Below are 56,944 nucleotides of genomic sequence, written 5' to 3'. Positions count from 1 at the left end.
GCGCCATCGTCGGGCTCCACAGCCGGCGCCCGGTGAGGTGCGGAACCAGCCAGTAGGTAATCCCCATGAAACTGAGCGTCACAGCGGTGCCAACCGTCAAGTGGAAGTGTCCCGAAATCCACGAGGTGTTATGCACCACCAGGTTGATGTTGTACGACGCATTGATCAGCCCGCCTGCGCCGCCGAAGGCGAACAGGATCATCGCCAGCACCTGCGTCGTAAAACTCGGCTCGCGCCACGGCAGATTGAAGACCCACACCAGCCACCCCTTGCCGCCGCGCGCCCGCCCGCCGTTCTCAAGCGACGCCACAACGTTGAAGAAGGTCAACAGGCTGGGGAAAAAGACGCCAAAGGTAAAGATTGCGTGCACCAGTTTCCAGATCTCGCTGATGCCCGGATCGGTGTACTGGTGATGCATCCCGATCGGCGTCGAAAGGATCAGGAACAGAATGAACGACACCCGCGCCATCGGATCGCTGAACAACCTGCCGCCTGCCTGCTGCGGCACGAAGTTGTACCACGAAATGTACGCTGGCAGCAGCCAGAAGTACACGATCGGATGACCGGTGAACCAGAAGAGGGTGCGCGCCAGCACCGGGTCAGTTCCCGGCACCAGCCCCAGCGACCAGGGGATCAACAGGAAAAGCATCTCGGCAGCGACGCCGAAGGTGCAGATCACCCACATGGTCATCGTAACAATCGCCATGAACGCCGGCAGCGGAATGCGCGCCGCAGGATTGGCGGCACGCCACTGCCGGAGCATCATCACCTGGTTGATCAACAATAACCAGGTGCCGACAACCACCAGCGTCAGACCGATGTAGAACAGCGGATCCGCCTTGAGCGGCGGGTAGAACGTGAACAGAACCGTCGCATTGTTGAGCAACAACGGCAACGCCGCAATCAGCAAGCCAGCGGTCATCACGCCGAACGTCGTCCACCCCAGCGCACGACTCGCCAGCGGAATGCCGAGTGATCGCGATGTGACAAATGTCAGCCAGCCGATGATGAAAAAGGTGGTGAACACCAGCACATTGAGCACGCCGTGCAACGCCAGCCCCTGATAGTAACCGCCGCGCAGGAGTGGCGCAATCGGCTTGTACAGATCGATCCCGTTGTACTGCAACGCCTGCATCACGCCGAACAGACCGCCGATCGCCAGTGCGATGAATGCGATCAGCAGGTTCAGACCCGTCAACCGATACTCGGTGGCAAACACGCCGACCCCGGCGCGCTCAGCAGCAATGGAGACACCGGAAACACGCGCTGTAGCCATACTATCTCCCATTCCAGGCTGCCGCGCTGCACGTGCAGCGAACGGCAGACACACAACTAGCGATTCGTCGAAGCCGTCTTTGCCGGGGTCACAATAAGCTTGCCCACCATCAAATGGTGCCCGCCGCCGCAGTATTCGTGGCAGAAGATGTAATACTCTCCAGGCGTGTCGAAGGTGGTCGTCATCCGCGAAATCTGCCCCGGAATGACCATCATATTGATTGGCGTATTCTCAATCTTGTAGCCGTGAATGACATCACGGCTGGTGACGATGAACGTCACCTTCGAACCGGCGGGTATCTCCAGTTCTCCCGGCGTAAAGTTGAACAACTGCGCCGTGACGACGGCTTCGTAGCGTCCCGGCGCCAGTTCGCGCAGACCGGGCTTGTCGAACGGCGGGGTTGTGCTGAGCGCCTTCGGATCGACACGCCCCACATTACCGGGCACCGCAATGCCGACAACAAAGGCGGTGATCACAATCGCCACCAGGAATGCAATCGGCACTGCAACGCTCGGAAGGATCCACGCGACTTCAAACAGGTAGCCCAGATATTTGCGGTTCATGATCCCCTCACTCCGCCGTTTGCCAGCAACTGCAAATACACCTGGATCCACAGCCCCGCAAGGATCGCCAGGTACGTCAGCGTGATCAGCAACGCACCCCGCGGCAGTTCGTGGTTTTCGTGCTCTTCCGCTTCCTCGCGTTGCTCCGTTACCGGTTGTTCAGTCATACTGTGTTTCCCTTCTAGTGAATGGAGCGTCGCTTGATGCCTCTTTCACGTTCAACACGTCCCTACCTGGGATAACAGACGAACAGGTGCGCCATCTCGTAGATCGGCCGCGCCGCTTGGCTGCTGTTCGCCTCCTGCTCGACCAGCCCAATATCCCGCATCACAATCGCAGGATCGAGACGGGCGCCATTGTATTCGGCACGCAACAGACCGGTTCCATCAACCAGCACGGCGCGCTGATCGAGCTCAACATCACTGCCCTCGATCCGGTAATAGACGCCATACCCGCCACCGATCAGTTGCTTGAGTTCGCGGTCTGAGCCGGTCAGGAAGGTCCACTCTGGCGTTTCGACACCCAGACGCACGGCATAGGCGCGCAACACCGGCGGAGTATCGCTTTGTGCATCCACCGTGATCGTCACCAGACGCACCTGTGTTCCCAGGCGACCATCGGCACGCAGGGTATCGTAGATTGCGCGCATGCTGCGCTCCATTGCGGCACATCGTTCCCCGCAGCGCGTATGGGCGAAATTGATGATCAGCACACGACCGCGCAGATCAGTATCACTCACCCAGCGACCATCCTGATCGGTGAGCATAAAAGCGGGGGCGGGTTCGATGCGGGGCAACACCTGAACCGGACGGGCGATGACGAACCAGAGGACCAGGACGACCAGCGCCGCAAAGAACGCCGCCACACCATACAACACCCATTTGATCCACGCTGCGGATGTTCGGCGAGGAACAGCAACAGGGTGAACGCTCCCCTGCAGGGATGCGGCGCCGGTTCGTGGCGAAGGAGCATGCATGGTGCGCCTCGACAAACGTGAAGAGAGCGACCGACATTCTTCGTGCATCGTGGCACAAAGTTCGTGCAGAGTATAGTGCGGCAACACGTTCTGCGGAGTTATAAACCCGCAACATCTGGTTATGGGGCGTTTACTTCCGGGCGATGCCTCTCTGCAAGCATCTCCGCATGACCGGGCAAGACGCGGGACAGTGAGGCGCCAGGGGGAGAGAATGACCGCTCAGGGGTAGCGTTCCTGGAAGAGATAAGCGGTTTTGTGCGTTCCCGTGCGCCTGTGCCCCGCATCCCCTCAGAGTTTGGGCGTCAGGACCCCAAAACGAGCGAAGGAACGCAGGGGCTGCAGCCCATTGAGACGCGCTTACTCGTCGTTCCGGCGGCTTTCCTGAATGCTTTCGAGAAGCTCTTTTCGGGTCAATGGACGGCTTAACTGGACACCAGGAATATCAAGTGGTGATGTTTTTTGAGCCTCAGGCATCAACACAAAACTCTGTCCATCACGACGCTGAATGCGTACCGCTCCATCACGACGGGCCTGCTCAAGAAGAGCAGCGAAGTTTTGACGAGCTTCAGAAAAAGTATAGCTCTTCACGGTGTCACCTCCACAAGGTTGATCTGGGCGGCGCGGGCAGCAGTTTGCAATCCGCCATCAAGGCTAATGAGCGGGCAGGACTGCTGGCGAGCGCAGACAATGAAATACGCATCATATGCGTAAATCTGGAGTTGCTCAACGACACGAACCGTATCATCAAGCGGAATATCAAGAAAACGGATCGGTATCTTGTGATACTCCAGCAGCGCCTGGAGCGCTTCAGACAGGGTAATGCGCTTCCGCTTGAGCATAGCGGAGAGCGCATTGCCGATTTCCCAGTGGAGCGAAAGAGGCGCAACCAGCTCCGCGCCAGCTGTGAGACGGACAAGCTCAGTTTTGGTTGGCTCATTGAGCACAACCGCAAGGATGACTGAGGTATCAACGACCACGAGCATACCAGCCTCTATACTCGTACAATTGTACAAATAGTATAGCATAGGAAATGACAAGGGTCAAGGAGAAGCCTGACCGATGCTGATCGCAGCGCCGCTCCACAAAAACAACTGCGGCACAGGATGCCACCTGTGCCGCAATCCGGTAGAACCTCTCCGGTTCCGAACATAGAAGAGGAAGCGCTTGCTCGCTGAAAGCGCCGTTAGAAGAACCCTAACTCCTCACGCGCCTCTTCGCTCATCATCGAAGGATTCCAGAACGGCGTCCACACCAGGTTGATCTGCACATCTTCCAGATTGCTGTACACCTCGCGGAGAGTCTCGATCTCGCGTTTCGCCTGCGTCAGAATCTGCGGACCGGCAGGGCAGGCGGGTGTCGTCAGGGTCATATCAACCACCACCCGACGACCGTTCTCCTGAATATCAACGTTGTACACCAGACCGAGATTAACGATATCCATCCCGATTTCCGGGTCGTAGACATTTTTCAGCGCACTGCGCACCAGTTCTTCAGTCAGCATGGAATGGGTCTCCTTTTCATCCGACGCCAGATCCACCTCTGGCGCTATGCAGGCGGATGCCGCTTCGCCAGATCAACAATACCACCGTTGTCTGCAATCAACCGGCGGATGCCGCCGTCGGCTCAATCGTTTCCGGTGCGCCGAAGCGCACTTCGAGCACTCCCTCGCGGAATACGGCGCGCTTCGCCGGACGCTCCGCAAGGGTCAGCGGCAGGATCATATCGCGCTTGAAATTGCCGATCGTCACGAACAACTCATCGCCGCGTTTGGTGATCGACACCTTGCCGATCTCGACGTGCGGCAACGGCAACCGCATCACATACTCTTCGCCATCGCGAATGATCTCTTGCGTTGTGCCGCGAAAGAACACCTTCGTCGGGTCTTCGTCCTTGAACATGTCACGCCCAACCTGCGAGAGATCGCCGATTCCCCGGATATCGTGCGGGTAGTGCGGCGCTTCCCAGATCGGCAGCGGAGCGAACAGATCGTGCACCATCTTGCGGTACGACGATTGCATTTCGTACAGACGCTCCATGAACTCGCCTGCGACGGCGTTGCGCGGCAGCACCCGGTTCAGCACCACACCATCAACCGGATAGCCAAACAGCGCCAGATAGGTTGCTGCGCGCTGCGCCTCCTTAATGACCATACGTTCCGGATTGACAACCAGGCGGTACGAACTGACATCGGGGTCGGTCAGGGTCTGACGCAGGGCTTCAACGCCTTTGGTCAGGCGATCAAGCGTCTCAAACGCATTGGTTGCCGGGATCAGGGCGCGCACCAGCGGCTTGGCGACGCTCTTGGTGCCGGGATCCCAGTCCATCACCCGCGCTGCATACCATTGAAACGTCTCCGGCATCGTCAACAGACGAATGGTTTCGCCTGTTGGCGCGGCATCGACGATGACGACATCGAAGTTGCCCTCGCGCGCCTGACGACGGATGTGGAGCAGGCTGACGACTTCTTCCATGCCGGGAATGATCGCCAGTTCTTCCGACGCCACATCACTGACTCCGCGCCGTTTGAGCAACCCCGCCAGATAGTTGCGCAACTCGCCCCAGTGCTGACGCACCTCCTCCAGCACATTGATCTCCTGCCCCCAGAGTCGATCGGTCAGTTGGGTCGGTTGCGCTCCCAGTGGATGATCGAGCGCATCAGCCAGACTGTGCGCGACGTCGGTGCTGACAACCAGCGTCCGGTAGCCAAGTTCGGCGGATCGAACCGCAGTCGCCGCCGAGGTGGTCGTCTTGCCGACGCCACCTTTGCCAAGGTAAAGTATCAGGCGCATGGCACCTCGTGTGCGCGATGGAACTGGAGCGGCGGCGCGCGCCCGCGCGTCCAGGGTTTTGCGTCTGCCGCTCTGGAGATACCGACGACAGCCGCCTCTTCCTCTCCTAACTAGTACGCTGCATAAATTGTAAAGGTTGCGCGCCCTATCGTCAACTCTCGCCCCCCTGGGCAGCGCGCACGGCTCGATAGGCGTCAACGATCCCTGCGCCGTACCGACTCGCTAACGCTGCTGACATGTCAACGCCAGCACATTGCACCGTTGATGGGCTTTCGGACGGCGCAGGTTGCGCTGTGGCGCGCAGGATTGCTTCGGTGCGCTCCACGTCGCCGATCAATGCCGGGTTCGCCGACCACATCAGTGCAACAACGCCGGTCACATGCGGGGCGGCAATCGAGGTGCCGCTGCTGATCATATAGCCGTTCCCCGGCGCCGCAGCGAGCACCTCGTCCCCCGGCGCCGCGATATCCGGCTTGATGCGTCCGCTTCCGTCCACCGTCACCGGACCGATGCTGCTAAAGCGCGCAAGGAAGCCGTCGCTCGCCACGGCGCCAACGGTAAAGACGGCGTCGTAGAGAGCGAGGGGGGCGTTCAGGCTGCCGCATGCCGGTCCGTCGTTGCCAGCGGCGGCGATGGTCATCATCCCTGCGGCGCGTAATGCCTCCGCAGCCGGCAGCAGGGTGTTCGGGTCGCACCCTTCCAGGTCCTGCGGGCATCCCCATGAGTTGTTGGTCACATCGGCGCCGCGCGCCGGATCGCCGTCGCGCAGGGGATCGCCGCCCGGCGGGAAGGGCGCCAGCATGAATTGCATGCAGTCCAGGTAGCGCGCAGAATTCCCCACATTGCGCGCCAGGTTGACGCATGCGATCCAGCTGGCGTCGGGGGCGACTCCCACCCGGTTACCGACAGCTGCGCTAAGGGTGAAGGTGCCGTGCCCGCCGTAATCCACCGGTTCTGGCGATCCGCCCCACGGATCGTACCAGTTGTATTCGTGAACAACAGCGCCATCGGATTGCACGCCGCGGTAACTGTCGCGCAGTTCGGGATGATCCCACTGAACGCCACTGTCCATCAAGCCGATAACAACCCCGGCGCCGCGAACGTTCAACTCCTGCCAGACACGATCAGCGTTGATCATGGTCAGGTTCCACGGCGTCTCGTCGGGTGGGGGCATGGCGCCGCGTTGCGCCTCCAGCGGCTCAGGGAGCGGACGCAGCACCGGGTTGGGCACAACCCGATCCACCTCCGGTCGAGTCGCCAGCCAGAGACGAAGCAGCACGCCCCCCTCGACCTCCAGCGCATTCATCAGGTAGTAGGGTTGATGCCAGATTCCAAGACGGCTCAGATCGGCGCGCAACCCGGACTGGGTTGCATCGGCGTGACGCACCAGAGTCTCGTACACGGCGCGACGGCGCTGCTGGTAATCGGCGATGGACGCAACCGATGAAAGATCTGCCTGATCCTTCAGAATGACGAACAGTCGATCGCCATAGAAGCCGGGCTGCCCGATGCTGCCGTACACAATCGCGCCGGTCAGCCAGAGCATCAACGCCCCTGCGCCGACTACTCGTGGCGCGCGATCCGCAAATCGTCGCAGTACCGGCACGACGCCCGATACAACAAGCGCCAGCAGAACGCTCACGCCGACCGATCCCAATGCCCAGGCGATCCCTTCGCGTCCCTGCGCCAGCAACTCGATGTGCAGCGTATCGGGGTCGGCAAACAGGAGCGGCGGGGCGATAACGAGCGCAACGAACAGCGCACACGCCCGTGCATCAGGGGCGCGCCCGCTTCCAATCCCCGCGATTGCGCCTGCCAGCCATCCCAGAGCCGGCAACAACGGCAGCAGGATCAACGATTGCCCGGCAATACCAATATTCCATCCCAGGATGAGCAAAAGCACGCCGGTGACCGCACCGCCTGCCAGAAGCCCTGGACCGTCCGGATCATCGGGGAGTGGTCGCAGATAGACCCGCGTGATCAGAAGCGCTGCAGCACTGCCCCACAGGACAGCAGCAGCCAGACCAAGCACGATATCGAGCAGCGATCCAAGCGCTCCCCACGCCAGCCAGGGTAGCGCCAGCAACGCCGCAGCGCCAGCGGCAAGGGGTATGGCACGCCCGCCTGCCGGGACGCTTGCCGGAAAACGCCAGCGCACCATGATCCAGAGCGCACCCAGGTAGATGCTGAGCAGCGCCACACGCGCCACGGCTGCAATCTGTGCTTCCGCCGAGGGGAACGTGGCTGCCGGAACCATGATCCACGTCAGCGGGAGTGCGAGCAGCCAGGCGTGCAGTGCAGCGCGCATCCGCGGCGCACGGGCAATCGTCAGCCCTCCCCCAAAAAGCAGACCAAAGATCAGCGAGGAAATGAGAACGGCGATGAGACCGGCATGACGCGCACCTGCAACCGGCGCGACGATCTGAACCAGCGCCACCACGCCACATATCGACATGACCAGTCCAACCACCGCTGCCAGCAGACAACCGGCGCCACCCCGGTTTGCCGGGGTGTGCGAAGAGGGAAGCACGTTCGACATTATTCGTTTACCTGCTGTTCTTTGCTCAGTTTGCGTCGTTTTTCGTCCAGGCGACGTTCGGCATCGAGTCGTTCAAGAGCGTAATCGTTCATATCAACAAAGCGCATTCCCTCCGCCAGCAACGGATGCACGGCGGCAATCTGGCGATACATCTCCTGGGCAATGCGCCGGTAGCCGGGATGCCCCTGTGGTGCGCTCCGCAATTCGCACAGATGATACGCTTCGCGCAGATTGAGGGTCACACGCCAGCGCACCCGATATGCGAACGGGACCGCATACTGCGCCTCCTCCGGCAGGTCGGCGGCGATGGCGGAGACAACCTCGCCCGCCTGATCCAGGGCAGCGCGAAACGGCGCACCCAGTCCGTACTCGTCGATCTCCGGCGGAACCACATACCCATGCTGCACGCCGAACCGCTGCCGCTCCTGGGTAAGCATCCGGTGACGCTGAAGATCGCGGTACGCCCCGATGTCCGCCAGCAGGTCAAACGTGTAGCGCGCCTCCTCGAATGCCCGCCCCGGTCGGTGAAAGCGACTGGCGCGCCTGCCCGCATAAGCGCGGATCAGGCGCATCCGTTCATCGGCGGTCATTGCCTCTGCCAGCGCACGCGCGTCTGCCAGAGATGAGTCAAGGTGCGGGTAGAGAATTGCGGCAACAACCCGCACATCAGCGTCGAGATCGAATGCCACGAGCGTCACATCGGGTGAAGCCGAAGCAACCTCTGCCAGCCGATGCGCCACCGCTGCCGCAAGCGTTTGCACCTCCTGGCGCGTTTCGCGCAGATACGCCTGGTACGCTCTGCCGCGTTCGCTCTTTGCGCGCTTGACAAACGAAGGGATCTGGTCGTCCAGCGCGCGCTGCAACGCCGTCGCCAGCGCCTGCAATTCCGCCAGCGGCGAGGCATACAGTTTCGTCAGAAGGTACTCAAATGCGCGACCATTGCCAAACAACCCGACATTGGTCAATGTCGCCATTGGCAGCAACCCGCGCAGCAGGTCGAAGGTCCTGGCGCGCGTGGCACTCGCATAGGCGCGTTCAGAGACCCCTGGTTCGCGGGGTGTATGAGCGCGAACGGCGGCAAGCGTCGGCTCGATTAACGCCGAATAGGTATCGAACAGGAAGTCCATCGCTGTTTCGTAAGCACGGGCGTGACGTGACGCCATGATCGCCGCCTCACGCAGATAGCGGTAGCGTCCTTCGACCTTGCGGTTGAAGGCGACGTAACGGGTCGATTTTTCGAGCGGACTGATGCCGATGCGACTGTCTTCGAGCGCCTTGGCTGCGATATTGCTGACCCCTTCACAGGCGACGTGGGCGCCGCCCAACTCTGCCACCGAATCATCGCCATACCCGATCAGGACGCGCTCATAAAACGCCTCTGCCCGATGAACAGCAACGATTTGATGTGCTGCGGCATCGGCGCTGAGCGCCACAATCGCGTGAAAATCGGCTTCCGGCGCCTGAATGAACTCATCGAGCAGAATACGGCGCAGGCTCTTATCGGAACGGCTATAGCGCGAGAAAAGGGCGCCGCGCACGACATCGGGAAGGTTGCGCAAGCCAAACACCGGCGCATCGACGTCGGTCACGAACGGCGCCAGCAGGGCGCGTTCCGCCTCACTGAAGCGGTCGCCCCAGGGATCGCTGATAGTTGGTTCCACTGTTGCTCCTGACGATCTCATTAGTCATACTCAGGGGAGGTGCACCCAGGCGACAGATCCCCTGAGCATATTAACGCAAACGCTGCTGCACTCAGTGCATACTGCCCGGTGATTCCGGCGATTCCTGCCCACGCTCACGGACAGCACTCCTGCGAGAGTGCATGATGAACATATAAACCAGAGTTCGCCCTCTTGCCGTGGGGCTGATGGAGATTGAGCATTAAATCCGCTCTGCCGCACGAGCCGTGGGGCTAATGGAGATTGAGAAATAAATCCGGTATGCGCCTTGTGCCGTCGGGCTCATGAAGATTGAGAAATAAATCCGCTATCCCGCGCTAGCCGTCGGGCTGATGGAGATTGAGCATGTATAGCAGTTCTCACAAAGATTGGTCTTGTCGGGCAGGGTTGCACCCGCCATCGAAAGCGGACGCCGTGTGCGCCATCCCTCCGCGTGCTAGTATAATCTAACGGGACACGGTATACCGTTCTGCGCCAGGTTCACGAGATCGCCGCGGAGTGTTGGGTAGCCGTGTCCTTCAACGCGACCAAGCCGAACAGTTATCTGGGCCCTCAAACCCGCATATGCTAGCAAGGCTGGCGCCGTTTTCCTCAGGAGGTTCTGTGTATGGCTTCCCGTGAGTCGCTCTTTATCGGCATTGATGTCTCCAAACAGACGCTGGATGTGGCGTTTGGCGCCGACCCGCACGCGCCACTCGAGACGATACCGTATACCGACGAAGGTGTCCAGCTCCTGGTCACGCGACTCCAGCGCCTGCAGCCGACCCTGATTGTGCTGGAGGCGACCGGCGGGCTGGAGCGCATGGTGTTCGCCCAACTGCTCCAGGCTGGCTTGCCGACGGCGCGGGTGCAGCCACGCCGCGTGCGCGCCCTGGCGCACGCGGAAGGACGCCAGGCGAAGACCGACCGCCTGGATGCCCGGTTGCTCGCCCGCTTTGCCGAACGGGTGCGCCCGCCGCACCACCAAGCGACGGACGAGCAGCGCGCATCCTTGCGCGACCTGCTGGTCCGGCGGGAGCAGGTGATTCCGATGCGGACGGCTGAGATCAATCGGTTGACGGCTGCCGCGCCGAACCTCCGCCCGGGCATCCAGAAGCATATTGATTGGCTGGATCAGGAGATCCGTGCGCTTGAGCAGGAACGCGACAACGAGGCGGAGCGCACCGACGAGGTGCGCCGGAAACGGGAGCTGCGCGACAGCGTGCCCGGCATCGGCGCGATCACCGCACGGAACCTGCTGCTCCGCCTGCCCGAACTGGGGACCATCAATCGCACGGAAGCGGCGGCCTTTGTGGGCGTTGCGCCGTATGCCAATCAGAGCGGCGCACAGCACAAACCCCGGCATATCTCCGGCGGCAGGAGGGATGTGCGCAGCGTGTTGTACATGGCGACCCTGGCGGCCACGCGGCGCCGTCTGGTCAGGCGCGCCTTCGATCAGCGCCTGTGTCAAGCTGGCAAGCCGCGCAAGGTCGCCATCGTCGCTGCGATGCGCAAGCTGCTGACTATTCTCGGCGCAATATTGCGTCAGCAAAAGCCCTGGGATCCGGCTGTGCATACGAGCGCCCCTTGACAAGCAACACAGTTACTCCGCGTCTCTGTGTGCATCAGACCGGCTCACGCGGAGGCGCGGAGGCGCGGAGAGCGCGCGCAGGTCTTGCAAGGTCTGTCAGACGGGGCTGCACCCGTCGCTGGAAACGAGCGCTTCACGTGCCACCTCGAGGCGGCGCCGTAGGGGGCACGGCATGCCGTGCCCCCACACTCGAGGCGGCGCCGTAGGGGGCACGGCATGCCGTGCCCCCACACCCGTCGCTGGAAGTGGCGTCTCGCGCGACACGGCAGACCCAACCAGGGGTCAATGTATCTGAGAACTGCTATATTCCGCTCTACCGCGTGAGCCGTGGGGCTAATGGAGATTGAGAACTTAATCCGCTCTACCGCGCGAGCCGTGGGGCTGAAGCCCTCGGCTAGCCAGGGCGAAGCCCGCCTGCGCGGGCTATGACGGATTATGTATTCAAAGACCATACGCCCTCGGCTAGCCAGGGCGAAGCCCGCCTGCACGGGCTATGACGGATTATGTATTCAAAGACCATACGCCCTCGGCTAGCCAGGGCGAAGCCCGCCTGCGCGGGCTATGACGGATTATGTATTCAAAGACCATACGCCCTCGGCTAGCCAGGGCGAAGCCCGCCTGCGCGTCACGCGAACTCCAACAGTGACCCTATCGCCTATCGCCTATCGCCCATCGCCCATCGCCTATCCAAGCGTCCGAAACGCCGCTCCGATCCGTGCGATGCCATCCGCGATATGTGCAGGCGGCACGAAACTGAACGACAGGCGGAACGCATTGTCACCCCGACCATCGGCATAAAAATGCGTGCCCGGAACGAACGTCACCCCGTGCTTTTCCGCTTCGGCGAGCAACGCGGTTGCGCTTAGACCCTGCGGCAACCGCGCCCAAACGAAGAATCCTCCTTCAGGCTTCGCCACACGCACATCTGGGGGCCATTCACGCGCAATTGCCGCCAGCATCAGGTCGCGCCGCACACGGTAGGCAGCGCGCAGATCAGCAATATGCCGCTCCAGACGCCCATCGGCGCAGTACCGCTCGACCATACGGGTCAGGAACGGACCGCTCGATCCTTCGAGTTTGAAACTTGCCAGGCGCTGAATAATATCGCGGTTCCCACAAGCCCATCCCATGCGCAGTCCTGGCGCCAGGATTTTCGAGAAAGTGCCGACCTGCACCACCCACCCCTCGTGATCAAGCGCAGAGAGACGCGGCGGCGGCGGATTCTCGAAGTAGAGATCGCCGTAGGCGTCATCTTCGACGACCAGCACGCCATACTCCTTCGCCAGCGCCACCAGTCGGCGGCGACGCTCCAGCGGCATAAGCGTACCGCTCGGATTGTGGAACGTCGGGATCGTATAGATGAACTTCGGGCGCTGCCCTCGCTTCGCCAGATCGCGCAGCGTCGCTTCCAGGGCATCGATATCCAGACCCTCATCATCGACGTTCACTGTTATCAGGCGGGCGCCAGCCAGCGCAAAATGTCGCACTGCGCCCATGAACGTCGGACCTTCGACGATCACTACATCGCCGGGATCGATGAAAACCTGCGGCAGCAGCGCCAGCACCTGACTCGACCCATACGAAATCAGCACATTGTCGGCTTCGGCAGGGGTTCCCTGCGCACGCAGACGATTCACAACAAACTGCACCAGACCGGGATAGGTCGGACCATAATTCAACGCCTCGGCAGCATCCTCCGCCAGAACTTCGGCAGTGGCGGAGAGCAGGTCATCGGTGGGAAACAACTCTGGCGCCGCAAAACCATACGCCAGCGAGATCAGATCACCTTCGTGTTCGGGCCAGATCTGAGCGGGGGCGAGTGTTTTTGCCCGCGTGGCGTACAGGTTGCTCAGCGCGGAGATGGAAACAGCGGACATGGATGGCTCCCTGGTTGTCAGACATGATCCAGAATATGATACCAGAAGACCAATTCAATTGTTGCAACCGCCGTAACTGTTCACACCTGGGGTAACACACGTGCCTGGGAGCGAGGGCGTCCCGCCCTCGTCGCGTCTACGAGGGCAAGATGCCCTCGCGCCCAGGAGACATGTGAACACTTACTGACCGCCCGATACTGCGAAAATGTAACGACCTGTGGTATGATTGCACTGACACGATATCATGTGGTCATCTTAAGACGCGCCATGGAGGCGCACATCGCGTGAGCCTCCGCCGCGCATGATGACGCAAACGGTAGAGGCTTTCAATGGAACTCCTTCCAGCACCCCGCACATTCGCCTACCGTATCGACGACCATGATCGCATTACGTTCTTCAACGAAGATTGGCTCGAATTCGCCCGCGAAAACGATGGCGCGCACCTCACGCCGTCCAACGTCTGGAGTCGCCCGATCTGGAAATTCATCAGCGACCCGGAAACGCGCCACCTCTACCGCCTGATCCTGAGCCGGGTGCGGAGCGGGAAAACAATCACCGTGCATATGCGCTGCGACTCACCAACAGCGCGACGGGTTGTCGAGTTACAGATCGCGCCGCTTCCCGATGGCAGCATCGCCTTCGACAGCCGGATAACCCATGAAGAGGCGCGCGCGTATGTCGCGCTGCTGGATGCCCGGTGCGAGCGCTCACCCGATGTCGTGTCAGTTTGCAGCTGGTGCAAAAAGGTCTATGTGCCGGGTGAGGGGTGGTTCGAGGTCGAGGAAGCGATCGAGCGTCTTCATCTGCCCGATAATGCCCCGCCGCCGCAAGTGGCGAACATGGTGTGTTACGAGTGCTACCGGGGGGTTATTGATCGGTTGTCTGGCTGATGATCCGGCGATACGAATTGTCTGAAACCGCTCTGCGTTTTATAATACCGATGTCCTGGTTATCAGACAATCCGAGGTGTATGGCGTGGCTGATACCCGAAGCCTCATTACCGGCATCGCACTTGGCGTCGGCGCGACTCTTGCGGCACGCAACGCCCTGCCACTGCTGGCGCCGCTTGCCCGGCCCGCAGTCAAACAGAGCGTTAAGGCCGCGTTGATCGGGTACGAGCGCGGACGCGAAATGGCGGCGCTGCTTGTCGAGACCCTCAGCGACATCGTTGCGGAAGTTCAGGTCGAAATGCACGCGCAGAACGCAGCAGGCGCCGATGGGCGCGTCGAATCCTGAGTTGAAGGCATTGTATGCTTCCTGCTGGCTACATTGCGCATCGTATTGGCGACCGTGTGCGTGTGCGCATCCCGGAGCGCAAGGGTGATGCTGCCTACTTCATGCGTGTTGAACGTGATCTGTCAGCGTGTGAACGGGTGATGTATGTCGAAGCCAACCCGCTGACAGCAAGTATTTTGCTGCGTTACCACGGCACAAACGATGACCTGCGGCGCGATGCGATCAATCTAGGGCTGTTCGCCGTCGAGGAGCCGCCGCCGCCAGTCAATCCGGCGCTGACGGCGGCAACCGAGCGGATCGATCAACTGGATCGCTTCCTGCAACGATCATCGAATGGCTCGTTCGACCTGCTCGAAGTGGCGTTCGTCGGGTTGATCGGCGCCAGCATCGTCCAGGTGCTGCGTGGTCAGGCGCTGGGTCCGGCAAGCACGCTTCTGGCGCACGCGCTTGCTATTCTTGCCCTGTATCGCTCGCGCCGCGTCGGACGTTAACCCTTCCATGGATTGGGACGTGTGTGGAAGGGAAGTCATCGTATCCGCATGACGACAGACCTTTCGATAAAGTCATCCGCTCTGCCAGTCTGGGACGTCGCTGACCTCCAGCCTGTTCTTGAAACAGCGTTTGGGAAAGGCGGCACCTTCCGCGATCTGCTGGTTGCGTTGAGTAGCGAGGGTCCCTGTCTCATTTCTGGCGCCGCGTTGCGTGAGGCGCTCGATGCCTGCCAGATCCGTCAGGCGCTCGATGAGTTCCTGCCCTACCCGCAGGTGGTTGAGTCGCTCGATGAGGTGTATGTCACCCGTAGCGGCGACCGACCAGAAATTGCCCTGCACTTCGCTCAGCCACACGCGCTTCCCCAAAATACGCCCTTTGGCACGGTGACCATCCATATTGGGCGGACGCTGACATTGATCGTCGATGAGCGCGGCGACGCGACACTGAAACCCGGCGATATGCGGGTGCGCTGGCTGGGTGTGAGCGAAAATCTGCTGGTGCGCCTGCGTCGCATCGAAGGTCCTCAGGGCGCGCAGGATGTGGTGCAGGTCTCCGCAGGCAATATCCTGAGCCAGACGACACCGCTCTCCGTGCTGACTCTGCGTGCCGCACCGATCCGTGAGGTCGCTGCACCGGCGGCGCCTGCCCCTCCGCCGACAGCAGTGGTTATCACAGTGCTTCACCGCCTGCCAGGGCGTGTACGTTTGCGCGTCGCCGGACTGTATCGCAACCCGGCGCAGAAAGAGCGTATCGAGCGGCACATCGTGCGTCAACCCGGAATTCGCGCGGTCTCGGCGAATATTCTGACCGGAACCGTTCTCATCCAGTGCGACCCGGCGATCGGTGTCGAAGAGGTGCAGGCGCGGGTGGTTCGGATTCTCGCCGGTGTTGACGAACCGGGTCAGGCGCAGGTACAGCGTCCCTGGCATACCATGTCGATTGAAGACGTCGCACAGATCCTCGACACCTCACCGGGTCAGGGACTGGATCCGGCGGTTGCCCGACGACGCTTGAACGAAGCAGGGGCAAACGTACTTCCCGAGATTCGCCGTCGATCGACGTTCGGTATGCTGATCGCGCAGTTCAGCAGTCTACCGGTGGCGTTGCTCGGAGTTTCAGCCATTCTGTCGATTGCAACCGGCGGCGTTGCCGATGGCGTGGTTATTCTTAGCGTCGTGCTGATCAACGCTGGAATAGGTTTTTTTACCGAAAACCGGGCGGAGAAAACCATCGCCGGTCTCAGCCGTGGCGCAAAACCGGTTGCGCGCGTGGTTCGTGCGGGCGCTGAATATAACCTGCCAGGCGAAGAACTCGTCCCTGGCGATGTCATTGTTCTGCAACGCGGCATGCCGGCGCCTGCCGATGCGCGCCTGATTGAAACTGATGATCTAACTGTCGATGAGTCGGCGCTCACCGGCGAAAGCGTCCCGGTTGCCAAACGCGCCGATGTCATCCTTGCACCGGATACCCCACTCGGAAGTCGCATCAACATGGTCTACCGCGGCGCAATTGTCACCGGCGGCAGCGCGCGCGCGATCGTCGTCGCCACCGGTGCGGCAACCGAAGTGGGGCATATCCAGCGGATGCTCGCCGAGACGGAACAACCCGAAACGCCGCTCCAGCGACAACTCCGCGTGCTTGGCAGTCAGCTGGCGCTTCTGTCGCTCGCGATCTGTGGCGGTGTGTTTGTCATTGGACTGTTGCGCGGGTATGGCTTCCTGGTTATGCTCAAAACTGCGGTGTCCCTGGCGGTTGCCGCCATTCCTGAAGGGTTGCCCACCGTCGCCACAACAACGCTGGCACTCGGTCTGCGTCGCCTGGAGCGACAGAACATTCTGGTTCGTCGCCTGGTCGCGGTTGAGACGCTTGGCGCAGTGCAGGATGTGTGCCTGGACAAGACCGGGACGATCACCCTGAATCAGATGACGCTGGTCACGGTATTCGCCGGAATGACCCGCTTCCGTCACGAAGCGGCCACGTTCCAGCCCGAGGACGACGGAACAACCAATGTGAGCGCAGGTGAACTGATCGACCTGTTGCGACTCACTGCACTCTGCAGCGACGTGCGTATTGAGATGAACAATGGTGCGCCCCAGTTGCGGGGAACGCCAACCGAAATCGCTCTGGTACGCGCAGCGCTCGATGCCGGCATTGATGTCATTGCATTGCGGCAGCAATATCCGCTCCTGCGTGTGCAATTGCGGAGCACCCAGCGCAACTACATGGTCACCTGGCACGCCACCGGCGGTGATGAACTGATGGCGATCAAAGGAGCGCCGGATCAGGTGCTGGCAATGTGTAGCCATCACCTGTGCCAGGGAATTGTGCAGCCGCTCAGCGACCGTGATCGGACGCGCATTGTGACCGAAAATGAACGGATGGCCGGTCAGGCGCTGCGGGTGCTTGGCGTTGCGTACACGTATGGCAACGATCTGCCAGACGAACGGCGCGATCTGATCTGGGTCGGTCTGGCAGGCATCGCCGACCCGCCACGACCCGGGATGCGCGAGTTAATCGCACGTTTTCGCGCTGCCGGTCTGCACCCGATTATGGTCACCGGCGATCAGAGCGCCACTGCTCACGCAATTGCCCGCCAGATCGGGCTGCGCCGCGATGGGCATCTGGAAGGGATCGACGCCGCCCAGCTCGAACACGTGCCACCCGATGTGCTGCGGTCACTGGCACAACGCATTGACATCTTTTCGCGCGTCAGTCCGGCGCACAAACTGCGCATCGTGCAGGCGCTTCAGCGCGCCGGACGTGTCGTTGCCATGACCGGCGACGGCATTAATGACGGTCCTGCGCTGCGCGCCGCCGATATCGGCATCGCCATGGGGCGCGATGGCAGTCAACTGGCGCAGGAAGTCGCTGATATCGTCGTCCGTGACGACAACCTGCAAACGATTATCATCGCGGTCGAGCAGGGGCGCGCCATCTACGACGATATCAAGAAGGCGGTGCATTTCATCCTGGCGAGCAATACCAGCGAGATCGCCGTAACGCTGCTGGCGACTGCCATTGGCGCAGGCGAACCGCTGAACCCGATCCAGTTGCTCTGGATCAATCTGGTTACCGATATCTTCCCCGAACTGGCGCTGAGTGTCGAACTGCCGGAAGCGGACGTTATGTCACGTCCACCCCGCGACCCGCAGGCGCCGATGTTTTCGCGCACCGACCTGCAACGCATCGGGGTTGAAGGTGCACTTCTGACCGCTGCCACACTGACCGCTTATGGGATTGGGTTGACCCGTTATGGTGTCGGACCGCGCGCCAGCACACTGGCCTTCATGACGATCACGGTCGCGCAATTACTCCACGCACTCAGTTGCCGTTCGGAACGCCACAGTATTTTTGAGCCAGGTGCATGCCCACCCAATCGATATATGCCACTGGCTGTCGGCGGTGGTATTGGTCTGCAGGTGATGGCAACGATTCTTCCAGGATTGCGTGGCATCCTGGGTGTAACGCCGCTTGGATTGCTCGACTGGGCAATCGTTGCCGGCGTTTCTACAACGCCCTTGCTGATCAACGAGATCGTAAAAGAACTCATGTATACGCAAAACAGGAGGGAGATACAACAAGAGGAGAGGTGAGGAGATGGCGTCGCACTACATTTTCACATCCGAGTCGGTCAGTGCGGGGCATCCGGACAAACTATGCGACCAGATCAGTGACGCACTTGTCGGGCACTACCTGCGTCAGGACCCGTTCGCATCAGTTGTCGCCGAGTGCGCCGTTTCGACCGGCATCCTGTTCGTGTCGGTCAAGGTCGCCGCTGACGCAGTGGTTGATATTCCCAACACAGCACGCGAAATCATCCTCGATGTCGGCTACGACCAGGGCGCTTTCAACGGACGTACCTGCACAGTTATGACCAGTCTGAGTGAAATGAACGGTCTCCGTCCACGTTTCGACGAAACCACGCTTGATGAAGAGGGTCTTTCCCAACTGACGGCGCAGGAGAACGTCACCCTGTTCGGTTACGCCTGCATGCATACGCCGGACCTGGCGCCGCTGCCGCTCTGGTGCGCTCACCGTCTGATGCGTCAGTATGACGGTGTGCGTCGAAAAACACTTCGTTATCTGGCGCCCGACGCGAAGTGTCAGGTCGGCATTGCCTTCTCCGGTCGCATGCCGCGTCGCATCGATAGTATCACGCTGCTCGCCAGTCAGCAGGACTCACGGGTATCACTGGCAACCCTGCACACCGACCTGATCGAACAGGTCATCCGACCCGCGTTTGCGGATCAACCATTTGCGCCGGACGAGCGCACCAGAATTCAGATCAATCCTGAAGGTGCGGTATTCGAGGGGGGACCCGCACTGCACGCCGGGTTGACCGGACGCAAGAATGGCGTCGATACGTATGGCGGCTTTTCACGACAGAGTAGCGCAGCGCTGAGCGGAAAAGACCCGACTCGCATCGACCGGATTGGTGCATATGCGGCGCGTCATGCCGCAAAGAATATCGTTGCCGCCGGTCTCGCGGAGCAGTGCGAAGTACAACTGAGTTACTCAATTGGTATCGCCGAACCGGTCAGCGTGCGTGTTGAAACATATGGCACCGGTCGCCTTGATGACGATACGCTGACCGATAGGGTTGCCAGGCATTTCGACTTTCGCCCTGGAGGGATTATCCGTCGTTTACGCCTGCGACAACTGGCAACGATGTGTCACGGCGATCTCTACCGCCGACTGGCAGTGTATGGTCATGTCGGTCGCTCAGACCTCGATCTGCCGTGGGAAGCGACTGACGAAGCAGAGGCGTTGCAGTCGTGGATATCGTGAGTCGATGGGTGTTCTGCTTTTGGGGATGAGGGTTGCTATTTCTGAGAACAGGTGAGACTACGCGCTGATATGGGGATTGAGCATTTATAGCAGTTCTCAAAGAGGTTGAACCTCCTCGGACGACCGCGGCACGTGCGGGCTAAAGCCCTCCCTGAGCACATGGAAGCCCCTGCGGGGCTGGCGTTTCGGTTACCCTTGCCATATTTCGGGGAGACTGGGGTTGATCCAGCCCGCAGGGCTTGCCCGACCTCAGCCAGGGCTTCAGCCCGCCAGAGACGAAGATGGAACGCTCTAGAAATCCAGTCAAGGGTTCAACGTATCTGAGAACAACTATAATCCGGTATGCGCCTCGTGCCGTCGGGCTGAAGCCCTCGGCTATGCAAGGCGAAGCCCGCCTGCGCGGGCTAGAGCGGAATAATTACTCAAAGACCATATTTCCCTGGCGATGAGATCCAGGCTATAGGTTCTGCTGCGTCCGCCGGAGCGCTTCCTCAAGTTCCCGCACCCGCGCTTCGGCAGCCGCGCGCGCACGTTGTTCAGCGGTTGCGCGTGTTTCCGCTTCCATTGCGCGGGCTTCCGCCTCGCGCCGCGCCTGCTCCTCCTCCTGCAACGCACGCGCCAGCGCCAGGTGATCCCCTAACGGACGACCAGACTCGTCATAGCAGATGATTTCTCCGTCGCGCACCCCCAACCAGACTCGCACCGGCGCCAGCCACAATCGCCCCTGATCGTCCGGCGCCAGCACCCGATACCCTTCCGGCGTCAGCGTATACCCGATCAACCGCACCCCAGGCTGTCCACGCCGCTCGACCGCATCAACAATAACATAGAGCGGAACTCCTGCCAGTTCGTAGTGATCGACCTTCGTCATCACGTCATGCCCACGCGTCTCTGGGGACGTAATTTCGACAATCAGCGCCGGACGCACCCCCTCTTCAGCAACGCGAAAGGTGCTCCAGTTCTTGCGCTCGCGCACCCCAAAAATAACCATCAGATCGGGACCGTGCGGCCTGAGATCGGGCACATCCCATTCGATCCGCACATCGTCCAGCACGACCGCCGACGGGTCATCGGCGACCTGGCGCTCGAACACCTCACGCAGGTAATGCCAGCGTCGCTGATGGATACTGCTGTGGGTCACCTGATCCCCCTCTTCCGGGTGCAGCACATCTTCATACGTTAACGGAACCTGATCCCACTCAATGGTTCCATCCGGCAGTTCCCGACGGATGAACCGCCAGCCGTAGAAGGGTTCAGTATCCGTCGGCCTGACGGCATTCGCCTGATCGGTCAACGTCGCGCTCATAGGTTCCACCTCTGCCTGCGTGTCCGGATCGACACCGACATTGTAGCACAGGCGTCTCACTCAGGCTATGCTCGCCACGCACCTTCCAGGCGACGAACAGACAAACAGGCGGGCGAAACATAATCTTCGCCCGCCTGATCACATCGGCGCATAGCAGCATATTCCGAACGCGCCTGCCTGACGCCTTCCCCTTTCACGTCATCCCTGACGGAACAGACGCATCACGCAGTTTCTTCCCTGTCCCGGCTTTCCAGCACATGCACCAGCGCCTCGAACAGGTCACTTTCGGTAATGATGCCGACCACCATACGATTCTCGTCCACCACCGGCAACCCGCCGATCTTGTTCTCAATCATCAGCATCGCCGCCTCGCGCAGGCTGGTTTCCGGCGTCACCGTAATCGGATCCTCCGACATCACCTCATACACCTTGATCCGTCGCAGTGCATCGGCAATATCGAACGGATCCATCCCCGCGACCCGCAGCAGATCCGCCCCGCGAATATCGCCCTGCGTAATGATGCCCCGCAGTTCACCAGTATCAATAACCACCGGCAATCGGCGAATGTTATGCTCGCGCATCAGCGCCAGCGCCTCGCTCACCGGCGCCGCCAGGTTGACTGTGACTGCCGGAGCGCGCATCCAGAAGCGGATCTCCTCCTCGGCAGGCACTGAAGCGCGTCGCCCGGAAGATGAAGATGTCTTCGCCATTGAAGTTCTCCTTTCTGGATCATTGCCATGCGCGATGACCGTCAGAACGCACGGTCCAGGCAGCACAGCAACCGATGCATGATTCGAACGCTTAACAAAATTGTAGCCCGCCATACATCGTGTGTGGCGTAACAGGTTATCACCTGCGGTAACAGATTCGCCACCCAACACCCCACCTGGATGCGTCGAATACCAGCACGCATGTAAACGCATACTCTCCATACGTAATGGTTTCTTTTCTTTTTGCTGCAATGCAGCATGGTACAGTACATCCAGACATCGTAGACCTGCCGCGCGTTGGAGGAATCACATGAAAGATCAACGAGTGGCTGACTGGATGAGCACCCCCGCAATTGTCATCGCCCCAACCGCCACGCTCGCCGAAGCGCAACGCCTGATGGAGCAGCGGCGCATCCGACGGTTGCCGATCGTCGAAAACGGCAAACTGGCGGGTATTATCACGCGCGGCGACCTGCGCAGCGCCCAACCTGTCGATACGACGCTCAGTTATTATGAATGGCGCGCCCTGCTGGATCGGGTGACTGTCGCCGAGTGTATGACCCGTCATGTTATTACCATCACACCAGACGCATCGACCCTTGATGCTGCCAGGTTGATGTTGAAGCACAAAATCGGCGGATTACCCGTTGTCGATGACGAGGGGCGGGTGGTTGGCATCATCACCGAGAGCGATCTGTTCCGCTTGCAGATCGCGCTGGCAACCGGCAGTGAGTTACACGACGCCGCTCGACCAACGCTGGTATGCCATCATTGCGGCGCCGTCCTGCGCGGGCGCTCGCTCGAAACCATCGGTCGTGACGATCAGTGCTGGCGTTGTCACTACCACCTGCACCGCTGCGACAACTGCCGCTACTTCAACGGAATCGGCTGCATGCTGGATCGACCGGAGCGCCACACGCCGATCCCCGGACGTGATTGCAAGCAGTTCGTCTATCTGGTCGCACAGGATCAGAGTGTCGGACGATAATGGAAACGCGGTAGCCGGTTATGAAACCTCCCGTGATCGAGCCAGTCTACGGAGCGCCGCTGATAGGATGCGATGATCGCTACGAAGATCGCGCAATGGCAGGTCGAAGACTCGCATCGACGCTGAAGCGGTTCCGTGGCGCGCATGCAATCGTGCTGGCCATTCCGCCGGGAGGAGTGGCGGTTGGGGGGGAACTGGCGCGATCGCTCCGTCTTGGGGTGGATGTCATTGTCACCCGCGAGTTTCGGGTGCGCGCCCATCCTGCGATTGCCGCCGGTGCGATCAGCGAGTCGGGCGGGTTGTGTCTGAACGGCGCCATCCTGCGTCTACCCGGCGTAACGCCGACCATCGTCTGGGATGTTATCAGAGCCGAGCAGTCGAACCTCCCTGACCTGATCCAGCTCTATCGCCAGGGACGTCCCCTGCCGCTCGACATCCGGCGACCAATTATCCTGGTTGATGATGGTTTGAACAGCGGGCTGGCGCAATTAGCCGCGCTTCAGGCATTGCGACGCTACCATCCGGTTGCGTGCATTCTCGCAACACCACGCGCCGATCCATCCATTCTCAGCATTGTCAGGCCCTGGGTCGATGATGCCGTCACGCTCGATCTGCATCCCTCCGGCGCGGCGCAAGCCGTCGATGGCTGGCAAACGCCGCTGAGCGACGATGATGCCGCTGTGCTCCTGCAACGGTACCAGATCCACACATCCCTTCAAGGGATCAATGCCTGAACTTCGCCCCCGGGCTGTACAGCAACATCGGCAACGACGATCCCCGCAGCACTTTATCTGCAATGCTGCCGAGCAGCACCAGTGAAACCCCGCCGCGTCCGTGGGTGGCCATCGCAATCATGTCACTCCCATGCGCCCGCGCATAGGCAAGAATGCTCGAAGCCGGTTCTCCAACCGTCACCACGGCTTCAGCCCGCAACCCCTGCGCACGAAATTCCTCCACCTGTCGATCTAGATACATTTGCGCTCGATCTCTGAGTGGTTGAAGCATTGCTGCGTCGGCGCTTTCCTCATCGCGCGGCGAAAGCCCCAGCGCCGCAGGATCGACGACACGCAGCAGCGTGTACTCGAAATCCATAATGCGCCCAATATGGACGACATGCTCAATAATCGCTTCGGCCAGCGGCGAACCGTCGAGAGGAACCAGCACCCGCCGCAGGGGACGCTCGACCTTCGCGTTGGATGTCGGTTGATGGGGGCGCACAAGCATCACCGGCGCCGGTGAACGTCGCACAATGACATCGGCAACGCTCCCAAGCCAGAGACGCGACAGCGCCCCCCGACCATGGGTTGTCAGAACGATCAGGTCGCACCGGATTGAGCGGGCGTAATCCAGCAGCGTATCGGCGACGGGTCCAGTAAGGATCGACGTAATCGGCGCGCGTACCGATTGATTCTCGATCTGCTGCGCCAGACGTTCGAGATACACCGTTCGACTTGCTGCTGTGGCGCGATCCGTCCCATTGCTCAGACCGCCACGCCCGGATAGTACGTGGGCAAGATAGAGTTGCGCGCCCGATCGCCGCGCGACGGAGAGCGCAAGTGGCAGCGCATGCTCACTGAACGCCGAACCGTCGAGCGGCACAAGGATCGATCGGCACATGCGCGCCTCCTCACTCAATGATACCGCATGTGCTGTAATGGTATCAACATCTAGTGAACAATCAAGACCGGACAGCGCGCCCGCTGCGCGACGGTGCTGCTCACGCTGCCCAGGAGCAGACCAACGAGCGGACTGTGCCCGCGTGATCCCATCACGATAAGATCGAAGTTCTCCTCCTCCGCGACGCGCAGGATCGCCTGTGCGGGCGGTCCTTCCAGCAACTGCACATCAACCTCCACCTGATCGCCCACCTGGGTGCGCGCAGCCTCGATCAGCGACTGACCGATCAGCATGCGCGTTTCGAGCAGGCGTTCGTATTCGGGTGTCCCAAGAAGATCGGAAACGTGCGGGAATGCATGGAGCAGACACAGTTTTGCGTTGTAATGCCTTGCAATATCGACTGCTACGTCGATTGCCCGCGACGACAAGGGTGAGCCGTCAACAGCGACAAGAATGTTGCGGAACATTGCGATCACCTCTCCATTGAGTGCGATCAGGGCTGATACGTACATCTTCACTATACGCGATCTTAACGGATAGGTGCAGGAAAGATGCCAGTACAATGCGTAAAGGTATCACAACATCGTATCACCGCGTTGTAAGGACGCCACGTGGGGTAAATATTCCATTCCGATGAGCGGTATGTGATATGCTATGCTGCATACAGGTGCGCCTCAAGGAGGAGGAAGACAATGCATACCATAGTTGTACCACTCGATGGTTCCGAACTGGCTGCTCAGGTGATGCCATATGTACGCACGCTGGCGCCGCTTCTGGACGCGCACGTTCATCTGTTGCGCATCGTTCCGGAGACTCCCGCTGGCGGCAGCGAGTCGTGGGCGCAGGTGTTGATCGCGGTGTATGGCGTTCCGGAGAGCGAAGCGGTGCGTCGTGCTGATCACGACGCAGTGATGGAGGAACTGCACCAGCAGGCGCAGGCATATCTCGATGCTCAGGCGCAGACGCTGCGCAGCGCTGGGATTGAGGTCACCAGCGAAGTACGTACCGGTTCACCGGCGGAAACGATCGTCGAAGTTGCAGCCGCGCACATGCCCGGCGCACTGATTGCGATGGCAACCCACGGGTACAGCGGTTTGCGCCGCTGGGCGCTCGGCAGTGTCGCCGATAAAGTTATTCACGCCACCGATGCGCCGGTGCTCCTGGTGCGCGGTCAGGCGCAGCCAGTTGTGCAACCGCCGCGCCGCATTCTCACACCGCTCGACGGCTCCGGGCTGTCGCGGCAGGCGCTGCCGCTCGCAAGCAAAATTGCACGTGCCGCGCACGCCGAACTTATCCTGCTTCGCGCCGTTGTGCCCATGATCGAGGCGTATATCGGCGCGCCGGTGCTGGGGCGTCCACTTGTCGAGAACAGTGAAACCCTGAACGCCCTCCACGAGTACGCTCTGGATGAGTTGAAAGCCGAAGCGGCATCCCTGCGCGCCGAGGCGCCGCGCGTTCTCACCCGCGCCATTATCGGCTATCCTGCTGAAGTTATTATTGATGAAGCGCGTGAGATGGACGTTGACCTGATTGTGATGGCAACGCACGGGTACAGCGGGCTGCGCCGCTGGGCGCTCGGCAGCGTGGCGGATAAAGTGCTGCACGCGACGACCACGCCGCTCATTCTGGTGCGTGCAAGCGAGTAGACGTCAGATATAGTGCAGTTTCTTCGCTGCTTCGGTCAATTGATCACGAAATGCAGGATGGGCAACATTGATCAGCGCGCGTGCGCGTTGCGCCAGGGTGCGCCCGTACAGGTCCGCCACACCATACTCGGTCACCACAAAGTGCACATCATAGCGCGTGGTGACCACGCCAGCGCCAGGATCGAGCGTCGGCACAATGCGCGAAATCGTGCCATCACGCGCCGTTGATGAAATGGCAATGATCGGGATGCCACCTTCCGAGCGTGACGCGCCGCGAATAAAGTCGAGTTGCCCGCCAACCCCGCTGTACAGGCGCGTCCCGATGCTGTCAGCGCAGACCTGACCGGTCAGATCGACCTGCAACGCCGAATTCACGGCAACCATGTTCTTGTGCTGCGCAATGACGAATGGATCGTTCACATAGTCCGTCGGGTGCATTTCCACCATTGCGTTGTTGTGCGCCCAGTCGAAACAGCGTTGACTGCCGAGGATGAAGCCAGCGACCACCTTTCCCTGGTGAATGGTTTTCAGTTCACCATCGATGACTCCAGATTCGACCAGGTCGATCACTCCGTCAGAGAACAGTTCGGTGTGAATGCCCAGGTGCCGTTTGCCGCGCAGGTTCGAAAGCACGGCGTCTGGAATGGCGCCGATGCCAAGTTGCAGCGTTGCGCCATCCGGGATCAGTTCCGCAATATGGCGACCAATCGCCTGCGCAACGCCGTTCGTCTCACCCTGCGGCAGTTCCAGCAGCGGGCGATCGCTCTCGACCATCGCCGTCAGACGCGAGACGTGAATGAAACTATCGCCAAGGGTGCGCGGCATACGGGCATTGACTTCTGCAATCACGATCCGTGCCGTTCGCGCCGCCGGCAGGGTGCATCCCACCTCCACTCCCAGCGAGCAAAAACCGTGGCGATCAGGCGGCGATACCTGGATCATGGCGACATCGAGCGGCAGAATGCCTTTCCGAAACAACTTCGGGATCTCGCTCAGGAATATCGGCGTAAAATCGGCGCGCCCTTCGTTCACAGCGCGCCGGGTGTTGTGCCCGATGAAGAGCGCATTATGGCGAAATGACGCCGCCAGATCCGGCGCCGTCGTCGGGTCCTCCCCCGCTGTCAGCATGTGAATGATCTCGACATTGCGCAACTCGGAAGCGCGCGCAACGAGCGCCTGGAGCAGCGGCAGAGGGACGCCGCATCCCCCGCCAATGTAGACGCGATGGTTCGATTCTATCAACTCCACTGCCTCTTCGGCGGTCATTTCACGTGTTCCTGTCGTCAGCGTGCGTGGCATAACACAATCTCCGCATTCTGGTTGCATACCCGGCAAAGAACAACCCTCCCGCTCATGATAGATGGGAGAGTTACGCCTCGTGGCGTTGACAATATCTCATAGAACGTCGCAATTGCCAGAACGCCAGGAATGCCTGCGCACGTCACGCACTGATCGCCGTCTGCTGGCGCCCCCTCGAAATTGTACCCGGTCAATAAACACAACAAACCTTTCAGCGCTGGCAACGCTCGACAAACTACGGATTTTTACGAATGCTCAAGCGCCTGCTCGATGCGCGTGGTATACGGCTGCCCGTGGTAAAGACCGATACCGCGCGCGATTGAACGCTCCTGCTCTGCCGCCTGTTCCAGCCCCTGCGCTGCAATGCGCAGCACGAAGGGCAGCAACGCATTATTCAGAGCGTGTGATGCGGTGCGCGCCACGGCGCTCGGAATGTTCGGCACGGCATAGTGCAAAACTCCCGACGCCAGATAGGTGGGGTTGCTATGCGTGGTTGGGCGGCTGGTCTCGATACATCCACCTTCATCAATCGCCACGTCGATAATGACGCTGCGTGGCTTCATCGTCGCCACCATCGCGGCGCTCACCAGTTTTGGCGCACGACCATACGGCGTCTTCACGGCTCCAACAACCACATCGGCAAAAGGCAACACATGCGCCAGCGCGCTCTCGGTCGCCAGCCGCGTCGTGACGTGCCCGCGACAGATCTGCTCGACCGCGCGCAGCCGTTCCATATCCTGGTCGAGCACTGTCGTCTGCACACCCCACGAACTGAAACCGTATGCGGCATTACCGCCAACCCGACCGGCGCCCAGAATGACCACCTCCGCTGACGGCACGCCGGGGACCGGCGCCAGCAGCGTGCCGCGCCCGCCGCTCGGCGTTTCCAGCAGATGCGCCGCCAGTTGCGGCATCAGGCGCCCGCATATCTCGCTCATCGGCAGGAGTACCGGTGCAATGCCATCGTCGCGCCGGATCGCCTCGTAACTCAGCGTTGAAGCGCCAGCCGCCGCCAGACTGTCGATAATCCGGCGCGGCATGACCGATAGATGCAGGAAACCGCACACGATCTGCCCGGAACGCACCATCGGCAGGGCATGATCAGGCACGCCATCAACGGTCAACAACAGATCGCCGCGCGCATAGATCTCTTCGGGACCGTAGGCGATATGCGCTCCAACTGCACTGTACGATGCGTCGGTGAATCCTGCGCTATCGCCAGCGCCGCTTTCGACAAACACAGTGTGCCCGGCGACGATCAGCGAGTGAACGCCAGCCGGCGTCAGCGCGACCCGGTGTTCGTCGGGTGCGTGGGACCGTGGAATAGCAATATCCATGATGTTCTCTCCAACCGCTCCTTCACCCGGATTTCACCACCGTGTGGGTGAGCATACCATGTGGTAGTATACTACCGCAGAGAAAGGTGAATTACGCGTCGTAACGATTTGCCAACTGGAGACAATCATGAGCGCACCACGAATGGTCAAATGCGTCAAACTCGGGCGTGAACTGCCAGGTTTGCCCCGCCCTCCCTATCCCGGTGAGCTGGGAAAGCGCATTTACGAAAATGTGTCGCAACAGGCATGGAATATGTGGATGGATCAGGCATTGTTGATTATCAACCACTATGGGTTGAGCATGGTCGATCCCCGTGCAACTGAGTTGATGATGCAGCAGGCGGAAATCTTCTTCTTTGGCGAAGGCGAAGCGAAACCCGAAGGCTGGACGCCTGAACCGACGAATGAGGAATAAGGGCGCGATATGCGCCGGACGATCACGCTCCTGGTGAGCGGGACGCTGGGCGATGTCCGACCGCTGGTTGCGCTCGGCGTCGGGTTGCGTAACGCCGGTTATGTCGTTCGAGTGGCGACTCACGCGCACTATGCGCCACTCGCTCAGGCGCACGGTCTGCTGTGGAGGTGCGTCGAAGGCAATCCCAGCGATCTGCTCCGCTCCGACGATGCGGCGCTGACTCTCGATCGGGGGGCGCTGCGCGGCGCTGCTGCGACGCTGCGGTACATTTGCCGGGCACAGGCAGTGTATGCGCGCATGATCGATTCGGCAACCGAAGCGTGCCGCGAAAGTGATGCGTTGATCGTGTCGCTGGCAAGTTGCTGGGGGCAACTGATCGCCACCGCACTCGAACTGCCGTGCATCTGGGCGCCGCTGCAACCGATCACGTCCACTGCACGCTTTTCGTCGCCACTGTTGCCCATACACCATCGTCTGGCGCGCCTGAGTTATTCCATCGTCGAACTGACCACGTGGCTCCCGTGGCGCACTGTGCTGCGCCGATGGCAATTGCGCGCGCCCGGTCCGCGCCACGCGCCGCTCGACCCCTTCGCGCAGGCGCGGCAGTCGCGCGCACCGTTCATCTACGGCTTCAGTCCCAACGTTGTGCCGACGCCCGATGACTGGTCACCGCACCATACCGTTGCCGGCTACTGGTTTCTCGACGATCCCAACGAACGCCTGTCGTCTGAAATTGCCGACTTCCTGACGAATGGCGATCCGCCAGTTGCTATCGGTTTTGGCAGCATGAGCGGGCGGCGACCGCATGACGACGCTGTTCTGGCGATAACGGCGCTGACCCTGGCACAACGGCGTGGCATTCTGATTGGCGCACCAGAAGCAGTGCGCCTGGTAACCGGTCGCCGCGACATCCTGGTTGTGCCGTATGTGCCGCACCATCTGCTCTTCCCGCACGTCGCCGTCGCCGTCCACCACGGCGGCGCTGGCGCGACCGCCGCCAGTTTGCGCGCCGGTGTCCCAACCGTAACGATACCGGTCGGCATCGACCAGTTTTTCTGGGGGAGGCGTGTCGCCGCACTGGGAGCAGGACCGCCACCGCTGCCACGTCGCCGCGCAACGCCAGACCGCCTGGCATCAGCGCTTGTCGCCGCAACAGACGACGCGATCCGGGTGCGCGCCGCCGCGCTTGGGCGCCTGATCCGCGCCGAACAGGGCGTGACGCGCGCCGTTGAAACGATCAGCGCCTGTCTGGGGTGGTAGGTCTTGTAGCGCTGGCTGCGATAGCCGTCAGAACATCTCGCAGCCACTCTTTTGGGTCTCTCATAGTTGCAGGAGCCGTACCCGCATCGCCGATCTTCTGCTATCATGCACCCTGCTTCGAGACGTGTCTCTCTGTAGCGATGTTTCTGGCGCCGCCGCTCTGGCAGCGCGATGTCTTCACTGCGGCGCCTTCACAGGCGGGCAGTACCTGTGTCAGCATTTCTGAAGTGAACCATGAACGTTGTCTTTCTCTCGCCGCACTTTCCGCCAAACTGGCGTCTGTTCTGCGTCCGCCTGCGCAACCTGGGAGCGAATGTACTCGGCATTGCCGACGAGCCATACGAACTGTTGCACCCCGATCTGCGCGCAGCCCTGACCGAGTATTACCGCGTATCGGATCTGCACAACTACGATGAAGTGCTGCGCGCCCTCGGCTATTTTACCCACCGCTACGGCAAAATCCAGCGCATCGACTCGCTCAACGAATACTGGCTGGAAACCGAGGCGCACCTGCGCACCGATTTCAATATCGAAGGACCGAAGATCGCCGATCTACCGCGTATGAAGCGTAAATCGGAGATGAAACGCCTCTTTACCCGCGCCCAGGTGGATGTCGCGCGCGGGATTCTGGTCGACTCGCCAGCCCGTGCGCGCGCCTTCGTCGCCTCGGTGGGGTATCCGGTCGTTGCCAAACCGGACATCGGCGTTGGGGCGAACCATACCTTCAAAATCGTCAACGACGCCGAACTCGAGGCGTTTCTGATGAGCAAGCCGGAGGGGTATCTGCTCGAAGAGTATGTCCACGGCGTCATTCAGACATTCGACGGACTGACGGATCGGTATGGCGAACCGGTCTTCTTCACGTCGATGCAGTATAGCGACGGTGTGATGGAGATCGTCATCAACGATGATGACATTTTCTACCTCACCGAACGGCACATCCCTCCCGATCTCGAGCAGGCTGGTCGGCGCATCCTGGCGCTCTTCGACGTGCGCGAACGTTTCTTTCACTTTGAGTTCTTCCGCACTCCCGAAGGGCGACTGGTGGCGCTCGAGGTCAACCTGCGACCGCCGGGTGGTCTGAGCATCGATATGTTCAACTATGCCAGCAACATTGACCTCTACGACGCCTGGGCGCACGTGGCGCTCCATCAACCCTGGCAGGCGCCGCCGGAGCGCCCATACCACGTGTGCTACGCCGGACGCAAACCCCTGCGACCGTATGCGCTCACGCACGCCGAGATCATGGCGCGGTTCGGTGATCGCATCGTCCATCATCAACCGATGCCCGACCTCTTTCATCGAGCAATGGGCGCGTATGCATACCTCATCCGATCACCCGACCGTCAGGAAGTGCTTGCCATTGCCCGGCAGATTCAGCGACTGAACGTCTGATCGCGATGCACTCTTGCATCAACCGCCGACCTCGGCTACACTGGTACGCGCATCTGTTCGACAACAGGGTGAAACGGCTATGATCCCGCGCAAACTGGCACTGCAAAACTTTATGTGTTACCGCGAAGGACTGCCGCCGCTCGAGTTCGATGGCATGTCGATTGCGTGCCTGGCAGGCGAAAATGGCGCCGGCAAATCGGCGCTGCTCGACGCCATCACATGGGCGCTGTGGGGCGAGGCGCGCCTGAAGAGCGATGATGACCTGGTGGCGCTTGGCGCTACTGAGATGATGGTGGAACTGGAGTTCACCCTCGATGGGCAGGATTACCGGGTCATCCGGCGTCGCATTCGCGGGAAGCGCGGCGGTCAGAGCCAGCTCGATTTCCAGGTGCGCGATGGGAACGAATGGCGCTCGCTCACTCCCGGCGGCATTCGTGAAACGCAGCAGTTGATCATCCGCACGTTGCGGATGGATTACGAGATGTTCGCCAACTCCGCCTACCTCCGTCAGGGGCGCGCCGATGAGTTTACCCGCAAAGAGCCGGCAAAGCGCAAGCAGGTGCTGGCGGACATTCTCGGTTTGAGCATCTACGAGGAACTGGAAGGTCGGGCGAAAGAGCGTGCGCGCAGCACTGAAGGACAGATTCGCGGTCTCGAAGGACAGATCGGTGAACTGCGCCGGCAGGCGGAACGCTATGACCTGCTGGTGGAAGAGGTGCACACTGCTGAAGAGCGTGTCGCCGATGCGATGAAGCGTGTCGAAGCGGCGCGACTGGCGCTCGAAGAGGCGACTGCCAGCGTGCAGAAACTCGAACAGGTCCGTACCATCCGTGACAATCTCCACACCCAGACTCAGCGACGCCGCAGGGAACGCGAGGATCAGGCGCAATGGCTGGATCGGCAGATGGAAACCCAAAAGCGCGCCGAGTCCTGGATTGCGCGTCGCGCCGAGATCGAGGAGGGCATTCGCCTGCTACGCGCCGCCAAAGCGGAGTGTGATCGCCTCGCCGCCCTGCGCGACGAGTATGACCATCTGCAGAGCCGTCGCGCGGCGCTTGCGCAGGCGCTCGCCAATGCAGAACACGCCATCCGCTCCGATCTGCGCGTTGCCGAAACGCAGGTTCAGACCCTCCGCGAACGCGCCGCCCGTCGCCCGAAACTGGCAGCGGAACTTCAGCGCCTCGCTGCCCAACTTGCAGAACATCCCCCGATTGCAGAAGCGCTCTCCGCTGCCCGCACCCGTCGCGCCACGCTGACCGAACGTCTGCGGCGCGTCAACGAACTGTTGCGGCGCCGCACCGAACTGGAGAGCGACATCAAACTGAAACACGACTCGCTGGTCGCCACGCGCGAAGAGCAGAAGCGCACACTCCGCACGCTGGCGGAGCAACTGAAGCACGAAGCGCGCTGGCGCACCGAACTCGCCGAAGCGACTGCGGAACGGGCACGCCTCGAACAGGAAGCCGCCCACCTCGATACTCTGCGCGACGACGAGCGCGCCCTTGCCGAAAAGATCGGCGCCATCCGCGCCGAATGCGAAACGGTCAAAAAGCAGGGCGATCAGATCAACGAGAAACTGCGCCTGCTCGGTCCCGATCTCAAAGTTTGCCCGCTCTGCAAGAGCGAACTGGGACACGATGGCATTGCGCACATCCAGGCGGAGTACGAACGCGAACGTCAGGCGCTGCGCCAGCAGTATGCGGCTGCAAAACGCGAAGCCGATCACCTGGAAGCGCACCTCAAACGTCTGCGCAACGACATTCGCACCATCGAGGCGCGTGTCAACACCCTCCCCGACGTGCAGGGACGCATTGCGCGCCTTGAAAGCGAACTGGCAAAATGTGACGTCTGCCGCCAGCAGCAGATCGAGGCGCAACGCCTGCACGACGATGTGGCGCTGCGCCTGTTGAAGAACGATTACGAACCGGCGGCGCGCGAGGAACTGAAGCGCATCGACGCCGAGATCAACGCACTGGGATCGGTCGATGCGCTCGAACGCGAGATTGCCGCAGTCGAACGCCAGGTTGCCGCGCTCGAAGACCGCAGTCGAGAACAGGCAAGCGTGCAGGCGAAGATTGACGGGTTGCAGCGCGAGATTCAGCAGATCGACAGCGAAGACCCTGCGCTGCACGAACAGGAGCAGATCGTCGCGGCGTTGAGCGCCCAACTCGCACAGGGCGATTTCGCGCACACCGAGCGCGCCGCGCTTGCGGACATCGACCGGCAGATTGCAGCGCTGGGATACAGCCGCGAGCGGTATGACCAGGCGCAGGCTGATGTCCAGGCTCTGGTTCACTGGGAAGAAGACCTCATACGCCTGCAACGCGCCGAAGAGTGGCTTGCCGAAAACCGCGACGAACTCGCGCGCGCGGCTGAGCGCCTCCGGCAACTCGACGCCCAGATCGCCGCCGACGAGGAAGAGGTGCGTTCCCTCGACGAACGCCTGTGCGACCTGGCGCCAGCCGCGCGCGCACGCGCCGAGGCTGCCGCCCGGCTCGACGAACTCAACCATGAGGTGATGGCGCGCCAGAAAGACCTGGGCGAACGCCAGGCGGATCTGCGCCGCGCACAGGAAGCGACCAGCGCACTCGCCGAAGCCGAAGCGCACCGCCAGGCGCTGCTCGAACGCAAGGGGTTGTTCGATGAACTGACGCAGGCGTTCGGCAAGAAAGGCATCCAGGCGATGCTGATCGAAACCGCGCTTCCTGAACTGGAACGCGAAGCCAACCGCCTGCTCAGCCGTATGACCGACAATCAACTCCACCTGACCTTTGAAACACAACGCGACACGAAGAAAGGGGAGGTCGCCGAGACGCTCGACATCAAAATCGCGGATGCGCTCGGCACCCGCGTGTACGACGCCTACAGCGGCGGCGAGGCGTTTCGCCTCGACTTCGCCATCCGGATCGCGCTCTCGAAGTTGCTGGCACGGCGCGCTGGCGCGCGCCTGGAAACCCTGATCATCGACGAGGGGTTCGGATCGCAGGACGCTCGCGGGCGTGAGCGCCTGGTCGAGGCGATCATCTCGGTGCAGCACGATTTCCGCCGCGTTCTGGTGATCACCCACATCCAGGAATTGAAGGATATGTTTCCGGTGCAGATCGAAATCGTCAAAACACCAAACGGCAGCGTCTGGAACATCGTGTGATCGATCTGCCGTTGCGCCCTGTGCACTATGGCATCCCAGGCGCTCACCATCGCCGCCTATGAAACTCTCCGATCTCTTGCCCGATTTTGTCTTCCCGCCATCGCAGCCATTCCTGATGGGAACGCCGGAGCGCGAACTCGGCGCACTGGCGAAAACCTATGGCGGAACTCGCGAGTCGTACCGCGAAGAGTCGCCGCAGCATCGCCTCCGCCTCCCGCCGTTCGCCATTGCGGGTACGCCGGTCACCAACGCACTCTACGCCATCTACGTCGCCGACGCAGGCGCCTGTCCGCCACTCATCTGGCGCGGCGCAACACCCCCCGACCACCTGCGCGACTGCCCGGTGACCGATGTGAGTTGGGAAGACGCGCAACATTTCTGCCGCTGGCTCAGCAACCTGATGGCAACACCCTACCGCCTGCCAACCGAAGCCGAGTGGGAGTATGCCGCACGCGGCAGCGATGGGCGGCGCTTTCCGTGGGGCGATGAATGGGATCCAACCCGCGCCAACACCCGCGACGGTGGTCCGGGCGTCGTCACGCCGGTTGGCGCCTATCCGTCTGGCATAAGCCCCTGGGGATGCCTGGACATGGCAGGGAACGTCTGGGAATGGACGGCATCGCTCGACGCACCCTACCCGTATCGCTTCGACGATGGGCGCGAAGATCCGAACGCCCCCGGACGACGCATCCTGCGCGGCGGATCGTTCGCCAACCCACGCGGCTTCGCGCGCTGCGCCTGCCGTTTCCGCCTCGCGCCAACCGTGCGCAACGAATTCCTCGGATTTCGCCTGGCGTTCAGTACGACGTCGTGATCCAGATCAGGCTGTTGGAGAAACCGCCTGTGCGGAATCGCTCCAGGATCCTGGTGACGTTTCTGGCGCCAGAGCCTGCTGCGCCTGAGGACCGCGCCCTCACGTTGAAGGATTTGAAAGGCATGTGGGGCGATCTCGACATCAGCCTTGAGGAGATCCAGGCAGGCAGGTACCGGATTTCTGAGGACGTGCCGTGAAAACGTATGTTCTCGACACGCATGCACTGGTCTGGCGCCTGACGAATGATCGCCGGCTCGGTGCACAGGACGCAACACGTGAGCGTGTTCTCACCGTGATCGAGGCTGATGGACGATGTGTAATCCGGACCATTGACCTGGAAATCATCAGGGCTATGCCGATGGAACTCGATATTCACGATGCCCTGATTGTCGGTGCAGCGCTGACCCACGTCACCCCGGTGGACAGTGTGCTCACCTGTGATCAGGACATCATACGCGCTGGCCTGGTACCGGTAATCTGGTGAGAGCTGCCGCTTCGACTTGCTCCAATTCCTCCTGCGCCTGCTGGGGATGTCTCGATATGGCGGGGAACGTCCGGGGATGGACGGCATCGCTCGACGCACCCTGCCCGTATCGCTTCGACTCTGGTCTCTTCGCCATCTTGCTGCTCGCTGCGATGCGCCCCTCCGAACCCCCTCTCAAGCGTAGATTTCTTGAGAGAGATTAGCGACTTTCTGCATTCGGCGCGCTGTCGCCCCTCATCACCCGTACCCCTTTCTCCCACACGGACAAAAGGGGGACGCCAGCCCGCCTTCCTGGTACGGCTTGTTGTGATACCCAAATCGTACCTGTTCCGGGCGGAGCGCTCACGTCTCTGTCAACTCATGCCTGCACCCTGATTGTGCCTCATTTGACAGGGGGTTCATTGTATAATAGCGTCGAACGGGGTGAGTCTACGGTCAACGGTGGCTGCAGCATGGCATAAGATAGAGAGTCTTGCAAGATAAAACAGAGAGTCGAGATAAGCACAAGTTGGGCGGCACGGTCGCAGTAGGCTTGCCAGAGGCAACTTAACGATCTTTCACAGGAAGGAGAAGATCGATTTTGGAAAACATGATGGCATATATAAACATTGGAACTTCTGTTATGCTTTCCGTAATACTCTTCATGGCTGGCGTGGCTAAGATATCTGACCTTGTTTATACTGAACAGATTATCAGGAAGTTCGCTTTTCTGCCAAAAGAGATTGCGCCTCTCATCAAGGTTTCATTGCCAGTGGTGGAGATAACCATTGCGATAGCATTGCTTTTCCCTTTCAGCGCGGCTTATGCCACCCTCGCGTCGGCTACACTTTTTGCGATGTTCGTAATTGTGCTAACTATTGCTTTTCTCCAAGACAAAGATACTCCATGTGGTTGCTTTGGAGCATCTAGCCAAGAAAGGATCACTGGGCTAACTATTGGTCGCGCAGGATTGCTTTTTTCGGCATCGATACTTTTGCATCTAAGTTACCTTGATCCTTTATCGTGGGTAACCATTGGCAGCTTCTTGTTTGCTCTTTTGGGTTGCTGCCTCACATTATGGACGTTACTCATCTCCTCCAAAACAAATGCTATCAACACTGATGAGGTCGCCAATTTCTGAGCAGGCGTGATGCCATCAAGATAATCGTAGCCATCATTGCAGGGGTTCTATTGCAATCTACCAAAAGCGCCAGCGCTCTTGCCTGTTGCCGATGCGAATATCAACGACATTATGATCCACCTACCAACTGCTGCACATCGAACCCGCCAAACTACACTCATAAGCATCATTACTGGCGGCGATGCTACAACATTTGTACGGGTCAAAGGGGAGGTTGGCACAAGATCCAACCCGACTCTTGCCAATGCGAGTGCGGGACTTGCTCAGATAGCACATGGGTTCAGAACGAGTGTTGTTTTTGCATCTGAGTGTTGCTGCAATATGGGCATCTGTGAGTGTGGATGTCCGTGCTGAAATAGGAGGTTCTGACAAATGCGATGGAATCTTTACACAGCCCTCTATGTCCTTCTACTAGTTGGGTGCACCATAACCCCGCCAGCAACGATTTTATCTCCTAATGCCACCAGCTCTCCGCCATTGATACAGAGAGCAAGCGGCATTGCTGAATTGACGCCGACTGTTAGCGACTCATCATCACAAATTACTTCAGATGAAGGAGGCAAAATGGCAGGGCAGTTTCTTTATTATGAATATGAATACTTTCAACTTGAGGGCATTCCGCCATATCCAAGTCCGTACCTGACGATCGACAGCATTGACAGGTACTGGGTTGATGTGAATGACCCCAATCGGTTCAGATACGAGCGTTACTACCGCACACGCGAAACCGAACCTAAAGAGGGCGTCGAAGTGAGCCGAGTTGGAACAGGTTCTGGTGGGGTAGTGGAAGAGTGTCAACGCTATGAGGAGAAAGTGGAATGTACTCAGCAAGCCCTCACCACCACGTTAACTTACGACGAGTGGCTCAATAATACCACTCACTTAAGTCACAAATTTCTCAACAATATCAATTCCCCGGCTACAATTGGGGGTTATGAATATAGGGGTATCGAGAGCGACGAGCTGTGGGGTGACGTTCATGTATTCGAAAGGCGCGGGACGTTATCTGCTAGCGACATCTACCCCAACTTCCCGATAGTCGAAACGCTGAAATTCGATGTAGCTCTCGGTAGGACTGTTGAATGGCGACGCATCGTGATCGATGGAGACAAATCCGTTATCCACGCTATCTCTCGTCTTGTGAAATGGGAACTGCTTGATGCTTCTGCGGTATCCGCAGACTTATTCTTAACAAGAGAAGCAGCAGAAAAGTGATAGGAAAACAAAGGCCAGACCCGCACCGTTCCGCTTTCACTGAACGCGCCGCCCAACATGCGCTTCCAGCCGACCGCTTCGCGGCGGCTGAAGCGCAGGCCGTTGGGCGCACTTTCAGGTATACTATGTGTACGGGAGCGAGAGATGGAGGAAAGCTTTATGAAAATCCTTCAAGAGATCGAACAACTTCTTGCCAAAACTACACGCGCAGAAAAAGCGCAAGTGTTGCAATGGATCGTGCGTGATCTGGGTGATGCTTTTCCTGGAGTCGAGAGCATACCGAATGAATGAGCATTTTCCTCTTCCGGCTGTTGAGGAATTGCGACGGTCGGGACATGACGTGCTAACCAGCTATGAAAGCGGTCGGGCGGGGCAGGCAGTCCCCGATGAAGATGTGCTGGCGTTTGCTGGAGCAGAAGCGCGCATCCTGATAACGCTCAATCGTAAGCATTTCGTTCGTTTGCATCAAACGTATGCGGATCATGCAGGTATCATTGTCTGTACCTTATGATCCAGATTTTACGGCTTTGGCACAACGTGTTCACGCCGCGCTGATGGCTCAACTCAAATAGCTGGACGACTGGTGCGCATTAATCGTCCTGGGTAACCAGCAAGATGTGCGCTCAACCAGCGCATGCACCCGACAGGCTTCGCCTCGCTGCGCTCGCTTGCGGCGGCTGAAGCGCATACCGTTAGGCGGATAGCGGTAGCGAGTACTAATTCCGTAGTGCCTGGCTTCGAGAAAGGCATCTGTAATGGGTGTACAGACGAAAGAGCAAATCCTATCCCTTATCCAGGAACATCAGAGCCAAATCAGGAACTTAGGCGTCAGAAGGCTGGGCCTGTTTGGTTCTTTTGTCCGTCGGCAACAGGATAGCAATAGCGACATAGATGTCCTGGTGGAATTCGAATCGGGTCGCAAGACGTTCGACAACTTTATACAACTTGCCGTGTTTCTGGAGGAGTTGTTTGCCCGGCGAGTCGAACTTGTTACACCTGAGGCTCTGAGTCCTTACATTGGTCCGCATATCCTGCGGGAGGTTGAATATGTCCCGCTCGACAGTTGAATACGTGCGTCATATCTTGGACGAGACCGGATATTTGATGGATCGAGCGCAAGGGCTAAGCTGGGATCAATTTATGTGCGATGAAACGTTGAAGCGTGCGTTCGTGCGTAGTCTCGAGATCATTGGTGAAGCGTCAAAGAAGATACCGGATGACTTCAAGCAAAAGTACGGTCACCTGGAATGGCGAGCGATGGCTGGTATGCGTGACCGATTGATCCATGGCTACTTTGGGGTTGATTACGGTATCGTCTGGGATGTTGTGACAAACAAGATACCTATACTCCATCAGGCAATCAAAGAGATCATTGAAGCAGAGATCTCTCCCCGGTAAAGACCCGCCCAACCGCGCTTGCACCTGACGCCGCTCCGCTCCACTGCGCTTCGCGGCGCAGGTGAAGCACAGGCCGTTGGGCGGCATTTATGGAAACGCGTTGGTCCAGCAGAGAGTAGTTATGCTAAAAATTGAGGTGGAGCAGAAATATGGAAACAAAGATACGACAGACCCAGGCCTATTTGATAAAGGCCATTGCGGACATCGCTGCTACCATGCCGCTGGCGCGCACGGTGCAACTTTATCAGTTCGCGCTCTTTCTCAAGACACATCCGTTGCCTACCGAAGAAACCTTTGAGGAAATTGTGACGGATGAAGCGATATGGGAGACGCAATTTGCAGCAACCGACGATGATAAGTTGGCGGCACTGGTGGCGGCGGTCGAAGCCGAGATCGGTGAAGGTAAAGTATTGCCGATGTTCGATGAACACGGTGCATTCATCGAACATCCATGAAATCACAAACTACCCGATCATTCTGGCAACATTACTGGGCTTTACCACCAGAAATTCGCCAGCGGGCGCGGCAAGCCTACAAGTTGTGGCGAGAGGATTCAGCCCATCCAAGCCTTTTCTTCAAACGCGTGAAAGAGAGCCAGCCTGTTTACTCAGTGCGCATTGGTTTGGGATACAGAGCGCTTGGATTTACTGAAAGGTGATACGGTAACATGGTTTTGGATTGGCACGCATGACGAGTATGAACGGCTCCTCACGTAAGCATCAGCAAATCTTTGCCATGCCGCCCAACACGCGCTTCCAGCCGACCCGCTCCGCTCGCTGCGCCTGCTCCACTTGCAACTCAACTGCGGGCCGTCAGGCAGGCACATTGATAGCGCAGGATTTCGTAGTATGGTACAAGCAGGAGGTGGAAGAATGACGGAACAACAACTTCTTGAGCGTATTACCCTCAATCCCAAAGTTATGGTTGGCAAGCCAGTCATCAAGGGAACACGCTTGACCGTAGAATATGTGCTTAATCTGCTGGCTCATGGGGCGACAGCCGCAGAGATTCTTGAAGAATATCAAGGGCTAGCCCCCGAAGATATTCAAGCGTGTTTATTGTTTGCCACAAAGTCTCTTGCAAACACCACATTTGTACCGTTGTTGGAACCAACATAAATGCGTTTCCTGGTAGATGAATGCACGGGTCCAGCGGTAGCACAGTGGTCGCGCGCGCAGAAGCATGAAGTTTTCTCCGTGTACGAGGAAGCACGCGGCATGGAAATTAACAGACCAATTTGTGGTTGTAACAGAAAGGCAGGTTCGTTTTGCTCGCATGTGGTAATGGGCGCCTGCCCCATTCGTATCAACCCAGAATTGCCGTTTGCGCCCGTTGACCTTTTTTTCCCCCATCGTCGCCGCGTTCTCCTCCTGCTTCGGTCGTTGTGGTTGATTGGGAGTCCAGGACGCTGATAGACGGTGCCAGGTTGCAATCCAGCGCGTGTCGCGCCGGTTGACGCAGCGTATCATTGATGTTGACGAAGGTTCCATCACGACTCCATGTGTCGAAAGAGGAGCGAACCGAACTCATTGGCGGAACATCCGCCGGAAGCAGGCGCCATTGGCAGCCGGTGCGATGTTTGGAGCGCAGCGCGTTGACGATCTCGTGCACATCGATCCAGGCAAGGCGCAACGACGAGACGCCGCACGCGCCGTTATTGCCCGTCGGGGTGCGGCGATGCCGCGCCCCGACCCCGCTCCGCTTCGGCGCAGGAGCGATAGCGGCATTGCATTGTGTTTCATCCGTCGTCTAAACGACGATACTTCAGACGTCTGGGTTACTCCCATTCCGGGATAAAAACCATGGGCACGACCGGCGTATCAAGGTGCCAGACAGGACCATACACGCCGATGGTCAGCGCGATGAGACGACGATCGTCACCCCAGAAATTTGACCGCATCCTATTCCTTATTCCCCCAATCGGGTCATGGGGATGAATACCCCACATCGACGGTGCAAGAGAATTCCCCATACTGGCATATGTCGCGCCTATGCGCTCCATGCTCTTCCTGGCATTGCCCCCGTTGAAGAATGCGTCACTCCATTCTGCGGCAACCTGATCAGCCGCCGCCTGCAATTCCGGGCGTGATTTCAGCGGACGCTGGAGCGCCTGACCCGATGCCAGCAGCATGCGTTGCCTGGCGGCGCTGGCAATGCTGAGCGCCTCCGTCGGCAGGAACGGTTCTTCCCCGCTCCGTTCTTCTGCCAGTTCCCTGCCCAGAAGCCCCAGCTGAACCACATACGGCGTTCCGGCAAATTCCGGGAAATACTCGAACCGCGCCCGCTCGAACCACTGGGTGAGACGACCATGCTCGACCTGCGCTTCAGAGATTGGATACCCGAACAGCGCCAGGCTCTCAGCGCGGGAAAATCCGGGTCTGCCATCCATCTCCAGTCCGTGGCTCGACCAGTATCCCCAGAACTCCGGCGCAATTGCATGCCCCGTTTCCTGGAAGAAGTGCGGCGCAGTAGGATCGCCTTTGGGAAATGTCCGCCAGTCGCGCCCCTGACGGCTCAGCGCCTCGACTCCCAGCCGACCGAGACGGACACTCTGCGCCAGCGGCAACCAGTATTCCTTCGAAGGATAATCGTCACGATAATGATCGGGGGTAGGTGCCCGCAAAACCGTGACAGGGGCTGAAAGTTGAACAAAACTGGCGGGGTCCATAGCATATCCTTATCTATTGACAACCGAGGAGGAATGCGATGGACCCCACCCAGGTATGTTGCCCCAATGAGGCCTGCCCGGCAAGAGGACAGGGAGGGAAAGGGAACATCACGGTGCACCGCCGGAAGGAAGCCCGCTATCGATGCACGGTTTGTGAGAAGACCTTCAGCGCCCGTCGGGGGACGATGTGTTCCTGGAAGAAGACACCGGTGGACATGATCGTGCTGGTCGTCACCCTGCTGGCCCACGGCTGTCCGGTGCGTGCGATGGTGGCTGCCTTTGGCGTGAAAGCGGAGACGGTGCGCACGTGGGCGGCGGAGGCTGGTGTGCATTGTGAGCAGGTGCATCGTCATCTGGTCCTGGGGGCTTGCTTGTCCTTGCTGCACGTGCAAGCGGACGAGATGCGCGTCCGCATGCAGAAGGGGATGGTGTGGATGGCGATGGCGCTGATGGTGAGCACCCGGCTGTGGTTGGGTGGTGTGGTCAGCGCCCATCGGGACAAGGGCCTCATGCGCCAGCTTGCCGACAGGGTGCGGGCCTGCGCCCGGCCGGGGGCGCTGCTGGTGGCCGTGGACGGACTGGCAGCCTCTGTCAATGCCTTCCGCTGCGCCGTGCGTAGCAAGGCGCCCAGGAAGGGCCCCGGACGCCCGCACCTGGCGCCCTGGGAACAGGTCGTCATCGGCCAGGTGGTCACGCAGGACGAGCGCGGTCGCATGGTGGGCGGTGTGCGCCGCCTGGTGCCGGGCGCCGCAGCGGCCCTGGATGCGCTGTTGGCCTCGTCGGGCGGGGGTCAGACCGTGCACACCGCCTCCATCGAGCGCCTGCATGCCACCTTCCGCTCCCGCCTGGCCAGCCTGGTGCGGCGTACCCGCTCTGGCGCCCGGCGCCAACGCATGGTGACCCTGGGCATGGACCTGGTCGGCACGGTGGACAACGTCTGTACGCCCCACGCCACCCTGACCAACGCCCAGGGCCATCGCTGCACACCGGCCATGGCCGCCGGCCTCACCCACCACGTCTGGACGGTTGCGGAATTGCTTCACTTTCATGTGCCGCCTCCACGCTGGCAGCCTCCCAAAAAACGAGGACGGCGCTCCAACGAGCTGCAAACGTTGATTGAACAATGGGCCTCATGATCACGGTTTCGCAGGCTCTTACCGGTAGGTGTAATACTCCTCTTACTTCACCACTCACTTCTCCGCTGTAATGGAGCGCAAAAGTATCCGGCGGAATAGAACAGATGACTTCACTGCAAAAAGGTGATCTTCTCACCACAGAGACCACGGAGATCACAGAGACTAAAGATAATTTGATCTTTCATTGAACATAGGGTTGTGAAATTTTTTCTTACATGCACCCAATAGACAAAAATGATCATTATTATTCATAAATCTTAGACGCTTTGTGTGCTCTGTGTGCTCCGTGGTGAGTTTTTGCAGTGGACTCACAGATAGTTTCAGATATGCACCCAGATTCTGATAAGCAACCTGGGGTTTTACTCAGATTCTCAAAGCCTGTCCGAAACAGCGTACCGAGATGCTCTGAAGGAGAGGTTCAGGCATTTCTGTCCTCTATCCTTTAGAGCAATTCGTGAACCGTCTCTCGATGTGGTGAATTTGCTGCTCGATATAGGTGAAACGCGGCAGTACCGTGTTGTGACGGTAACCACATGGCTGCTGTAGCTTAGCGCTCGACTGTGATTGCGAACGGAGGGTAGCCACGATTGTAGATACCCTTTGTACGTACGTACAACGGTATCAACGCGGTCAAATGCTTACGGCACAGTGGTGCGTCTGAATGAACCTTCTCAGTGCACTTCCATTGTTATCGCTACAACCATCTCATGGTACGCCCCACAGCCGGATGGTGCCATCATCCGACCCGGAGGCAAGCAGCCGCCCGTCGGGGGAGAAGACGACGCTGCTCACCAAATTCGTATGCCCCTCCAGCGTGCGCACGAGCTGCCCGGTCTGGACGTCCCATAACCGCACAGTCCAATCACGCCCTCCCGACGCGAGCAACCGCCCGTCGGGGGAGAAGGCGACGCTGAGCACCCTACCAGTATGCCCTTCCAGCGTGCGCACGAGCTGCCCGCTCGCCGCGTCCCACAGGCGGACGGTCTTATCCGGTGACCCGGAGGCGAGCAGCCGTCCGTCGGGGGAGAAGGCGACGCTGTTCACCCAGTCAGTATGCCCCTCCAGCGTGCGCAGGAGCTGCCCGCTCGCCACGTCCCACAGCCGGACGGTGCTGTCGCGAGCGCCGGAGGCGAGTAGCCGCCCGTCGGGGGAAAAGGCGACGCTGTTCACATCACTGGTATGCCCTTCCAGCGTGCGCACGAGCTGACCGCTCGCCGCGTCCCACAGCCGGATGGTGTTGTCCAGCGACCCGGAGGCGAGTAGCCGCCCGTCGGGAGAAAACGCGACGCTCCACACCGAGCTGCCATGCGAGCTGCCATGCCCCTTTAGCGTGCGCAGGAGCTGCCCGCTCGCCGCATCCCACAGCCGGACGGTGCTGTCGCGAGCGCCGGAGGCAAGCAGCCGCCCGTCGGGAGCAAACGCGACGCTGAATACCGCGTCGGTATGCCCTTCCAGCGCGCGCACGCGCCGGCCGGTTGCCGCCTCCTGCAAAGAGATGACGCTATCCCACGCAGCGGAAGCAAGCAGCCGTCCATCAGGTGATATGGAGAGGCCGGCCACAATGTCGGTATGCCCTTCGAGCGCGCTGACACGCTGCCCGCTCGCCGCGTCCCGCAGCCGGATCGTGCCGTCGGCAGACGCGGAGGCGAGCAGCCGCCCGTCGGGGGAGAAGGCGACGCTGTTCACATCACTGGTATGCCCTTCCAGCGTGCGCACGAGCTGCCCGCTCGCCGCGTCCCACAGCCGGACGGTCTTATCCGATGACCCGGAGGCGAGCAGCCGCCCGTCGGGGGCGAAGGCGACGCTGCGCACCCAGTTGGTATGTCCTTCCAGCGTGCGCACGAGCTGCCCGCTCGCCGCGTCCCACAGGCGGACGGTCTTATCCGGTGACCCGGAGGCGAGCAGCCGTCCGTCGGGGGCGAAGGCGACGCTCAACACCGAGTCGGTATGCCCCTCCAGCGCACGCACGAGCTGCCCGCTCGCCGCGTCCCACAGCCGGACGGTCTTATCCAGTGACCCGGAGGCGAGCAGCCGTCCGTCGGGGGCGAAGGCGACGCTGAACACCCAGTCAGTATGCCCCTCCAGCGTGCGCACGAGCTGCCCGCTCGCCACGTCCCACAGCCGGACGGTCTTATCCGGTGACCCGGAGGCGAGCAGCCGTCCGTCGGGGGCGAAGGCGACGCTGAACACCGAGTCGCCATGCCCCTTTAGCGTGCGCACGAGCCGCCCGCTCGCCGCGTCCCACAGGCGGACGGTCTTATCCGGTGACCCGGAGGCGAGCAGCCGTCCGTCGGGGGAGAAGGCAATGTCGAAGACCGCCGCATCGGTGGCAATGAAGCGCACCTCGCTCAGCGCCGGAATGTCGTAGAGGTAGAGACCGATGCCGGTAGCAACCGCCAGCAGCCGCCCGTCAGGCGAGAAGGCAAGATTTTCCACTCTCCCCCTCCCCCAGCGTGCCAGTTGTGCGACGCGCGCAGCGTTCTCCACGCTGATGGATTGCACCGGTTGCGGGTAGGGCGGGCTGGTCGACATCGGGGCAGGGCTAGAGACGATCATAGTGCGTGGCAGAGGAGTAGCATTCGGTTCATCAAGATTTTTACCATTTCCTCCTACGAAAAATTGTGCAATAAATACCCCAATCAAAATAACAATACTCGTAGAAATAAAAACTTTAGCTCTTTCGGGATGAATTTGTGCTAATATCAGCAATATTGATATTATAACTCCAACTCCTTGCCAGATTGGGTCACGCAATGCTCTCAGCACTGTTTCCAGTACTATTTCCAATATTTCCATTGAACTACTCCCTTTTTTAGAACGAAACTACTGATAGTCAATAATAGCTTCCTATGCAGAAGCTGAGAGCGTGAAAAAACTAACATCTTGGATAAAGCCGATTCAGGAGCATTGCCATCAAACCAAGATAAAGAAAGGCTTACACGATTCTGGATTGCGATTGGATGCTTTCTTCGCCAACCGATTGCGTCCCGCCTACGCAATCGAGCGTTCCGCCAGCCATCGCTTCGGAATGACGGCACTTCCTGTTTATCCGGGCGGTTTTTCAATGACATTCAGGCGTATCGCCGTGTTCTGTCGCAGCCATGCATCTCATCCTTTTTACCCCTCATCAACGCGAATCTCGTGCATTAGAGGAAATGATTGATGATGCGCGGCGAAAAGCCATTCGGCGCCTTCGTCATCTGAAATGTCCATCGGATGGACGAGCACACGCCCCAGGAACCCATTCGTATCAACTCAACGTTGCTGTTTGCGTCCATTGACCTTTTTCCCCATCATAGCCACGTTCGCCGCCTGCTTCGGTCGTTGTGACGGATTGAGCATCCAGGATGCTGATAGACGGCTCCGAGTCGCAACTCAGCGCGTGTCGCGCCGGTTTCCGCAGCGTATCATTGATTTTGATAAAGGTTCCATCACGACTCCATGTGTCGAAATAGGAGCGAACGGAACTCATCGGCGGAACATCGTTCGGACGCATGCGCCATTGACGGCCCGTGCGATTTTTGGAAAGCAGCGCGTTGACGATCGCGCGGCGATCAATGTCGGTCGGGCGGCCGCCGTTGGGCGACGGGGTGGCGACCAGCGGCACGAGAGCAGCCCATGGTTCATCGGTCAGATCGGTCGCATACTTTGTTGGAGAGGATCGCAATGCACGGTATGGCATTACCAATTGCCCCTCATCAGAACGGCATGGCTGCCATCATAGTACCACAAATTCGGTTTTCTGATCGCCCTCTTATTTCTCCCGTCGAAGCTGCACTCTCCGTCTGCTTCGGTCGTCTTGACTGATTGGGTGTCCAGGACGCTGATGGACGGCGCCGGGTCGCGATTCAGCGCGTGTCGCGCCAGTTTTCGCAGCGTATCATTGTTTGGAGAGCAGCGCGTTGACGATCGCGTGCACATCGATACAGGCAAGGCGCAACGACGAGACGCCGCACGCGCCGTCATTGCCCGTCAGGGCGCGGCATGCCGCGCCCCGACCCCGCTCCGCCTCAGCGTGGCATCGCCGCAATCCTGCATGACAGCGATCATCAGTGCTGGCGCGTCGGCATAACGAGCAGGAGCGATGGCGGTATTGCATCGTGTTTCATGCGTCGTCTAAACGACGATACTTCAGATGTCTGAGTTACTCCCATTCCGGGATAAAAACCATGGGCACGACCGGCGTATCAAGGTACCAGACAGGACCATACACGCCGATGGTCAGCGCGATGAGATGACGACCGTCATCGGAGAAATTTGACCGCATCCTATTCATTATTCCCCCAATCGGGTCATGGGGGTGAATGCCCCACATCGACGGTGCAAGAGAATTCCCCATACTGGCATATGTCGCGCCTATGCGCTCCATGCTCTTCCTGACATCGCTCCCGTTGAAGAATGCGTCACTCCATTCTGCGGCAACCTGATCAGCCGCCGCCTGCAACTCCGGGCGCGATTTTAGCGGACGCTGGAGCGCCTGACCCGATGCCAGCAGCATGCGTTGCCTGGCAGCGTTGGCCATACTGAGCGTCTCCGTCGGCAGGAACGGTTCTTCCCCGCTCCGTTCCTCTGCCAGTTCCCTGCCCAGAAGCCCCAGCTGAACCACATACGGCGTTCCGGCAAATTCCGGGAAATACTCGAACCGCGCCCGCTCGAACCACTGGGTGAGACGCCCATGCTCGACCTGCGCTTCAGAGATTGGATACCCGAACAGCGCCAGGCTCTCAGCGCTGGAAAAGCCGGGTCTGCCATCCATCTCCAGCCCGTGGCTCGACCAGTATCCCCAGAACTCCGGCGCAATTGCGTGCCCCGTTTCCTGGAAGAAGTGCGGCGCCGCAGGATCACCCTTCGGAAATGTTTGCCAGTCGCGCCCCTGACGGCTCAGCGCCTCGACTCCCAGCCGACCGAGACGGACACTCTGCGCCAGCGGCAACCAGTATTCCTTCGAAGGATAATCGTCGCGATAATGATCGGGATTGTCCGGATCATAGTGCCATTCAAAGCGCTGACGCTCGAAATACTGAACCATGTACCAGCGCCCCTCGATCTGCTCCAGAAACGCTTCGCTGATGGGGTACCCGAAGACCGGCAATCCTCCCATACGATCCCAGTACTTCAGAAAGGGCAGATACAGATTATGCCGCGTCTCAGGGTAGTAGCGCGTAAAATAGACATCCTTCAGTTCTCTCGGTCGGCGGTACAGATAGTAGGGTGAGCAGGTGACCCATCCGCTGGGATCATCGAACGAACAGGGGCGTCGCGGCGGCGCCGATTGCGCAGATGCAGATGGAGTGAACGACAGCAGCGTGATACATACGAGCATAACCGCAACCAGCGCCGGTGAAAGATGGGCGTGATACGCAGATGAACCATTCCCTGTCCTCCTCTCACGGAACGCCGTGAAACGCATCAATCGCAGAGTGGTACAATAGGAAGCGACGTCCGGGTTGCGCAAACGGACGCCTTCCACTGAATAAAATATACACGCGCCGTCCAGGACAAAACGTGATCATGTCTGTTGCAGGATGAGGACATTCGCGCAATCGATCAGAGAGCAAGGGTCCTGACCTATGCGACGTTCCGCTATTAACACCATTTTGCGCACCGCCGACGCATATATCCGCAAACGCGGCTTCTATCTGCCGCCATTCGCTTACTGGTCCCCCGACGAGTGGCGCGCCCGTGGACCAGAGTGCGCCGAAATCGTTGCCAATCGACTCGGCTGGGATGTCACCGATTTCGGTACAGGGGATTTCGCGCGCACCGGTCTGACCCTGTTCACCCTGCGTAACGGCAACCCCCGCGATCCTGCACGCAAACCGTATGCCGAAAAGATACTGATCGTCGAAGATGGACAGATCACGCCGTTGCATTTCCACTGGAAGAAGACCGAAGATATCATCAATCGCGGCGGCGGCGCGCTGGTAGTGCAACTCTACCACTCGACGCCGGATGAGCGCCTCGATGAGACCCGCATGATCGAGGTGAGTACTGATGGCATGCGTCGCACGGTCGCTCCCGGTGGCGTCGTCGTGTTGCACCCTGGCGAAAGTATCACACTCCCGCCGCTCCTGTACCACGCATTCTGGGCGGAGGGCGGTCGAGTGCTGGCTGGCGAGGTTTCGTCGATCAACGATGATGCCGCCGACAATCGCTTTCTGCATCCCATCGGACGCTTTCCGCTGATCGAAGAGGACGAACCGCCGCTTTATCTGCTCTGTACCGACTACGAGCATGTCGCTTTCGGGTTCTGATACCGGCAGTGTAAACTATTCTCATCCATTCGATAGCACGAGAGCGGCAGAACAGGTATCACAACCATTGACTATCCCCCATAAGCGTGTTACAGTAGACCGAATACCTGTGACCGTGTGTCGTACCCTATGACAACCGTCACGTTGCAGCCAGGCAAAGAGCGGCCCGTGGTTCAACGCCATCCGTGGGTATTTTCCGGTGCAATCGCGCGTATTCAGGGTCGTCAGCCCGAACGCGGCGCGGTGGTCGATGTGCGTTCCGCCGAGGGCGAGTGGCTGGCGCGCGGGTGCTGGAGCGCCGGATCGCAGATTCGCATCCGCCTGTTTACATGGGAGCCGGACGAACCGATCGATGATGCGCTTATCCGTCGGCGCATCGAGCGGGCGATTGATGGTCGCCGCAGACTCGGCATGCTCGCCAACGAAGGAGCATGCCGCCTGATCTATGCCGAGTCTGACGGCATACCCGGACTGATCGTCGATTACTATGCTGGCTTTCTGGTGGTGCAACTGTTGACCCAGGCAATGGCGCAGCGCAGTGCAGCTGTGACGCGCATCCTGGTGGAAACCCTCGCGCCGCGCGGCATTTATGAGCGCAGCGACGCCGATGTGCGCGAGAAGGAGGGTCTCCCGCCAGCATCCGGCGTTCTCTGGGGTGAAACGCCGCCCGCACGCCTGCGTATGCGCCTTCCGGGCGACATCTGGCACGTGGTAGACCTGGGCGCCGGGCAAAAAACCGGGGCCTATCTGGATCAGGCGTTCAATCGGTTGCGCGTTGCGGCGCACTGCAACGGTGCGGAGACGCTTGACTGCTTTTGTTACACCGGCGGCTTCACGATTGCAGCAGCGCGCGCAGGGGCGCGCCACATCACGGCAGTCGACACCAGCGAGGCGGCACTGAGTATGCTTCGTGAGGGTCTGACCCTCAACATGGTCGCAACACCGGTGGAAACAGCGCCTGGCGATGCCTTCAAACTGCTGCGGCGCTATCGCGAGGAACAGCGTCGTTTCGATGTCGTCATTCTCGATCCGCCCAAATTCGCCACTTCGCAATCGCAGGTTGAACGTGCTACCCGCGGCTATAAGGACATTAACATGCAGGCGATGCACCTGCTGCGTCCCGGCGGCATTCTGGCGACCTTCTCGTGCTCAGGGCTGGTGTCTGCCGACCTGTTCCAGAAGGTGGTGTTCGGCGCAGCGCTCGACGCACACCGCGATGTGCAGATCATCGAACGGCTGTCCCAAAGCCCCGATCATCCGGTGCTGCTGACCTTTCCCGAAGGAGAATACCTGAAAGGTCTGATCTGTCGTGTGTGGTAGATGACTATGAGTTACAATATTATTGAAGACGGGCATGTTTCAAGCCCGGCAGGGTTTCGCGCCACCGGCGTCTCATGCGGGCTGAAGGAGATCCGCGCCCGCGATCTGGCGATTGTGTACTCACAATATCCCTGCCAGACTGCGGCGCTCTTCACCACCAATCTCATCGTTGCTGCGCCGATCTTCTTCAATCAGGCGATCCTGGCGCGTAAGCGCGACAATATTCGCGCAGTCGTCATTAACGCCGGGCATGCCAATGCTGGCACCGGTCAACCCGGACTGGCAACGGTTGTGCATTGCGCTAAAATTGCTGCGGAAGAACTGGAAGTGCCACGCGACAGCGTCTTGATGCTCTCGACAGGGCAGATCGGCGTTGCGCCGCCGCTCGACCGGATGCGCGAAGGGATTCGCCGTGCTGCATCCGAACTCGACAGCAACGGCGGGCGACGCGCTGCACTCGCCATTCTGACGAGCGAGACGCGACCGAAGGAACGCGCTCTGCGCGTCTCGCTCCGTGAGGGGCGCACGGTGACGCTGGCAGGTATGGCGAAAGGAGGGCGGATGGTCAGCCCGAACCTGGCAACGCTGCTCTGCGTCATCACCACCGATGCACCGATCGAATCGCGCCTGCTGATGCGCGCCCTCGATCAGAGTGTGAGTCGCTCGTTTGGACGACTGTATATCGACGGCGACGTCAGTCCGAACGATGCGGTGCTGGTGCTGGCGAACGGGGCAGCTGGCGGACCGCCGATTGTCGATGGGTCGCGGGAACTTGGCGCATGGCAACAGGCGCTCGATGCGCTCTGTTATGATCTGGCGCAGCAGATATTGCGCGATGCGGCATCCGGCGGTAAACATATTCTCGTCACCGTGCGCGGCGCAGCTACCGACGCCGACGCGGCGCAGATAGCGCGCGCCGTCGCACGATCGACAGCAGTGCGCCTCATGTGCGCCCGTAACCTGCCCGATTGGGGCGGCATGCTCGTCGCCGTCGGCGCCAGCGGGGTCGATCTGCGCCCCGATCTGCTCGAACTGCGCGTCGGCGCGGTGACAGTGATGAATGAGGGATTGTCGAAGCGTTTCGAGCCTGCTGAACTGATCCAGGCGCTCTCAGGACCGGAGGTCGAACTCTTGATCGACCTGCACAACGGCGCCGGCGCTGCCACAGTGTGGACGTGCACCACCGGCGCGGAGCCATAACCTATGAAACTACCACTCTTTCCATTGCATACGGTGTTGTTTCCGGGCGCGCCAATATCGCTCCATATCTTCGAGGAGCGGTATCGCCTCATGATCGGTCAATGCCTGGAACAACAACAACCGTTCGGGATTGTTCTACTCCGTTCGGGCAGCGAGGTCAATCCCGATGATCCGTTCATCCGCAGTTTGCGCCGTCAGATAGGTATCGACGACGATATTCTGCGCGAGGCGGTTGTGCCTTTCGAGGTTGGCACCATTGCGCGCATCACCGAAAGCCAGCGTTTCGACGATGGACGCTACCTGCTGATTGCCCAGGGGCAGCGTCGTTTCCGTGTGCAGTACATCATGCAGCACGAACCGTACATTGTTGCTTCAGTAGCGCAACTATCGGAAGACACTACGAACCTTTCCCCCGCTCTGCTGAGTGAACTGCACCGGACGTATGACCAATACTGGACGACCATCGAGCGCGTTACCGGTCGCACGTATGAGCGTGACGACCTGCCGGTTGATGCGGTCGAACTCTCTTACTGGCTGGCGCACCGATTGCATGTGGACAATCAGCGCAAACAACGCTGGCTCGAATGCGATGTCGCCACGCGCATCCGCGAGATCACCGGTATGCTTCAGGTGGAACTCGCCATGTTGCCGCGCTCCGGTCCGAATCGTTATACCGACCTGTGGCCCTGGTCGTGGAACTAAAGCGCCATCAACTGTACGATGATTATTGCAGCATGCATGGTCACTCTGCGACTGCCCGGCATTCGCTCGCTCAAAGAAAAACGGAGCATCGTGAAATCACTGCTCGGCAGAATGCGCAACCGCTTCAACGTTTCGGTCACTGAAGTCGATGCGCACGACAATTACGGGCGCGCCGTGCTCGGCATCGCCTGCGTATCCGGGTCGGGCGACTACGTTGAAGGACAGATCCAGGCGGTGCTGCGCTGGATCGAAGAAGAACGTCCCGATCTCGAAATCCTTGCCGCCGATATCGAACTGCTGTGAGTGCGGTCGTGGACGAGGTATTGCCCTATCCGTTCCTGGCAATTGTCGGTCAGGCGGAGTTGAAAATGGCGCTCGTGCTGGCGTTGATCAACCCGCAGATCGGCGGTGTGCTCCTGATCGGTCCCTATGGCGTCGGCAAAACGACGGCTGTGCGCGGGTTGCTCGATGTGATGCCGACGGTCGAGGTCGAAGAAACCGATGAAGCTGGCAACCCCGTCAAACGTCGTCGTCCGATGCGTCTTATCGAACTGCCGCTCAACGCCCGCATGGAGGATGTGGTAGGCGGGATCAATGAGCGGGTGGCGCTCGAACAGCAGCGCGTTCTGCTGGAGGAAGGCGTCCTGGCGCGGGCGCACCGTAATGTCCTCTACATCGACGAAGTCAACCTGCTGGATGCGCGGGTAGTCGATGCTATTCTCGACGCTGCCGCACAGGGGCGCACGTTCGTGCGGCGCGGACCTGTAACGCGCCTCTATCCCTCGCAGTTCGTCCTGATTGGTTCAATGAACCCGCAGGAAGGAACCCTGCGCCCGCAGATCCTGGATCGTTTCGGCTTGCGCGTATGGGTAGCGCCACTGATGGACCCCGATCAACGCCTGGAGATCTACCGCCGCGCACGTCGTTTTCGTGAGGATCCAGAAACATTCCGCGCCGGGTATGCTGATGAGACCGCGAAGCTCAAGCAGGAAATCGCAGCCGCGCGCGAAATTCTCCCTCAGGTGACGATTGACGGGGAAGCCGAACGTTTTGCCATCGATTGCATTCAGCGTCTGGCAATCCCCTCGCACCGCGCCGAAATTGCGCTGTTCGAGGCGGCGCGCGCCCGCGCTGCCGCCGATTTCCGGCTGAGTGCAACCATCGAGGACATTCGCCGCGTCGCACTGCTGGCGCTGCGGCAACGACGCAGTGTTCAGATCGATGAGTATGCCGCCACCGTTGCCCTCGAAGACAACGCCATCGATCAGGTCATCAACGGCAACGGTGATGCAATGAGACGACGCCGTTCCTCACGCAAGAAATCACCGTCCACCCGCGCTTCTGGCGTTACCCCGCCCACGCCAGCGGACGGGACGCATCAGGATCATTCATCAGAGCGGTAAGCAGGTGAGGATCGAGCGCATCACGCAGATACCAGATCAGCCGCTGCGCCACCTGGCTATCGAAGGCAATTTGCGCATTCCGCAACGCATCATCCGGGTCGAACAACCCACGCCCCTCTTCGTCGAAACTGTTGGCGACGTACCGCATCACATCCTGGCGCAGGCGAGGAGGCAGCGCGATACCAGCGCGCCTGAGCGCCGAAGCCAGCGGCTCGGAGCATTCCATGCGGTTCCACTGCGTCGCACCGATGATCCGCAACAGGTGATCACGTGCGGCGACTGCATCACGCTGACCGACGCGCAGCCACAGGCGTTGTATGCCGACCGGCGCCGGTGCAAGCGGACGCCACATCGGATTATTGACCCGCCCGGCCCGAAAGGCGATCACGCCAGCCCGTCGCAAGACGTCCGCGTGCAACACGCCAGCATACTCCGCAGTATTCACCGTTGCCGTGATCGACACATTCGGCGGCACGACAGGACGATCTTCCTCAGGAATGCCGGGAAGTTGCAAACGTTTACGCCCCTCCTCATCGACGCTCAGCAAGGTCGTAAAGTAATAATTCACCTCTTCCGGCAGCAGGCCACTGAAGCAGACGATAAACGCCTTGCCGGCACTCCCCGGATCGGCGGCCTCCTGTAACAGTTCGAGGAAGCGCAATGAGGTGAAACGATCGAACAACGAGCGAAACGAATGCTGATCCCCCGTGGCGGTAAGCCAGGACGAATCGCCGTTGATCAGCGCATACTGCGGACTGCCATGACCGAGTAGCGCTTCGGCGAACAACGTCACCAGTTCGGTCTTGCCAGCGCCTTCGATGCCGGTCAGAAGAACGAACGGGTTTGTCTTCAGCGACACATAGCAGGTGACGATCAACGTGCGAGAAAAAGGAAGACCGGCAGCGCGCGCCAGCGCCACCATGCGCTGGATCAACTCTTGCTCACCACATGCGGCGTCCCAGTTGTCGCGGCTGCTCAAACGCAGCAACGGCGGTCGCAGACCATACTGGCTCGCCTTCCGCTGGCCCTCACTGGCCACTCCCCCGGCCACAATGCCGATGGGAACCGGAAAGTGCAGCATAGCAACACCCTCAATTCTTTTCAATGCGCCGGACGCCCGTACCGGATTTCGGAGGAGTCGCCCACATTCAGTTCACGGAAATCCCCCAGGACCACCGCGTGATCACCAATAAGACTCGATTGAAGCGTGGCGGAGACAATTTGCGCATCACGATTGATAATCGAATCGCGAATGATCGAGTCCTTCACCACAGCGCCAGCCGCAATTGACACATACGGACCGATGATCGAATTGATCACCTGCGCCGTGTCATCGACATAGACAGGCGGAATGATGATCGAACCACACAGACGACTGGTATCAACATAATCGCGACCATGGTCGAGCAGGTAACGATTCGTCTGCAACACCGTCTCCGGCTTGCCACAGTCTTCCCAGACGTCGACCGTCGGCGCAGTGAAGCGGGCGCCATTCTCGACCATCAACTGCAAGGCGTCGGTGAGAAAGTACTCGCCTTTTGTCTGGATATTCCGCAGCATCAGGACTTCAATCGCGCGCATCAACCACTGAATATCGCGGATATAGTACAGACCGATCATCGCCAGTTTCGACTCATCGGTCGCCGGTTTCTCCACGAGTCTGGTAATGAATCCGTCCTTGGTGAAAGCGACGCCGAAACGCCGGGGATCATCCACTTCCTTGCAGAAGATGGCGCCATCGATATCCTGCTCCGTCAGGCGACTGAGGTCTGCTTCAAAGATCGTATCCACGAACAGAATAATCGTCGGACCGCTGACGACTTCACGCGCCAGATAGACGGCGTGCGCCTGACCTTTCAGCTCGGTCTGCTCGATAAAACGCGCCGGGATTTTGTAGTTTGAGGTGACATAGTCGGCGATTTGATTGCCCAGGTAGCCGGTGATGAAGATCATTTCATCGATCGGAAACCGCGTCAGCGTATCGAGAATATGACCGAGGACCGGCTTGCCAGCGACCGACACCAGTGGCTTGGGCTTACTGTAGGTATGTGGACGCAGGCGCGTCCCAAGCCCGGCAGTAGGAATAATAACTTTCATATATCGTCCTGTTGTGAACGCTTCCGCATCATCCCTGACCGCCATGCGACGCGCAACCGCACCCCCCGCCACAGCAGGCGCCCATTGTTCCGCGTTCGATGTGATTCGACGCCTGATCCAGCCTGAGCGCAATCACCGATAATTTGCGTCGCACGCGATCACTGCCGCAGACAGGGCAATCGAGGGCTTCGTCTGCACGGTGATAGGGGCGCAACAGATCAAACGTT

General features: G+C 59.8%; 57 protein-coding genes and 2 pseudogenes (2 of these 59 only partly in view). 34 read left to right on the top strand and 25 right to left on the bottom strand.

The features are described from left to right. From ROSERS_RS04835 to ROSERS_RS04800, 10 genes are all read right to left on the bottom strand, one after another. On the bottom strand, positions 1–1,276 hold the 5' portion of the coding sequence (locus ROSERS_RS04835; protein ID WP_011955696.1) for a cbb3-type cytochrome c oxidase subunit I. It extends 410 nt beyond the left edge of the window; 1,276 of the gene's 1,686 nt are visible here — the first part of the coding sequence; its start codon is at positions 1,274–1,276; the stop codon falls past the left edge of the window. 56 nt (positions 1,277–1,332) lie between these two features. Next, positions 1,333–1,839, bottom strand: coding sequence for a cytochrome c oxidase subunit II (locus tag ROSERS_RS04830; protein ID WP_011955695.1), 507 nt, complete (start codon positions 1,837–1,839; stop codon positions 1,333–1,335). Further along, positions 1,836–2,006, bottom strand: a complete 171-nt coding sequence (locus ROSERS_RS26400; RefSeq protein WP_011955694.1) for a hypothetical protein — start codon at positions 2,004–2,006, stop codon at positions 1,836–1,838. Before ROSERS_RS26400 ends, ROSERS_RS04830 begins: the two co-directional genes overlap by 4 nt. 62 nt (positions 2,007–2,068) lie before the next feature. Continuing rightward, positions 2,069–2,815, bottom strand: coding sequence for an SCO family protein (locus ROSERS_RS04825; protein WP_011955693.1), 747 nt, complete (start codon positions 2,813–2,815; stop codon positions 2,069–2,071). Positions 2,816–3,172: 357 nt separating this feature from the next. Further along, positions 3,173–3,403, bottom strand: a complete 231-nt coding sequence (locus tag ROSERS_RS24745; RefSeq protein ID WP_083763260.1) for a type II toxin-antitoxin system Phd/YefM family antitoxin — start codon at positions 3,401–3,403, stop codon at positions 3,173–3,175. After that, positions 3,400–3,798 (bottom strand): type II toxin-antitoxin system VapC family toxin, encoded by a 399-nt coding sequence (locus tag ROSERS_RS04820; RefSeq protein ID WP_011955692.1) that lies wholly within the window; start codon positions 3,796–3,798, stop codon positions 3,400–3,402. Before ROSERS_RS04820 ends, ROSERS_RS24745 begins: the two co-directional genes overlap by 4 nt. Positions 3,799–3,998: 200 nt before the next feature. Continuing rightward, complete coding sequence (locus tag ROSERS_RS04815; protein ID WP_011955691.1) at positions 3,999–4,316, bottom strand: metal-sulfur cluster assembly factor; 318 nt, start codon at positions 4,314–4,316, stop codon at positions 3,999–4,001. Positions 4,317–4,413: 97 nt separating this feature from the next. Continuing rightward, on the bottom strand, positions 4,414–5,604 hold the full coding sequence (locus ROSERS_RS04810) for an ArsA family ATPase (protein ID WP_011955690.1): 1,191 nt from the start codon (positions 5,602–5,604) through the stop codon (positions 4,414–4,416). 151 nt (positions 5,605–5,755) lie between these two features. Beyond that, positions 5,756–8,143, bottom strand: a complete 2,388-nt coding sequence (locus ROSERS_RS04805; RefSeq protein ID WP_011955689.1) for a S8 family serine peptidase — start codon at positions 8,141–8,143, stop codon at positions 5,756–5,758. Continuing rightward, positions 8,143–9,825 carry an FAD-dependent thymidylate synthase gene (locus ROSERS_RS04800; RefSeq protein ID WP_049767470.1) on the bottom strand — a complete coding sequence of 561 codons (1,683 nt, stop codon included), beginning with the start codon at positions 9,823–9,825 and terminating at the stop codon, positions 8,143–8,145. Before ROSERS_RS04800 ends, ROSERS_RS04805 begins: the two co-directional genes overlap by 1 nt. A 604-nt stretch (positions 9,826–10,429) precedes the next feature. On the opposite strand from ROSERS_RS04800, the gene ROSERS_RS04795 reads away from it, so the two are divergent. Further along, positions 10,430–11,392, top strand: coding sequence for an IS110 family transposase (locus tag ROSERS_RS04795; protein WP_011955687.1), 963 nt, complete (start codon positions 10,430–10,432; stop codon positions 11,390–11,392). A gap of 683 nt (positions 11,393–12,075) precedes the next feature. Here ROSERS_RS04795 and ROSERS_RS04790 read toward each other — a convergent pair. Next, positions 12,076–13,269 (bottom strand): aminotransferase-like domain-containing protein, encoded by a 1,194-nt coding sequence (locus ROSERS_RS04790; protein ID WP_011955686.1) that lies wholly within the window; start codon positions 13,267–13,269, stop codon positions 12,076–12,078. A 329-nt stretch (positions 13,270–13,598) separates the two neighbouring features. On the opposite strand from ROSERS_RS04790, the gene ROSERS_RS04785 reads away from it, so the two are divergent. The 5 genes from ROSERS_RS04785 (at position 13,599) to metK (ending at position 19,785) form a co-directional block, all read left to right on the top strand. Beyond that, positions 13,599–14,159 (top strand): hypothetical protein, encoded by a 561-nt coding sequence (locus tag ROSERS_RS04785; protein ID WP_011955685.1) that lies wholly within the window; start codon positions 13,599–13,601, stop codon positions 14,157–14,159. Positions 14,160–14,244: 85 nt separating this feature from the next. Then, positions 14,245–14,505: a DUF5132 domain-containing protein gene (locus ROSERS_RS04780; protein ID WP_011955684.1), complete on the top strand. Its 261-nt coding sequence runs from the start codon at positions 14,245–14,247 to the stop codon at positions 14,503–14,505. 14 nt (positions 14,506–14,519) lie between these two features. Beyond that, positions 14,520–14,996: a hypothetical protein gene (locus ROSERS_RS04775; protein ID WP_011955683.1), complete on the top strand. Its 477-nt coding sequence runs from the start codon at positions 14,520–14,522 to the stop codon at positions 14,994–14,996. A gap of 48 nt (positions 14,997–15,044) precedes the next feature. Continuing rightward, positions 15,045–18,590 (top strand): cation-translocating P-type ATPase, encoded by a 3,546-nt coding sequence (locus tag ROSERS_RS04770; protein WP_011955682.1) that lies wholly within the window; start codon positions 15,045–15,047, stop codon positions 18,588–18,590. A 4-nt stretch (positions 18,591–18,594) separates the two neighbouring features. Continuing rightward, positions 18,595–19,785, top strand: a complete 1,191-nt coding sequence (metK, locus tag ROSERS_RS04765) for a methionine adenosyltransferase (protein ID WP_011955681.1) — start codon at positions 18,595–18,597, stop codon at positions 19,783–19,785. 457 nt (positions 19,786–20,242) lie between these two features. On the opposite strand, the gene ROSERS_RS04760 is transcribed toward metK, so the two are convergent. Both ROSERS_RS04760 and ROSERS_RS04755 read right to left on the bottom strand, forming a co-directional pair. Continuing rightward, positions 20,243–21,091: a Uma2 family endonuclease gene (locus tag ROSERS_RS04760; protein ID WP_049767469.1), complete on the bottom strand. Its 849-nt coding sequence runs from the start codon at positions 21,089–21,091 to the stop codon at positions 20,243–20,245. Positions 21,092–21,312: 221 nt separating this feature from the next. Then, a complete protein-coding gene (locus tag ROSERS_RS04755) occupies positions 21,313–21,801 on the bottom strand; it encodes a CBS domain-containing protein (protein WP_011955679.1) in 489 nt (162 codons plus the stop codon). A 310-nt stretch (positions 21,802–22,111) separates the two neighbouring features. Here ROSERS_RS04755 and ROSERS_RS04750 point away from each other — a divergent pair, with 310 nt between their 5' ends. After that, the gene (locus tag ROSERS_RS04750; protein WP_011955678.1) at positions 22,112–22,789 is read left to right on the top strand and encodes a CBS domain-containing protein; all 678 of its coding nucleotides are present in this window, start codon (positions 22,112–22,114) and stop codon (positions 22,787–22,789) included. 20 nt (positions 22,790–22,809) lie between these two features. After that, positions 22,810–23,523 (top strand): phosphoribosyltransferase family protein, encoded by a 714-nt coding sequence (locus ROSERS_RS04745; RefSeq protein WP_011955677.1) that lies wholly within the window; start codon positions 22,810–22,812, stop codon positions 23,521–23,523. Here ROSERS_RS04745 and ROSERS_RS04740 read toward each other — a convergent pair. Together ROSERS_RS04740 and ROSERS_RS04735 are read right to left on the bottom strand one after the other, a co-directional pair. Beyond that, entirely contained in the window at positions 23,513–24,406 is an 894-nt protein-coding gene (locus tag ROSERS_RS04740) for a universal stress protein (protein ID WP_011955676.1), read from the bottom strand. The two genes, ROSERS_RS04745 and ROSERS_RS04740, sit on opposite strands and share 11 nt — an antisense overlap. Before the next feature lie 50 nt (positions 24,407–24,456). Then, complete coding sequence (locus ROSERS_RS04735; protein WP_011955675.1) at positions 24,457–24,873, bottom strand: universal stress protein; 417 nt, start codon at positions 24,871–24,873, stop codon at positions 24,457–24,459. Between the two features lie 225 nt (positions 24,874–25,098). Here ROSERS_RS04735 and ROSERS_RS04730 point away from each other — a divergent pair, with 225 nt between their 5' ends. Next, positions 25,099–26,052 (top strand): universal stress protein, encoded by a 954-nt coding sequence (locus ROSERS_RS04730; RefSeq protein ID WP_011955674.1) that lies wholly within the window; start codon positions 25,099–25,101, stop codon positions 26,050–26,052. Between the two features lie 3 nt (positions 26,053–26,055). Here the strand turns inward: ROSERS_RS04730 and ROSERS_RS04725 are convergent, their stop codons facing one another. Together ROSERS_RS04725 and ROSERS_RS04720 are read right to left on the bottom strand one after the other, a co-directional pair. Then, positions 26,056–27,351 carry an acetyl-CoA hydrolase/transferase family protein gene (locus ROSERS_RS04725; protein ID WP_011955673.1) on the bottom strand — a complete coding sequence of 432 codons (1,296 nt, stop codon included), beginning with the start codon at positions 27,349–27,351 and terminating at the stop codon, positions 26,056–26,058. Positions 27,352–27,596: 245 nt separating this feature from the next. Further along, complete coding sequence (locus tag ROSERS_RS04720) at positions 27,597–28,688, bottom strand: alanine dehydrogenase (protein WP_011955671.1); 1,092 nt, start codon at positions 28,686–28,688, stop codon at positions 27,597–27,599. Positions 28,689–28,815: 127 nt separating this feature from the next. Between ROSERS_RS04720 and ROSERS_RS04715 the strand changes: the two genes are divergently transcribed. The 16 genes and pseudogenes from ROSERS_RS04715 to ROSERS_RS27310 all read left to right on the top strand — a co-directional run. Beyond that, entirely contained in the window at positions 28,816–29,103 is a 288-nt protein-coding gene (locus tag ROSERS_RS04715; RefSeq protein WP_011955670.1) for an oxidative damage protection protein, read from the top strand. Between the two features lie 9 nt (positions 29,104–29,112). Further along, positions 29,113–30,363 carry a glycosyltransferase gene (locus tag ROSERS_RS04710; RefSeq protein WP_011955669.1) on the top strand — a complete coding sequence of 417 codons (1,251 nt, stop codon included), beginning with the start codon at positions 29,113–29,115 and terminating at the stop codon, positions 30,361–30,363. 234 nt (positions 30,364–30,597) lie between these two features. Next, a complete protein-coding gene (locus ROSERS_RS04705; protein ID WP_011955668.1) occupies positions 30,598–31,758 on the top strand; it encodes an ATP-grasp domain-containing protein in 1,161 nt (386 codons plus the stop codon). 79 nt (positions 31,759–31,837) lie between these two features. After that, positions 31,838–34,906: an AAA family ATPase gene (locus tag ROSERS_RS04700; protein WP_011955667.1), complete on the top strand. Its 3,069-nt coding sequence runs from the start codon at positions 31,838–31,840 to the stop codon at positions 34,904–34,906. A 58-nt stretch (positions 34,907–34,964) separates the two neighbouring features. Beyond that, the gene (locus ROSERS_RS04695) at positions 34,965–35,720 is read left to right on the top strand and encodes a formylglycine-generating enzyme family protein (RefSeq protein WP_011955666.1); all 756 of its coding nucleotides are present in this window, start codon (positions 34,965–34,967) and stop codon (positions 35,718–35,720) included. Between the two features lie 193 nt (positions 35,721–35,913). Further along, a complete protein-coding gene (locus ROSERS_RS04685) occupies positions 35,914–36,204 on the top strand; it encodes a hypothetical protein (RefSeq protein ID WP_011955665.1) in 291 nt (96 codons plus the stop codon). 589 nt (positions 36,205–36,793) lie between these two features. Next, positions 36,794–37,324: a MauE/DoxX family redox-associated membrane protein gene (locus tag ROSERS_RS04680; RefSeq protein WP_041333038.1), complete on the top strand. Its 531-nt coding sequence runs from the start codon at positions 36,794–36,796 to the stop codon at positions 37,322–37,324. A gap of 372 nt (positions 37,325–37,696) precedes the next feature. Continuing rightward, on the top strand, positions 37,697–38,539 hold the full coding sequence (locus ROSERS_RS04675) for a hypothetical protein (RefSeq protein ID WP_157040972.1): 843 nt from the start codon (positions 37,697–37,699) through the stop codon (positions 38,537–38,539). A gap of 144 nt (positions 38,540–38,683) precedes the next feature. Continuing rightward, entirely contained in the window at positions 38,684–38,830 is a 147-nt protein-coding gene (locus ROSERS_RS26395; protein ID WP_198136358.1) for a hypothetical protein, read from the top strand. After that, the gene (locus ROSERS_RS23950) at positions 38,823–39,050 is read left to right on the top strand and encodes a DUF5615 family PIN-like protein (protein ID WP_049767468.1); all 228 of its coding nucleotides are present in this window, start codon (positions 38,823–38,825) and stop codon (positions 39,048–39,050) included. The genes ROSERS_RS26395 and ROSERS_RS23950 overlap by 8 nt, the downstream gene beginning before the upstream one ends. Before the next feature lie 244 nt (positions 39,051–39,294). Next, positions 39,295–39,606, top strand: coding sequence for a nucleotidyltransferase family protein (locus tag ROSERS_RS04665; protein WP_011955662.1), 312 nt, complete (start codon positions 39,295–39,297; stop codon positions 39,604–39,606). After that, positions 39,587–39,937, top strand: a complete 351-nt coding sequence (locus ROSERS_RS04660; protein ID WP_011955661.1) for a HepT-like ribonuclease domain-containing protein — start codon at positions 39,587–39,589, stop codon at positions 39,935–39,937. Before ROSERS_RS04665 ends, ROSERS_RS04660 begins: the two co-directional genes overlap by 20 nt. A gap of 149 nt (positions 39,938–40,086) precedes the next feature. Beyond that, complete coding sequence (locus ROSERS_RS04655) at positions 40,087–40,392, top strand: hypothetical protein (protein WP_011955660.1); 306 nt, start codon at positions 40,087–40,089, stop codon at positions 40,390–40,392. Next, a complete protein-coding gene (locus ROSERS_RS27315; protein WP_011955659.1) occupies positions 40,389–40,595 on the top strand; it encodes a ParE family toxin-like protein in 207 nt (68 codons plus the stop codon). Before ROSERS_RS04655 ends, ROSERS_RS27315 begins: the two co-directional genes overlap by 4 nt. Before the next feature lie 214 nt (positions 40,596–40,809). Next, complete coding sequence (locus ROSERS_RS04650; RefSeq protein ID WP_011955658.1) at positions 40,810–41,055, top strand: DUF433 domain-containing protein; 246 nt, start codon at positions 40,810–40,812, stop codon at positions 41,053–41,055. After that, positions 41,056–41,160, top strand: a pseudogene (locus tag ROSERS_RS27310) (DUF5615 family PIN-like protein); the annotation flags it as partial. A gap of 72 nt (positions 41,161–41,232) precedes the next feature. Here ROSERS_RS27310 and ROSERS_RS04645 read toward each other — a convergent pair. After that, positions 41,233–41,608 (bottom strand): annotated as a pseudogene (locus ROSERS_RS04645) (transposase); the annotation flags it as partial. Positions 41,609–41,714: 106 nt separating this feature from the next. Then, positions 41,715–42,605, bottom strand: a complete 891-nt coding sequence (locus tag ROSERS_RS04640) for a hypothetical protein (RefSeq protein ID WP_232282765.1) — start codon at positions 42,603–42,605, stop codon at positions 41,715–41,717. Positions 42,606–42,643: 38 nt separating this feature from the next. Between ROSERS_RS04640 and ROSERS_RS04635 the strand changes: the two genes are divergently transcribed. Continuing rightward, positions 42,644–43,741: a hypothetical protein gene (locus ROSERS_RS04635; RefSeq protein ID WP_011955656.1), complete on the top strand. Its 1,098-nt coding sequence runs from the start codon at positions 42,644–42,646 to the stop codon at positions 43,739–43,741. 705 nt (positions 43,742–44,446) lie between these two features. On the opposite strand, the gene ROSERS_RS04630 is transcribed toward ROSERS_RS04635, so the two are convergent. Next, positions 44,447–46,537, bottom strand: a complete 2,091-nt coding sequence (locus tag ROSERS_RS04630) for a WD40 repeat domain-containing protein (RefSeq protein WP_011955655.1) — start codon at positions 46,535–46,537, stop codon at positions 44,447–44,449. 70 nt (positions 46,538–46,607) lie between these two features. Here ROSERS_RS04630 and ROSERS_RS26670 point away from each other — a divergent pair, with 70 nt between their 5' ends. Next, on the top strand, positions 46,608–46,904 hold the full coding sequence (locus tag ROSERS_RS26670) for a hypothetical protein (protein ID WP_232282764.1): 297 nt from the start codon (positions 46,608–46,610) through the stop codon (positions 46,902–46,904). 87 nt (positions 46,905–46,991) lie between these two features. Here ROSERS_RS26670 and ROSERS_RS26665 read toward each other — a convergent pair whose 3' ends face one another. After that, positions 46,992–47,423: a transposase gene (locus tag ROSERS_RS26665; protein WP_049767466.1), complete on the bottom strand. Its 432-nt coding sequence runs from the start codon at positions 47,421–47,423 to the stop codon at positions 46,992–46,994. A 231-nt stretch (positions 47,424–47,654) separates the two neighbouring features. Between ROSERS_RS26665 and ROSERS_RS25825 the strand changes: the two genes are divergently transcribed. Continuing rightward, positions 47,655–47,813: a hypothetical protein gene (locus tag ROSERS_RS25825; RefSeq protein WP_157040971.1), complete on the top strand. Its 159-nt coding sequence runs from the start codon at positions 47,655–47,657 to the stop codon at positions 47,811–47,813. A 72-nt stretch (positions 47,814–47,885) separates the two neighbouring features. Here ROSERS_RS25825 and ROSERS_RS04615 read toward each other — a convergent pair whose 3' ends face one another. Beyond that, positions 47,886–49,064, bottom strand: a complete 1,179-nt coding sequence (locus ROSERS_RS04615; protein WP_041333030.1) for a hypothetical protein — start codon at positions 49,062–49,064, stop codon at positions 47,886–47,888. Between the two features lie 247 nt (positions 49,065–49,311). On the opposite strand from ROSERS_RS04615, the gene ROSERS_RS04610 reads away from it, so the two are divergent. From ROSERS_RS04610 to ROSERS_RS04585, 6 genes are all read left to right on the top strand, one after another. Continuing rightward, a complete protein-coding gene (locus ROSERS_RS04610) occupies positions 49,312–49,995 on the top strand; it encodes a D-lyxose/D-mannose family sugar isomerase (RefSeq protein WP_011955653.1) in 684 nt (227 codons plus the stop codon). 129 nt (positions 49,996–50,124) lie between these two features. Continuing rightward, a complete protein-coding gene (locus ROSERS_RS04605) occupies positions 50,125–51,315 on the top strand; it encodes a class I SAM-dependent rRNA methyltransferase (protein WP_011955652.1) in 1,191 nt (396 codons plus the stop codon). 6 nt (positions 51,316–51,321) lie between these two features. Beyond that, positions 51,322–52,515, top strand: a complete 1,194-nt coding sequence (locus ROSERS_RS04600) for a bifunctional ornithine acetyltransferase/N-acetylglutamate synthase (protein ID WP_041333028.1) — start codon at positions 51,322–51,324, stop codon at positions 52,513–52,515. Between the two features lie 3 nt (positions 52,516–52,518). Then, the gene (locus ROSERS_RS04595; RefSeq protein ID WP_011955650.1) at positions 52,519–53,217 is read left to right on the top strand and encodes an LON peptidase substrate-binding domain-containing protein; all 699 of its coding nucleotides are present in this window, start codon (positions 52,519–52,521) and stop codon (positions 53,215–53,217) included. 36 nt (positions 53,218–53,253) lie between these two features. Further along, complete coding sequence (locus tag ROSERS_RS04590) at positions 53,254–53,520, top strand: DUF503 domain-containing protein (RefSeq protein ID WP_232282762.1); 267 nt, start codon at positions 53,254–53,256, stop codon at positions 53,518–53,520. Between the two features lie 8 nt (positions 53,521–53,528). After that, entirely contained in the window at positions 53,529–54,620 is a 1,092-nt protein-coding gene (locus ROSERS_RS04585; RefSeq protein ID WP_011955648.1) for an ATP-binding protein, read from the top strand. Here the strand turns inward: ROSERS_RS04585 and ROSERS_RS04580 are convergent. The 3 genes in view from ROSERS_RS04580 to ROSERS_RS04570 are tightly spaced (at most 28 nt apart) and all read right to left on the bottom strand, a layout consistent with a single transcriptional unit that may run on beyond the window. After that, positions 54,565–55,701, bottom strand: coding sequence for a hypothetical protein (locus ROSERS_RS04580; protein WP_011955647.1), 1,137 nt, complete (start codon positions 55,699–55,701; stop codon positions 54,565–54,567). The genes ROSERS_RS04585 and ROSERS_RS04580 overlap by 56 nt on opposite strands. A gap of 20 nt (positions 55,702–55,721) precedes the next feature. Then, on the bottom strand, positions 55,722–56,717 hold the full coding sequence (locus tag ROSERS_RS04575; RefSeq protein WP_011955646.1) for a sugar phosphate nucleotidyltransferase: 996 nt from the start codon (positions 56,715–56,717) through the stop codon (positions 55,722–55,724). Between the two features lie 28 nt (positions 56,718–56,745). Further along, positions 56,746–56,944, bottom strand: the 3' portion of a protein-coding gene (locus ROSERS_RS04570; RefSeq protein ID WP_011955645.1) for an FmdB family zinc ribbon protein. 38 nt of this gene lie beyond the right edge of the window; 199 of the gene's 237 nt are visible here — the last part of the coding sequence; its start codon lies beyond the right edge, outside the window; it ends in the stop codon at positions 56,746–56,748.

The organism is Roseiflexus sp. RS-1 (assembly GCF_000016665.1).
Taxonomy (GTDB): Bacteria; Chloroflexota; Chloroflexia; order Chloroflexales; family Roseiflexaceae; genus Roseiflexus.
This window is presented reverse-complemented; position numbering and strand designations above follow the sequence as displayed.

What these genes read in the sequence shown, in the direction of transcription:
- ROSERS_RS26665 (WP_049767466.1), bottom strand. Translation starts at nt 47,423, where the DNA reads ATGCCATACCGTGCATTGCGATCCTCTCCAACAAAGTATGCGACCGAT.
- ROSERS_RS04590 (WP_232282762.1), top strand. Translation starts at nt 53,254, where the DNA reads ATGGTCACTCTGCGACTGCCCGGCATTCGCTCGCTCAAAGAAAAACGG.
- ROSERS_RS04800 (WP_049767470.1), bottom strand. Translation starts at nt 9,825, where the DNA reads ATGAGATCGTCAGGAGCAACAGTGGAACCAACTATCAGCGATCCCTGG.
- ROSERS_RS04720 (WP_011955671.1), bottom strand. Translation starts at nt 28,688, where the DNA reads ATGGATATTGCTATTCCACGGTCCCACGCACCCGACGAACACCGGGTC.
- ROSERS_RS04805 (WP_011955689.1), bottom strand. Translation starts at nt 8,143, where the DNA reads ATGTCGAACGTGCTTCCCTCTTCGCACACCCCGGCAAACCGGGGTGGC.
- ROSERS_RS04705 (WP_011955668.1), top strand. Translation starts at nt 30,598, where the DNA reads ATGAACGTTGTCTTTCTCTCGCCGCACTTTCCGCCAAACTGGCGTCTG.
- ROSERS_RS04795 (WP_011955687.1), top strand. Translation starts at nt 10,430, where the DNA reads ATGGCTTCCCGTGAGTCGCTCTTTATCGGCATTGATGTCTCCAAACAG.
- ROSERS_RS26400 (WP_011955694.1), bottom strand. Translation starts at nt 2,006, where the DNA reads ATGACTGAACAACCGGTAACGGAGCAACGCGAGGAAGCGGAAGAGCAC.
- ROSERS_RS04715 (WP_011955670.1), top strand. Translation starts at nt 28,816, where the DNA reads ATGAGCGCACCACGAATGGTCAAATGCGTCAAACTCGGGCGTGAACTG.
- ROSERS_RS04610 (WP_011955653.1), top strand. Translation starts at nt 49,312, where the DNA reads ATGCGACGTTCCGCTATTAACACCATTTTGCGCACCGCCGACGCATAT.
- ROSERS_RS04660 (WP_011955661.1), top strand. Translation starts at nt 39,587, where the DNA reads ATGTCCCGCTCGACAGTTGAATACGTGCGTCATATCTTGGACGAGACC.
- ROSERS_RS04650 (WP_011955658.1), top strand. Translation starts at nt 40,810, where the DNA reads ATGACGGAACAACAACTTCTTGAGCGTATTACCCTCAATCCCAAAGTT.
- ROSERS_RS04630 (WP_011955655.1), bottom strand. Translation starts at nt 46,537, where the DNA reads ATGGAAATATTGGAAATAGTACTGGAAACAGTGCTGAGAGCATTGCGT.
- ROSERS_RS04755 (WP_011955679.1), bottom strand. Translation starts at nt 21,801, where the DNA reads ATGGCGAAGACATCTTCATCTTCCGGGCGACGCGCTTCAGTGCCTGCC.
- ROSERS_RS04725 (WP_011955673.1), bottom strand. Translation starts at nt 27,351, where the DNA reads ATGCCACGCACGCTGACGACAGGAACACGTGAAATGACCGCCGAAGAG.
- ROSERS_RS04745 (WP_011955677.1), top strand. Translation starts at nt 22,810, where the DNA reads ATGAAACCTCCCGTGATCGAGCCAGTCTACGGAGCGCCGCTGATAGGA.
- ROSERS_RS04595 (WP_011955650.1), top strand. Translation starts at nt 52,519, where the DNA reads ATGAAACTACCACTCTTTCCATTGCATACGGTGTTGTTTCCGGGCGCG.
- ROSERS_RS04575 (WP_011955646.1), bottom strand. Translation starts at nt 56,717, where the DNA reads ATGAAAGTTATTATTCCTACTGCCGGGCTTGGGACGCGCCTGCGTCCA.
- ROSERS_RS04815 (WP_011955691.1), bottom strand. Translation starts at nt 4,316, where the DNA reads ATGCTGACTGAAGAACTGGTGCGCAGTGCGCTGAAAAATGTCTACGAC.
- ROSERS_RS04770 (WP_011955682.1), top strand. Translation starts at nt 15,045, where the DNA reads ATGACGACAGACCTTTCGATAAAGTCATCCGCTCTGCCAGTCTGGGAC.
- ROSERS_RS04605 (WP_011955652.1), top strand. Translation starts at nt 50,125, where the DNA reads ATGACAACCGTCACGTTGCAGCCAGGCAAAGAGCGGCCCGTGGTTCAA.
- ROSERS_RS04775 (WP_011955683.1), top strand. Translation starts at nt 14,520, where the DNA reads ATGCTTCCTGCTGGCTACATTGCGCATCGTATTGGCGACCGTGTGCGT.
- ROSERS_RS04675 (WP_157040972.1), top strand. Translation starts at nt 37,697, where the DNA reads ATGCGATGGAATCTTTACACAGCCCTCTATGTCCTTCTACTAGTTGGG.
- ROSERS_RS04615 (WP_041333030.1), bottom strand. Translation starts at nt 49,064, where the DNA reads ATGCTCGTATGTATCACGCTGCTGTCGTTCACTCCATCTGCATCTGCG.
- ROSERS_RS04695 (WP_011955666.1), top strand. Translation starts at nt 34,965, where the DNA reads ATGAAACTCTCCGATCTCTTGCCCGATTTTGTCTTCCCGCCATCGCAG.
- ROSERS_RS04640 (WP_232282765.1), bottom strand. Translation starts at nt 42,605, where the DNA reads ATGGACCCCGCCAGTTTTGTTCAACTTTCAGCCCCTGTCACGGTTTTG.
- ROSERS_RS04635 (WP_011955656.1), top strand. Translation starts at nt 42,644, where the DNA reads ATGGACCCCACCCAGGTATGTTGCCCCAATGAGGCCTGCCCGGCAAGA.
- ROSERS_RS04810 (WP_011955690.1), bottom strand. Translation starts at nt 5,604, where the DNA reads ATGCGCCTGATACTTTACCTTGGCAAAGGTGGCGTCGGCAAGACGACC.
- ROSERS_RS04785 (WP_011955685.1), top strand. Translation starts at nt 13,599, where the DNA reads ATGGAACTCCTTCCAGCACCCCGCACATTCGCCTACCGTATCGACGAC.
- ROSERS_RS04830 (WP_011955695.1), bottom strand. Translation starts at nt 1,839, where the DNA reads ATGAACCGCAAATATCTGGGCTACCTGTTTGAAGTCGCGTGGATCCTT.
- ROSERS_RS04655 (WP_011955660.1), top strand. Translation starts at nt 40,087, where the DNA reads ATGGAAACAAAGATACGACAGACCCAGGCCTATTTGATAAAGGCCATT.
- ROSERS_RS04665 (WP_011955662.1), top strand. Translation starts at nt 39,295, where the DNA reads ATGGGTGTACAGACGAAAGAGCAAATCCTATCCCTTATCCAGGAACAT.
- ROSERS_RS04730 (WP_011955674.1), top strand. Translation starts at nt 25,099, where the DNA reads ATGCATACCATAGTTGTACCACTCGATGGTTCCGAACTGGCTGCTCAG.
- ROSERS_RS04680 (WP_041333038.1), top strand. Translation starts at nt 36,794, where the DNA reads ATGATGGCATATATAAACATTGGAACTTCTGTTATGCTTTCCGTAATA.
- ROSERS_RS04820 (WP_011955692.1), bottom strand. Translation starts at nt 3,798, where the DNA reads ATGCTCGTGGTCGTTGATACCTCAGTCATCCTTGCGGTTGTGCTCAAT.
- ROSERS_RS04600 (WP_041333028.1), top strand. Translation starts at nt 51,322, where the DNA reads ATGAGTTACAATATTATTGAAGACGGGCATGTTTCAAGCCCGGCAGGG.
- ROSERS_RS27315 (WP_011955659.1), top strand. Translation starts at nt 40,389, where the DNA reads ATGAAATCACAAACTACCCGATCATTCTGGCAACATTACTGGGCTTTA.
- ROSERS_RS04750 (WP_011955678.1), top strand. Translation starts at nt 22,112, where the DNA reads ATGAAAGATCAACGAGTGGCTGACTGGATGAGCACCCCCGCAATTGTC.
- ROSERS_RS26395 (WP_198136358.1), top strand. Translation starts at nt 38,684, where the DNA reads ATGGAGGAAAGCTTTATGAAAATCCTTCAAGAGATCGAACAACTTCTT.
- metK (WP_011955681.1), top strand. Translation starts at nt 18,595, where the DNA reads ATGGCGTCGCACTACATTTTCACATCCGAGTCGGTCAGTGCGGGGCAT.
- ROSERS_RS04700 (WP_011955667.1), top strand. Translation starts at nt 31,838, where the DNA reads ATGATCCCGCGCAAACTGGCACTGCAAAACTTTATGTGTTACCGCGAA.
- ROSERS_RS04735 (WP_011955675.1), bottom strand. Translation starts at nt 24,873, where the DNA reads ATGTTCCGCAACATTCTTGTCGCTGTTGACGGCTCACCCTTGTCGTCG.
- ROSERS_RS04740 (WP_011955676.1), bottom strand. Translation starts at nt 24,406, where the DNA reads ATGTGCCGATCGATCCTTGTGCCGCTCGACGGTTCGGCGTTCAGTGAG.
- ROSERS_RS04790 (WP_011955686.1), bottom strand. Translation starts at nt 13,269, where the DNA reads ATGTCCGCTGTTTCCATCTCCGCGCTGAGCAACCTGTACGCCACGCGG.
- ROSERS_RS04760 (WP_049767469.1), bottom strand. Translation starts at nt 21,091, where the DNA reads ATGAGCGCGACGTTGACCGATCAGGCGAATGCCGTCAGGCCGACGGAT.
- ROSERS_RS04710 (WP_011955669.1), top strand. Translation starts at nt 29,113, where the DNA reads ATGCGCCGGACGATCACGCTCCTGGTGAGCGGGACGCTGGGCGATGTC.
- ROSERS_RS04580 (WP_011955647.1), bottom strand. Translation starts at nt 55,701, where the DNA reads ATGCTGCACTTTCCGGTTCCCATCGGCATTGTGGCCGGGGGAGTGGCC.
- ROSERS_RS04825 (WP_011955693.1), bottom strand. Translation starts at nt 2,815, where the DNA reads ATGCATGCTCCTTCGCCACGAACCGGCGCCGCATCCCTGCAGGGGAGC.
- ROSERS_RS23950 (WP_049767468.1), top strand. Translation starts at nt 38,823, where the DNA reads ATGAATGAGCATTTTCCTCTTCCGGCTGTTGAGGAATTGCGACGGTCG.